This is a genomic window from uncultured Algibacter sp., assembly GCF_947495925.1.
In the GTDB taxonomy this organism is placed as follows: domain Bacteria; phylum Bacteroidota; class Bacteroidia; order Flavobacteriales; family Flavobacteriaceae; genus Algibacter_E.
In genome coordinates, this window is the sequence record NZ_CANMAU010000003.1 from 230685 (window position 1) to 288355 (window position 57671).

At 33.0% G+C, this 57671-nt stretch carries 54 protein-coding genes, 1 tRNA gene and 1 pseudogene (2 of these 56 cut by a window edge); 32 read left to right on the forward strand and 24 right to left on the reverse strand.

Features of this window, described 5'->3' with window-relative positions; translation table 11 throughout:
* The 3 genes from Q0857_RS07310 to hisS all read left to right on the forward strand — a co-directional run.
* Positions 1-194, forward strand: partial view of a carboxypeptidase regulatory-like domain-containing protein gene (locus Q0857_RS07310; protein ID WP_298533417.1) — the final stretch only. Its footprint begins 2932 nt before the window's first position; the window shows 194 of its 3126 coding nt (coding positions 2933-3126); its start codon lies beyond the left edge, outside the window; its stop codon occupies positions 192-194.
* A 63-nt stretch (positions 195-257) separates the two neighbouring features.
* Positions 258-728 (forward strand): DUF6495 family protein, encoded by a 471-nt coding sequence (locus Q0857_RS07315; RefSeq protein WP_298533419.1) that lies wholly within the window; start codon positions 258-260, stop codon positions 726-728.
* A 15-nt stretch (positions 729-743) separates the two neighbouring features.
* On the forward strand, positions 744-2126 hold the full coding sequence (gene hisS, locus Q0857_RS07320) for a histidine--tRNA ligase (RefSeq protein WP_298533420.1): 1383 nt from the start codon (positions 744-746) through the stop codon (positions 2124-2126).
* A gap of 109 nt (positions 2127-2235) precedes the next feature.
* Here hisS and Q0857_RS07325 read toward each other — a convergent pair whose 3' ends face one another.
* The 4 genes from Q0857_RS07325 to Q0857_RS07340 form a co-directional block, all read right to left on the reverse strand.
* Positions 2236-3195 (reverse strand): UDP-glucuronic acid decarboxylase family protein, encoded by a 960-nt coding sequence (locus Q0857_RS07325; protein ID WP_298533422.1) that lies wholly within the window; start codon positions 3193-3195, stop codon positions 2236-2238.
* Positions 3196-3529: 334 nt separating this feature from the next.
* The gene (locus tag Q0857_RS07330; protein WP_298533424.1) at positions 3530-4414 is read right to left on the reverse strand and encodes an inositol monophosphatase family protein; all 885 of its coding nucleotides are present in this window, start codon (positions 4412-4414) and stop codon (positions 3530-3532) included.
* Positions 4415-4418: 4 nt separating this feature from the next.
* The gene (locus Q0857_RS07335; RefSeq protein ID WP_298533425.1) at positions 4419-5399 is read right to left on the reverse strand and encodes an oxidoreductase family protein; all 981 of its coding nucleotides are present in this window, start codon (positions 5397-5399) and stop codon (positions 4419-4421) included.
* 68 nt (positions 5400-5467) lie between these two features.
* Positions 5468-6487 (reverse strand): LacI family DNA-binding transcriptional regulator, encoded by a 1020-nt coding sequence (locus Q0857_RS07340; RefSeq protein WP_298533427.1) that lies wholly within the window; start codon positions 6485-6487, stop codon positions 5468-5470.
* 162 nt (positions 6488-6649) lie between these two features.
* Between Q0857_RS07340 and Q0857_RS07345 the strand changes: the two genes are divergently transcribed.
* From Q0857_RS07345 to Q0857_RS07390, 10 genes are all read left to right on the forward strand, one after another.
* Positions 6650-8293, forward strand: coding sequence for a sodium:solute symporter family protein (locus Q0857_RS07345; protein WP_298533428.1), 1644 nt, complete (start codon positions 6650-6652; stop codon positions 8291-8293).
* Between the two features lie 5 nt (positions 8294-8298).
* On the forward strand, positions 8299-10578 hold the full coding sequence (locus tag Q0857_RS07350) for an FAD-dependent oxidoreductase (RefSeq protein ID WP_298533430.1): 2280 nt from the start codon (positions 8299-8301) through the stop codon (positions 10576-10578).
* 7 nt (positions 10579-10585) lie between these two features.
* On the forward strand, positions 10586-13756 hold the full coding sequence (locus tag Q0857_RS07355) for a glycoside hydrolase family 2 TIM barrel-domain containing protein (RefSeq protein WP_298533431.1): 3171 nt from the start codon (positions 10586-10588) through the stop codon (positions 13754-13756).
* A complete protein-coding gene (locus Q0857_RS07360) occupies positions 13757-15037 on the forward strand; it encodes a family 16 glycosylhydrolase (protein WP_298533432.1) in 1281 nt (426 codons plus the stop codon).
* Positions 15038-15055: 18 nt separating this feature from the next.
* Positions 15056-16189: a glycoside hydrolase family protein gene (locus Q0857_RS07365; protein WP_298533433.1), complete on the forward strand. Its 1134-nt coding sequence runs from the start codon at positions 15056-15058 to the stop codon at positions 16187-16189.
* Between the two features lie 10 nt (positions 16190-16199).
* Positions 16200-17954, forward strand: coding sequence for a glycoside hydrolase family 2 protein (locus Q0857_RS07370; RefSeq protein ID WP_298533434.1), 1755 nt, complete (start codon positions 16200-16202; stop codon positions 17952-17954).
* Between the two features lie 37 nt (positions 17955-17991).
* A complete protein-coding gene (locus tag Q0857_RS07375) occupies positions 17992-19323 on the forward strand; it encodes a family 16 glycosylhydrolase (RefSeq protein WP_298533435.1) in 1332 nt (443 codons plus the stop codon).
* 22 nt (positions 19324-19345) lie between these two features.
* On the forward strand, positions 19346-20656 hold the full coding sequence (locus Q0857_RS07380; RefSeq protein ID WP_298533437.1) for a glycoside hydrolase: 1311 nt from the start codon (positions 19346-19348) through the stop codon (positions 20654-20656).
* Positions 20649-22127, forward strand: a complete 1479-nt coding sequence (locus tag Q0857_RS07385; RefSeq protein ID WP_298533439.1) for a sulfatase — start codon at positions 20649-20651, stop codon at positions 22125-22127. Before Q0857_RS07380 ends, Q0857_RS07385 begins: the two co-directional genes overlap by 8 nt.
* Positions 22128-22254: 127 nt before the next feature.
* Positions 22255-23430, forward strand: a complete 1176-nt coding sequence (locus Q0857_RS07390; RefSeq protein ID WP_298533441.1) for a Gfo/Idh/MocA family oxidoreductase — start codon at positions 22255-22257, stop codon at positions 23428-23430.
* A gap of 110 nt (positions 23431-23540) precedes the next feature.
* On the opposite strand, the gene Q0857_RS07395 is transcribed toward Q0857_RS07390, so the two are convergent.
* Positions 23541-23614 (reverse strand) — tRNA-Met (locus Q0857_RS07395).
* Positions 23615-23746: 132 nt separating this feature from the next.
* On the opposite strand from Q0857_RS07395, the gene Q0857_RS07400 reads away from it, so the two are divergent.
* Positions 23747-24139 (forward strand): START-like domain-containing protein, encoded by a 393-nt coding sequence (locus Q0857_RS07400; RefSeq protein ID WP_298533443.1) that lies wholly within the window; start codon positions 23747-23749, stop codon positions 24137-24139.
* A gap of 63 nt (positions 24140-24202) precedes the next feature.
* Positions 24203-25045, forward strand: a complete 843-nt coding sequence (locus Q0857_RS07405) for an aminotransferase class IV (protein WP_298533445.1) — start codon at positions 24203-24205, stop codon at positions 25043-25045.
* On the opposite strand, the gene Q0857_RS07410 is transcribed toward Q0857_RS07405, so the two are convergent.
* The 5 genes from Q0857_RS07410 to Q0857_RS07430 all read right to left on the reverse strand — a co-directional run bounded on the left by Q0857_RS07410 (position 25042) and on the right by Q0857_RS07430 (position 29634).
* Entirely contained in the window at positions 25042-25602 is a 561-nt protein-coding gene (locus tag Q0857_RS07410; RefSeq protein WP_298533447.1) for a YqgE/AlgH family protein, read from the reverse strand. The genes Q0857_RS07405 and Q0857_RS07410 overlap by 4 nt on opposite strands.
* Positions 25603-25722: 120 nt before the next feature.
* Positions 25723-25995: an HU family DNA-binding protein gene (locus Q0857_RS07415; RefSeq protein WP_298533449.1), complete on the reverse strand. Its 273-nt coding sequence runs from the start codon at positions 25993-25995 to the stop codon at positions 25723-25725.
* A gap of 189 nt (positions 25996-26184) precedes the next feature.
* Positions 26185-27132 (reverse strand): methionyl-tRNA formyltransferase, encoded by a 948-nt coding sequence (gene fmt, locus Q0857_RS07420; RefSeq protein ID WP_298533451.1) that lies wholly within the window; start codon positions 27130-27132, stop codon positions 26185-26187.
* A gap of 44 nt (positions 27133-27176) precedes the next feature.
* Entirely contained in the window at positions 27177-29075 is a 1899-nt protein-coding gene (locus Q0857_RS07425) for an ATP-dependent DNA helicase RecQ (protein ID WP_298533453.1), read from the reverse strand.
* A 4-nt stretch (positions 29076-29079) separates the two neighbouring features.
* Positions 29080-29634 (reverse strand): ATP-binding protein, encoded by a 555-nt coding sequence (locus Q0857_RS07430; protein WP_298533455.1) that lies wholly within the window; start codon positions 29632-29634, stop codon positions 29080-29082.
* A gap of 180 nt (positions 29635-29814) precedes the next feature.
* Between Q0857_RS07430 and Q0857_RS07435 the strand changes: the two genes are divergently transcribed.
* The 3 genes from Q0857_RS07435 (at position 29815) to murA (ending at position 32144) form a co-directional block, all read left to right on the forward strand.
* Positions 29815-30108, forward strand: coding sequence for a DUF493 family protein (locus Q0857_RS07435; RefSeq protein WP_298533457.1), 294 nt, complete (start codon positions 29815-29817; stop codon positions 30106-30108).
* 65 nt (positions 30109-30173) lie between these two features.
* Positions 30174-30827 (forward strand): DUF4290 domain-containing protein, encoded by a 654-nt coding sequence (locus Q0857_RS07440; RefSeq protein ID WP_298533458.1) that lies wholly within the window; start codon positions 30174-30176, stop codon positions 30825-30827.
* Between the two features lie 6 nt (positions 30828-30833).
* Positions 30834-32144 carry a UDP-N-acetylglucosamine 1-carboxyvinyltransferase gene (murA, locus tag Q0857_RS07445; protein ID WP_298533459.1) on the forward strand — a complete coding sequence of 437 codons (1311 nt, stop codon included), beginning with the start codon at positions 30834-30836 and terminating at the stop codon, positions 32142-32144.
* Between the two features lie 190 nt (positions 32145-32334).
* On the opposite strand, the gene Q0857_RS07450 is transcribed toward murA, so the two are convergent.
* Positions 32335-32973: a class I SAM-dependent methyltransferase gene (locus Q0857_RS07450; protein ID WP_298533461.1), complete on the reverse strand. Its 639-nt coding sequence runs from the start codon at positions 32971-32973 to the stop codon at positions 32335-32337.
* Between the two features lie 222 nt (positions 32974-33195).
* Here Q0857_RS07450 and Q0857_RS07455 point away from each other — a divergent pair.
* Positions 33196-33357, forward strand: a pseudogene (locus tag Q0857_RS07455) (UDP-N-acetylglucosamine 1-carboxyvinyltransferase); the annotation flags it as partial.
* A 143-nt stretch (positions 33358-33500) separates the two neighbouring features.
* On the opposite strand, the gene Q0857_RS07460 reads toward Q0857_RS07455, so the two are convergent.
* The 3 genes from Q0857_RS07460 to Q0857_RS07470 form a co-directional block, all read right to left on the reverse strand.
* Positions 33501-34934 carry a T9SS type A sorting domain-containing protein gene (locus Q0857_RS07460; RefSeq protein WP_298533463.1) on the reverse strand — a complete coding sequence of 478 codons (1434 nt, stop codon included), beginning with the start codon at positions 34932-34934 and terminating at the stop codon, positions 33501-33503.
* 321 nt (positions 34935-35255) lie between these two features.
* Positions 35256-35606, reverse strand: coding sequence for a DoxX family protein (locus tag Q0857_RS07465; RefSeq protein WP_298533464.1), 351 nt, complete (start codon positions 35604-35606; stop codon positions 35256-35258).
* A 25-nt stretch (positions 35607-35631) separates the two neighbouring features.
* Positions 35632-37299 (reverse strand): formate--tetrahydrofolate ligase, encoded by a 1668-nt coding sequence (locus tag Q0857_RS07470; protein ID WP_298533465.1) that lies wholly within the window; start codon positions 37297-37299, stop codon positions 35632-35634.
* 154 nt (positions 37300-37453) lie between these two features.
* On the opposite strand from Q0857_RS07470, the gene Q0857_RS07475 reads away from it, so the two are divergent.
* Positions 37454-38341, forward strand: a complete 888-nt coding sequence (locus Q0857_RS07475; RefSeq protein ID WP_298533466.1) for a hypothetical protein — start codon at positions 37454-37456, stop codon at positions 38339-38341.
* Between the two features lie 100 nt (positions 38342-38441).
* Here Q0857_RS07475 and Q0857_RS07480 read toward each other — a convergent pair whose 3' ends face one another.
* The 3 genes from Q0857_RS07480 to Q0857_RS07490 form a co-directional block, all read right to left on the reverse strand.
* Complete coding sequence (locus tag Q0857_RS07480) at positions 38442-39050, reverse strand: tRNA (guanine-N1)-methyltransferase (RefSeq protein ID WP_298533467.1); 609 nt, start codon at positions 39048-39050, stop codon at positions 38442-38444.
* A 139-nt stretch (positions 39051-39189) separates the two neighbouring features.
* Positions 39190-40638, reverse strand: a complete 1449-nt coding sequence (locus Q0857_RS07485) for a glyceraldehyde-3-phosphate dehydrogenase (RefSeq protein WP_298533468.1) — start codon at positions 40636-40638, stop codon at positions 39190-39192.
* A 141-nt stretch (positions 40639-40779) separates the two neighbouring features.
* A complete protein-coding gene (locus Q0857_RS07490; RefSeq protein ID WP_298533469.1) occupies positions 40780-42183 on the reverse strand; it encodes a trypsin-like peptidase domain-containing protein in 1404 nt (467 codons plus the stop codon).
* Between the two features lie 123 nt (positions 42184-42306).
* Here Q0857_RS07490 and dapF point away from each other — a divergent pair, with 123 nt between their 5' ends.
* The 4 genes from dapF (at position 42307) to Q0857_RS07510 (ending at position 45824) form a co-directional block, all read left to right on the forward strand.
* Positions 42307-43080 (forward strand): diaminopimelate epimerase, encoded by a 774-nt coding sequence (gene dapF / locus Q0857_RS07495; RefSeq protein ID WP_298533470.1) that lies wholly within the window; start codon positions 42307-42309, stop codon positions 43078-43080.
* Positions 43077-43601 carry a GNAT family protein gene (locus Q0857_RS07500; RefSeq protein WP_298533471.1) on the forward strand — a complete coding sequence of 175 codons (525 nt, stop codon included), beginning with the start codon at positions 43077-43079 and terminating at the stop codon, positions 43599-43601. Before dapF ends, Q0857_RS07500 begins: the two co-directional genes overlap by 4 nt.
* Complete coding sequence (gene mltG, locus Q0857_RS07505; protein WP_298533472.1) at positions 43602-44645, forward strand: endolytic transglycosylase MltG; 1044 nt, start codon at positions 43602-43604, stop codon at positions 44643-44645.
* Between the two features lie 516 nt (positions 44646-45161).
* A complete protein-coding gene (locus Q0857_RS07510) occupies positions 45162-45824 on the forward strand; it encodes a peptidoglycan-binding protein LysM (RefSeq protein WP_298533473.1) in 663 nt (220 codons plus the stop codon).
* A 6-nt stretch (positions 45825-45830) separates the two neighbouring features.
* On the opposite strand, the gene Q0857_RS07515 is transcribed toward Q0857_RS07510, so the two are convergent.
* Genes Q0857_RS07515 through dnaA form a run of 3 tightly spaced genes read right to left on the reverse strand, consistent with a single transcriptional unit; the run spans position 45831 to position 48443 of the window.
* Positions 45831-46544 carry an SAM-dependent methyltransferase gene (locus Q0857_RS07515; protein ID WP_298533474.1) on the reverse strand — a complete coding sequence of 238 codons (714 nt, stop codon included), beginning with the start codon at positions 46542-46544 and terminating at the stop codon, positions 45831-45833.
* 7 nt (positions 46545-46551) lie between these two features.
* Positions 46552-47004: a low molecular weight protein-tyrosine-phosphatase gene (locus tag Q0857_RS07520; protein WP_298533476.1), complete on the reverse strand. Its 453-nt coding sequence runs from the start codon at positions 47002-47004 to the stop codon at positions 46552-46554.
* An 11-nt stretch (positions 47005-47015) separates the two neighbouring features.
* Positions 47016-48443: a chromosomal replication initiator protein DnaA gene (dnaA, locus tag Q0857_RS07525; protein ID WP_298533477.1), complete on the reverse strand. Its 1428-nt coding sequence runs from the start codon at positions 48441-48443 to the stop codon at positions 47016-47018.
* A gap of 194 nt (positions 48444-48637) precedes the next feature.
* Between dnaA and Q0857_RS07530 the strand changes: the two genes are divergently transcribed.
* Positions 48638-49039 carry a thioesterase family protein gene (locus tag Q0857_RS07530; protein WP_298533478.1) on the forward strand — a complete coding sequence of 134 codons (402 nt, stop codon included), beginning with the start codon at positions 48638-48640 and terminating at the stop codon, positions 49037-49039.
* Here Q0857_RS07530 and Q0857_RS07535 read toward each other — a convergent pair.
* Genes Q0857_RS07535 through ribD form a run of 3 tightly spaced genes read right to left on the reverse strand, consistent with a single transcriptional unit; the run spans position 49036 to position 51264 of the window.
* Positions 49036-49650, reverse strand: coding sequence for a YigZ family protein (locus Q0857_RS07535; protein ID WP_298533479.1), 615 nt, complete (start codon positions 49648-49650; stop codon positions 49036-49038). The genes Q0857_RS07530 and Q0857_RS07535 overlap by 4 nt on opposite strands.
* Positions 49651-49655: 5 nt before the next feature.
* Positions 49656-50267 carry an HAD family phosphatase gene (locus tag Q0857_RS07540; RefSeq protein ID WP_298533480.1) on the reverse strand — a complete coding sequence of 204 codons (612 nt, stop codon included), beginning with the start codon at positions 50265-50267 and terminating at the stop codon, positions 49656-49658.
* Positions 50260-51264 (reverse strand): bifunctional diaminohydroxyphosphoribosylaminopyrimidine deaminase/5-amino-6-(5-phosphoribosylamino)uracil reductase RibD, encoded by a 1005-nt coding sequence (gene ribD, locus Q0857_RS07545; protein WP_298533482.1) that lies wholly within the window; start codon positions 51262-51264, stop codon positions 50260-50262. The genes Q0857_RS07540 and ribD overlap by 8 nt, the downstream gene beginning before the upstream one ends.
* Before the next feature lie 157 nt (positions 51265-51421).
* Between ribD and Q0857_RS07550 the strand changes: the two genes are divergently transcribed.
* The 4 genes from Q0857_RS07550 to Q0857_RS07565 all read left to right on the forward strand — a co-directional run bounded on the left by Q0857_RS07550 (position 51422) and on the right by Q0857_RS07565 (position 55610).
* The gene (locus Q0857_RS07550) at positions 51422-51913 is read left to right on the forward strand and encodes a GNAT family N-acetyltransferase (RefSeq protein WP_298533483.1); all 492 of its coding nucleotides are present in this window, start codon (positions 51422-51424) and stop codon (positions 51911-51913) included.
* Complete coding sequence (prmC, locus tag Q0857_RS07555) at positions 51910-52755, forward strand: peptide chain release factor N(5)-glutamine methyltransferase (RefSeq protein ID WP_298533485.1); 846 nt, start codon at positions 51910-51912, stop codon at positions 52753-52755. Before Q0857_RS07550 ends, prmC begins: the two co-directional genes overlap by 4 nt.
* A complete protein-coding gene (ligA, locus tag Q0857_RS07560; protein WP_298533486.1) occupies positions 52755-54752 on the forward strand; it encodes an NAD-dependent DNA ligase LigA in 1998 nt (665 codons plus the stop codon). The genes prmC and ligA overlap by 1 nt, the downstream gene beginning before the upstream one ends.
* A gap of 291 nt (positions 54753-55043) precedes the next feature.
* Positions 55044-55610, forward strand: a complete 567-nt coding sequence (locus Q0857_RS07565; RefSeq protein WP_298533487.1) for a hypothetical protein — start codon at positions 55044-55046, stop codon at positions 55608-55610.
* On the opposite strand, the gene Q0857_RS07570 is transcribed toward Q0857_RS07565, so the two are convergent.
* Complete coding sequence (locus tag Q0857_RS07570; protein ID WP_298533489.1) at positions 55597-55977, reverse strand: DoxX family membrane protein; 381 nt, start codon at positions 55975-55977, stop codon at positions 55597-55599. The genes Q0857_RS07565 and Q0857_RS07570 overlap by 14 nt on opposite strands.
* 173 nt (positions 55978-56150) lie before the next feature.
* On the opposite strand from Q0857_RS07570, the gene Q0857_RS07575 reads away from it, so the two are divergent.
* The 3 genes from Q0857_RS07575 to dapA form a co-directional block, all read left to right on the forward strand.
* Positions 56151-56906, forward strand: a complete 756-nt coding sequence (locus tag Q0857_RS07575) for a hypothetical protein (RefSeq protein WP_298533491.1) — start codon at positions 56151-56153, stop codon at positions 56904-56906.
* Positions 56907-57134: 228 nt separating this feature from the next.
* Positions 57135-57656 (forward strand): hypothetical protein, encoded by a 522-nt coding sequence (locus Q0857_RS07580; protein WP_298533492.1) that lies wholly within the window; start codon positions 57135-57137, stop codon positions 57654-57656.
* A gap of 2 nt (positions 57657-57658) precedes the next feature.
* Positions 57659-57671: the 5' end (the start) of a 4-hydroxy-tetrahydrodipicolinate synthase gene (gene dapA, locus Q0857_RS07585; RefSeq protein WP_298533494.1), read on the forward strand. It continues 863 nt past the right edge of the window; only the first 13 of its 876 coding nucleotides appear in the window; its start codon is at positions 57659-57661; its stop codon lies off the right edge, out of view.

The following is a 57671-nucleotide window of genomic DNA, read 5'->3' on the forward strand; positions in this document are numbered from 1 at the left end:
ATTTTGGAAACCTGTTAAATTCAAATTGGGGTGTTATTCAACAACCAAATAATGTCCAACCAATTGGTGTTAGTGTTGATGATTCTGGTGTACCAACATATTCTTTTAATCAAAATCAAACGACTACTTTCGGTTTTGATTCAAGTTTGGCTTCCAGATGGCAGGCTCAAGCGGGTTTACGTTACATTTTCTAATAAAATACCATATATATTCTTAAATTTGCGCTCCTATTTAGGGGCGTAAATTTTTTATATTAAATGAAATACTCAAGACTTACAAAAGAACAATTTGAAGAACTTCATCAGGAGTTTATTAATTTTTTGGCTACACAATCTATTACACATGAGGAATGGACTAACCTAAAACTTAATAAACCAGAACTTGCTGAAACCGAATTGGATGTTTTTAGTGATTTAATTTGGGAAGGTGTATTAAACAAAGCTGAATATTTGGAGCATTTTTCTCCGCAGCATATGTATTTGTTCAAATTAGGTGAAGATAAAATGCATGCTATTGTTGTAAACGTTAAAAATGAAGCAATAGACATTACAACAACAGAAGGGTATAATTGGTTACGTGAAAATTTAATGGATGAGAATGTTGAGTTTTTACAGGCAGATAAAGACTATTCTGAAGATAAAAACCTTGATAAATTTAATATGATTGAACAAGGAGCGTCCATAACGAAAGGTGATTTGTATAGATATTTTGATAAGTTGATAAACTAGATTTAACAAGAAATAATGGCTCAAAAACCAAGCATTCCAAAAGGAACAAGAGATTTTAACCCAAAACAAGTAGCAAAACGAAACTATATTTTTAATACTATTCGCGGCGCATTTGAAACCTTTGGATTTCAGCCAATTGAAACTCCTAGTTTTGAAAATTCAAGCACTTTAATGGGTAAGTATGGTGATGAAGGAGATCGCTTGATTTTTAAAATATTAAATTCTGGGGATTATTTGGCCAAAGCAAACTTTGAGGCTTATTCTGAAAAGAATTCAACGAAATTGACGGCTTCAATCTCAGAAAAGGCATTGCGATATGATCTAACAGTTCCTTTTGCGCGTTATGTGGTGCAGCACCAAAATGACATTGAATTCCCGTTTAAGCGTTACCAGATACAACCTGTTTGGAGGGCAGATAGACCACAAAAGGGAAGATTTAGGGAGTTTTATCAATGTGATGCAGATGTTGTGGGGTCAAAATCCTTATGGCAAGAAATTGAATTTATTCAATTATATGATAAGGTGTTTTCATCTTTAGAATTGGAAGGGGTAACTATAAAGATTAATAATAGAAAAATACTTTCTGGAATAGCCGAGGTAATAGGAGCTAGTGATAAACTCATTGATTTTACCGTTGCTCTGGATAAACTCGATAAGATTGGAGAAGAGAAGGTTAAAGAAGAGATGCACTCTAAAGGTATTTCAGATGAAGGGATTTCAAAATTACAACCATTATTTACATTATCAGGTTCTTTTGAATCTCAAATCGAAAATTTAAGAAGTATTTTAAGAACATCTGAGGAAGGACAAAAAGGAATTGAAGAATTAGCCTTTATTAATAATGCGATCACAGAGTTGGGTATGTTAACCGCTCAATTACAATTAGATGTAACTTTAGCGAGAGGATTGAATTATTATACAGGAGCTATATTTGAGGTCGCTGCTCCAGCTAATGTTAAAATGGGATCAATTGGAGGCGGAGGTCGCTATGATGATTTGACTGGGATCTTTGGAATGAAAGATGTTAGTGGAGTAGGTATTAGTTTTGGATTGGATCGAATTTATTTGGTTTTAGAAGAGCTGGAATTATTTCCAGAAACAGTTACCAAAAATGTAGAGGTACTTTTTATAAATTTTGGAGATAAAGAGGCTTTATTCAGTTTAAAAGCGATTAAACAGTTAAGGCAGTACGGTTTTAACGCAGAGCTATATCCTGATGCTGCTAAAATGAAGAAGCAGATGAATCATGCTAATAAGCGTTCTATTCCATTTGTGGTTTTGGTTGGAGATGAAGAAATAAAATCGAATAGCTACACTCTAAAGAATATGGTTTCAGGGGAGCAAGCTCGGGTGTCTTTAGACGCATTGGTTTCTTCTATAAGTAAAGCAAGAAATTAAATTTCGTACCGCTTGCACAGTATGAATACTCGAAACTCCATAAATAACTAATGTCTCTTTGGAAATTTCTTTTTTATGAAAAACTCAACTATTTCATAAAAAAAGAGTGTTATGGTTTAACTCCTTCTTCTTCTTTTATTAATTCTTTAAAATAATGGATTGTCTTTAATAAGCCTTTTTCAAGTTGAATGTTAGGTTCCCATCCATTTAATTTTTCCTTAGCTAAGCTAATGTCTGGTTGCCGTTGTTTCGGATCATCTTGAGGCAGTGGCATAAATATTAATTTTGATGAGGAACCAGTCAATTTTATTATAGTTTCAGCTAGTTCTAGCATAGTAAATTCGTTAGGGTTTCCAAGATTTACTGGTCCCAGAAAATCAGGTTCTGAGTCCATCATTCGTATCATGCCTTCTACTAAATCATCAACATATTGAAAAGATCTGGTTTGCAAGCCATCACCAAAAATAGTAATATTTTCACCTCTCAAAGCCTGCATTATAAAGTTAGATACTACACGACCGTCGTTTGGGTTCATATTTGGCCCATAGGTATTAAAAATTCTGATAATTTTAATGACAACTTTATTTTGAAGGTGATAATCCATAAAAAGTGTTTCAGCACAACGCTTGCCTTCATCATAACATGACCTTATGCCAATAGGGTTTACATGTCCCCAATAATCTTCTGTTTGCGGGTGTACTTGTGGGTCTCCATAAACTTCACTAGTGCTGGCTTGTAATATTTTAGCCTTAACGCGTTTTGCTAAACCTAACATATTTACTGCTCCAACGACTGATGTTTTTATGGTTTTTATAGGGTTATACTGATAATGCACTGGAGATGCTGGACAAGCTAAATTATAAATCTCATCAACTTCTGCAAAGTAAGTATGCGTAACGTCATGTCGAACTAATTCAAAATATGGGTTGTCCATTAAATGCACAATATTTTTTTTGGTACCGGTAAAGTAATTATCTAAGCAAATCACCTCATTTCCTTCATTAAGCAGGCGCTCACATAAATGAGATCCAACAAATCCTGCTCCACCAGTAACTAAAATTCTTTTCATACTTTCTTTATACTTATTGTTTTTAAATTGCTAACATTAAGTTGTTAAACTATTTGATTCCTTTTTTGAGTTCTTATTCGAACCTATAATTTCCCCAAAAAAGGTACTCTCTATAAGTAAAAATGAAGTTATCCCTTATTTTATTTTATAAGAAATCTGTGTTTGCGTCTTCAAAAATCGAAGATAATACTTTAACCTAACTTTTTGGTTTTTCTGATAAAAATATATAAAAAGGAAGTGCATTTTATCAATGATTCTGGAGGCTTAAACAAATGAGTGAACTTTAACTTCTTCCATAACTAGTGTTCTTTAAAGTACTTTTTTAGTTAAAACACTAGTTAAGCTCTCTATGTATATTCTGAATCATCTTATTTAATTTTACATCACTAGTAAATAAAACCCCTTTTGTATTCATATATGTAGATTTTGGATTATTTAAGTCAAGTGGATTTCCATAGACGTCTGTAACGCAAGCTCCAATTTCCTTGTAAATACAAGCGGTTGCAGCATAATCCCATATACTTCCCCCTCCTTCAATTTCTTTAGGAAAAGTAAAGTAACAAGAAGGTGTGTTTTCTAAAGCCATGCATGCATTTATGACCGCCCCATATGTTTCGTTTAAATGAACACCATGAACATCTAAGTTTTCTGAAAGCTTTTCAAGTTTCTTCAATATTTTTGGGAAGACCTTTGTGTTTTTGAGACTTTTGTTATAATAAAACTGAAGTGGTTTTGTTTCTAAATTACTTTTTAAGCTCCATGGGATGTTATTTTTATAGGCTCCTTTGTTTTGAATAGCATGATACAAATTACCTTTTATGGGCTCGTATATTACGCCAAGTAGAGGAATTCCTTTGGAAGATATTAATGCTATGGAAATGGAATAACCAAATGACGATTCTGAGAAAAGCAAGGTCCCATCTAAGGGGTCAATACACCAAAAGAAGTCTTTCTCTAATCGTGTTTTCGTATCGTGACTTTCTTCTGTGAGAAGTGCTAAATCGAATCGATTCAAGGTTGGTTCTAATATCTTTAAAATAAGCTCTTGACTTTTAAAATCAACCTCAGTTACTATTTGCGAAGCTAAACTATTTCCTCCTTTTTTTCTCAATACACTTACGGTACTGTTGTTATAGGTATTAATTAGTTCACCGGCAGATTTCGCAGCTTTAATGGCAACTTTAGAAAGTGTGTCTATGTCGTTTGAACTTAATTTCAAACTATTATTTGTTTTTAAGTTTACTGATAACGTCTTGGGCTACCCTTTCACTATAACTATTAATTTTCCAGTGACCAGGACTCCAACCTTTAATGAATCTATGAAAATCTGTCTGCGCTATTGGGTATAGCTGTCGCCATTCTCTTTCTACATCTTGAGGTTGTATATTCGTGTTTTTATCTTTTAATGCCAAAGTTAACTCTTTGAAGTAGAAATTTAAAAGCTCTGGTTCTAGTTGTTCGCATTCCTCTTCAGATAGACAACTACCCAAAAAGTATGCAATATCTTTCATACCGCAACCCCCTCCAACATATTGAAAATCCACAGCTGCAACTTTTTTGCTATCAGAGGAAAAACAAAAATTAGCAAGTTTGGCATCTCCGTGAACAAAAGTTTGGAATTTACAATCATTTAAAGTTTTATTAATTGCCGAAGCAGCATCTCTTAAAGGTAAATCTAATAATGCCTTTAACTCATCAGGTCTAGTTTTTAAATGCCAATATGTACCAATTTCCCATAAGTCCTTAGGTGCTTTATCCATAAAACAAGCATGAAAGTTGGCAAGCCATGTTAAGCATAACTTCACTTCGAATAAGTTTACAAAAGTTTTCCTTTCAGAGAAACCAGAGTCATTTAAATCTTCCAAAACAATTAAACTCTCAGTGTCTATGTTTTCTAAATAAAAAGGGGTAGGAAGGTAGCATGATGTTTTGCAATATTTGCTCCAAGATTTATAGAACTCAATTTCTATTTGATATGATTTTAATTTACGTTGATGTGATACGTTTGTATTCCATCCTCTAGGGTGATTGTTTTTATCTGGAAGTTGTATATGTTTAACAATGATGCTATTGTGACGAGAGCCTTTTAATGAACATCTTATTATCTTTCCATAATCACTCCAGAGATTTTGAATAATTTCTGTTTCACTAATTTCTTTAGCTTTAGTAGCCTCTAATATGATGTTTTGAATATGTGGATTCATCTAAATTTTTGGCAAGTTATTTATAATTCCAGGTTGTTAAATTAAGCACTTAAAAAATAACAAGTAGTTTATATTAAATCTCCTTTTACCGAGGACTTTCTAATATTAAACACTCCGTTAAATATAATAGTTTCTTCGGAAGAAGTACCGCTTTTAATGACTTTCAAAAGAAGCTCTCCTGCTTTTTTAGCCATATCATGAGTGGGTTGTTTAATGCTACTCAGTTGAGGTGTTACTAATTCAGCCATTCGGGTTTCTGTAAAACCAACAACTGCAACGTCTTCTGGTACTCGGTATCCATTTTCTTTAAGTTTTTTTATGGCGCCTAATGCTACCATATCGTTAACACAGAAAAAAGCATTAGGAATATCATGGTTGAAAATTAGATCTTCAATAACTTCCATACCTTCCTGAGCTAATAAACCAGCTTCTATTATTTTATAATTATCTTTTGATATTTTGTGTTTATTCATAGCTTTTTTAAAACCTTCTATTCTTTCAGAGGTAACAGATAGGTTTTTATAACCAGATAAATGATAAATTGTTTCATAGTGCTGCCTAATTAAATGTTCAGTAGCAAAAAAACTCCATTTTACATTATTGAACACAATTTTCGGAGCAGGAATCGATTCATTTATTCTATTTAAAAACACAATAGGGTTGCCCTCATTAATGAGATTTAAATAATAGGTCATATTCGTTGTTCCGGCAGTTGGAGCAATTATTAAACCATCGACCATATTCTTAATTAAAGTTTGTACATTTTTCATTTCTTGTTCTTCATTTTCATCAGACTGCATGACTAATATTTGATACCCTTCTGATATTAGAAATTCTTGCAGAGCTATAACAATTTCGGAGTAGTATTCATTAATAAATTCAGGAACTACAACGCCTATATTCAATGAGCGTTTTTGACTCAACTTTTTGGCAATAGGGTTTGGGATATATCCCATGTCTTTTGCCGTTTTTAAAATAAGGTCTTTGGTCTCCTTTTTAATATCATATTTGTCATTAAAAGCCCTTGAAACTGTTGAAATAGATACGTTTAATTTGGTGGCGATATCTTTTATGGTATAGTGTTTCATAGGTTTAATGAAGTGATTCAGTACAAATATATGAATTCTCGGAAACGCTTTCGGAAATAAAACTAGTTTTCGGAAACGCTTTCGGGGGTGTAATTATAGATTTCTCATTTTGTTAGAATCACATGGGTTATCTTTAATACCGAATATTTAAACATTTTTGAAATGGGTAACATAGACATTATTGTCATATTAGTGTTTACTACTTTGGTATTTATCTGTGGCATGAGTTTTTCCAAGGCAGGTAAAAACATGAAATCTTATTTTGCTGCCGGAGGAGCCTTGCCTTGGTGGATGAGTGGCTTATCGCTCTTTATGAGTTTTTTTTCTGCTGGTACATTTGTGGTTTGGGGGTCTATAGCTTATTCAAGCGGTTGGGTTGCTGTAACTATACAATGGACGATGTGTATTGCGGGAGTCATTATTGGGTTTTTTATCGCACCTAAATGGCAGAAAACGAAAGCATTAACAGCAGCAGAGTTTATCGCAGACCGCTTAGGGAAATCTACACAAAAGACATACACTTATATTTTTCTTTTGATATCCATTTTTACTACGGGGGCGTTTTTATATCCAGTTGCTAAAATTGTGGAGGTTTCAACTGGCATACCCATTTCAACAAGTGTGATTGTTTTAGGACTGCTCATATTAATCTATACTGCTGTAGGTGGCTTATGGGCGGTAATCGTTACAGATGTATTACAGTTTATAGTGTTAACCGCTGCTGTTCTTATTGTGGTACCTTTATCTTTAGATAAAATTGGTGGTATAAATAATTTCATAGAAAAAGCTCCAGAGCACTTTTTTGAGTTTGCAAATTCAGAATATTCTTGGGTGTTTATGATTGCGTTTGGACTATACAACTTGTTTTTTATTTCAGGAAACTGGGCTTATGTGCAACGATATACAAGTGTTGCAACACCAAAAGACGCAAAAAAAGTAGGCTGGTTATTTGGAGGGCTTTACACCATAAGTCCATTAATTTGGATGATACCTCCAATGATCTATAGAGTATTAAACCCCGAGTTAACTGAGCTAGCAGATGAAGGGGCCTATTTATTAATGTGTAAAGAAGTATTACCCATAGGTATGTTGGGATTAATGTTAGGAGGCATGGTATTCGCTACATCTAGTTCTGTAAATACTACTTTAAATATTTCTGCAGGAGTATTGACTAATGATATTTACAAGAGTTTATTTCCAAATACAAGTGATAAAAAATTAGTAGAAATAGCTAGAATTACAACCATAATTCTTGGTATTTTAACAATAATAATCGCTTTATTAGTGCCGCTTTTAGGTGGTATTGTAGAAGTCGTAATGAGTTTAGCAGCTCTAACTGGAGGTGCTATGTTTTTACCACCACTTTGGGCGTTATTTTCAAAACGACAAACAGGGAAAACGGTATTAACAGTTACCATAATTTCGTTAGCAATAAATGCGTTTTTTAAGTTTTTTGCGCCCAACCTTATAGGAGTAACTCTAGGCAGAGCAATGGAAATGGTCGTTGGCATGGGGATCCCAATTATTTTACTCGCTGTATTAGAATTGATACTAAAAAAAGATAATAATACGGAAGCTTATGATACTTACGAAGCACAACGAAAATTAAAAGAAGCCGAACCCGAATCTCCTTCAGACGGAAGCAATAAAAAAGGAACAAGAGTTATAGGTATAGGCGTTGCATCAACAGGTGTATTAATTCTGTTGCTATCTTTTATTGGGGAATCTGCTCAATTCTTAGTGGGTGGCATGGGTACTGCCGTATTACTTTTAGGACTTTTCATAATAAACAAAACAAGATATTAGATTACATGATTATTGGAACATTCGATAAAGAAAAAAGAGAGAGCAAATCAATAGAGTTAAATTGTGATTTAGCCATTACTGGTGGGGGAACAGCAGGTGTTTGTGGAGCCATAACAGCGGCCAGAAAAGGGATAAAAGTTGTTCTAATTCAAGATAGACCAGTTTTGGGGGGGAATGCATCATCTGAGGTAAGACTTTGGATTTTGGGAGCAACATCTCACATGGGGAATAACAATCGTTGGGCTCGCGAAGGGGGGGTGATAGATGAAATCTTGGTAGAAAATCTATACAGAAATCCCGAAGGAAACGCAGTGATTTTTGATACTGTTCTGCTTGAAAAAGTATTAAACGAAGAGAATATCACATTACTTCTAAATACAAGTGTTTATGATGTTAACAAGTCTAATGATACTAAAATAGAATCTATAAAAGCATTTAATTCTCAAAATTCAACGGAGTATGTAGTAAAAGCACCGTTGTTTTGCGATGCATCAGGCGATGGTATTGTGGCGTTTAAAGCCGGGGCCTCTTTTAGAATGGGAGCAGAAGCTAAGGAAGAGTTTGGAGAATTGTTTGCTCCCGATAAATCTTATGGAGAATTACTTGGACATTCTATGTACTTCTACAGTAAAAACACGAATAAACCTGTAAAATTCAAGGCACCAGAGTTTGCTCTAAAAGATATTACTCAAATCCCGAGATATAAAGCCATTGGAAAAGATGATAAAGGATGTCGTTTTTGGTGGTTTGAGTATGGAGGACGCCATGACACCATTCACGATACCGAGCATATTAAATATGAACTTTGGAAGGTGATATATGGTGTTTGGGATTATATTAAAAATTCAGGTGAATTTGAAGATGTTGATAATATGACTTTAGAATGGGTAGGAACCATTCCTGGAAAACGCGAAAGTCGTCGATTTGAAGGTTTGTACATGATGAAACAACAGGATGTCATCGGTCAGCAAGAATTTGATGATGCCATCGCGCATGGTGGTTGGGCTATAGATTTGCATCCAGCTGACGGGGTTTATAGTGAACTTTCGGGGTGTACCCAATGGCACTCTAAAGGGGTGTACCAAATTCCGTATCGTTCGTTTGTAAGTAAAGATATTGACAACTTATTTTTAGCGGGGAGAATTATTAGTGCAACCCACGTAGCCTTTGGTTCTACAAGAGTAATGGCAACTACTGGTTTATGTGCGCAGGCAGTAGGTATGGCAGCAGCCATTTGTATGGAAAATAAGATCAATCCAGCTGAAGTTTTAGAAAAGGATAAACTAAAAGAGCTTCAAAACGAATTGAATAAAATGGGTCAAAGCATCCCTAATGTGCCTATTCGGAAATCATCAAATTTACTTAGTGAAGCTAAAATTGAAGCCTCGTCAACTTTAAAGATTTCTAAAATACCTTTTGATGGAGGATGGTTTAATTTAAGTATATCATCAGCACAATTATTACCATTAAAAGCTAGTGTAAATTATCAGGTAAAAGTATTGGTAAATGCAGATGAAGATACAAGCTTGGAAGTGCAATTAAGAACTTCAGAAAATCCAAAAAACTACACGCCTGAAGTTATTTTAGAGAAACAGACCTTCAACTTAAAAAAAGGAGAACAATACATTACAATTAATTTCACTAATGGAGTTCCAACAGACCAATATGGTTTTGTTACGTTCATGAAAAATGACAAAGTTACCCTAAAAACAAGTGATAAACGCTATGCAGGTATATTGTCTGTCTTTAATGGGGTTAATAAAGCGGTTTCTAATAATGGAAAACAAGTGCCACCAGCTGATATTGGCGTAGATGAATTTGAATTTTGGACGCCTCATCGCAGACCAGATGGAAAAAATATTGCCATGGAAATTTCGCCTGCTATAGAATCTTTTAGTGTTAAAAATATAGGAAATGGTTATGTAAGACCCACAACTGAAGTAAATGGATGGCTTGCTAGTTTAAGCGATGAAACCCCAACAATAAAAGTAGAATGGGATGAAGCTAAATCAATATCAGAAATTAAATTGTTCTTAGACTCAGATTACGATCACCCTATGGAATCAACGCTTATGGGACACCCAGAAGAAGTTGTTCCCTTTTGTGTGCGTAATTATGTTATAAAGGATTTAGAAGGGAAGGTACTTCATAAGGTAGAAGGAAACTATCAAACCATTAGTACATTAAAACTTGAGACTCCAAAAGATTTAAAAGGATTTACAATAGAAGTTGAGCATCCGTCAAAAGATGTGCCAGCAGCAATTTTTGAAGTATTGTGCCAGTAAAAACAGTATGCATATAGTTAAAACGCACATATATTTATTTGTATCGATTTTTATCCTTGGATGTCAATCAAAAGGTGAAATATCAGAGAATAACACCCTTTCATTAAATGGAAATTGGAAATTCCACACCATTTATGGAGAGGGTTCCAATTATATGAATGTTAAAGCTGCGGGAAATGACATTGTAATTGATAATAAAGATACCAATGTTGAAATCCATGGAAAATGGGACTCGTCTAACAAAGGCATTAGGTATTCTAAATTTCATGGTGAAGATTATATAAAACACAATTTTCCTGCGCACAATTTAGTTGAAGGAAAGAAAAAAGATGATGCTTACGTTAGGTTTTATCCCAATTTTAATAACTCGGGATATTTTGAGGCCTTTGCAAAGTTTCCTTTTGAATCACATTTAACAGCTCAATATAATATAAAACATGCTGATGGCATTACCACTAAATATGTAAGTCAACGGGTGTTTTGTAACGAATGGATAAGTTTAGGTATCTATAAATTTGATTTTGGTGATAAAAATTATGTTGAGCTTACAGCAATCGCAGGAGGTAGGGTGGCGGCAGACGCTGTAATGTTTAAAGAAATTTCAAAGGAACAATTTTTAACGGCAAAAGAAGAACCTAAACAGGTATTCAAAACAGATTTTGATGATGCCAATTGGTATAGTTTAAAAGTACCAGGACATTGGGGCATGATTAACGATTTTTCAAACTACACAGGTATAGGGTGGTATCGTAAAACCATTTCTATTCCAGAGGGTTGGACAAATGCTTCAAACAACAGATACTATTTAAAATTTGGAGGTGTGTATCATCTTTCAAAAGTATATCTTAACGGAAAGTTCATTGGAAAAAACCGTGGCGGTTTTACGCCTTTTGAATTTGATGTGACCGATGCCTTAAATTACAACAGTAAAAACGTCATAGCAGTCCAAGTTGATAATAGTGCTATAGTCGGTGCAACATGGAATTGGGGGGGTATTATAAGAGACGTTACCCTAACTAAAAACAAAGATGTTCGTATAGATTATCAATACATTCATGCGGATCCGGATTTAAAAACGGGCACAGCTGCATTAAAATTAAAAGTTAAGATTGAAAACAAATCATCTGTAAAAAGAACTTTAGTTGTTAATGCTAAAGTTTTAGATGATACTAAAATAGATGCATTAAGCGGTACAATTGAAGTAGAAGCAAATACTACTGCAGATATTGAACTAGAATCGACTTTAACTGCTAATAACGTAGAATTGTGGCATTTTGATCATCCAAAGCTATATAAAATTGCAACCACTATTTCTGAAGGAGAACATATTTTAGATGCTAGAGATAATAACTTCGGAATTAGAAAAGTTGAACTCACAGGCTCTAAAATGTTATTAAATGGTGAGCCAGTGCGATTAGCTGGATTTAATAGAGTAAGTGAACATCGTTTTTGGGGGTCTTCAGAGCCTTTAGAAGTTTTAGAAGAAGATGTTGACCTTCTGAAAGAAGCTGGCGCTAATTTCATGAGAATTATGCACGGCACTCAGAATGAGAAATTGATTGATTTGTGCGACAAAAAAGGGATTTTATTGTTTGAAGAAGTTAATGTAAGAGATTTAGATAACGATGAATTTAGAGCGAAATATCTACCGTTAGCTAAAGTTTCCGATGAAAATAGCCTTGATTTAAAGCGTGAAGATGAAGAAATTTTAATGTTGGATCAACCTTATGTTAAGGTATCTAAAAGCTTTGATTTAAAATCTTCTGCAGACAAAAATTATTTAATAGCAAAATATTGGCTTAAAGGGATGATTGAGCGCGACATTAATCACCCAAGTATTATTGGTTGGAGTGTTGGTAACGAGCTAAATAATCATAATGCATATGCAAAAGAAGCTATTGATTATGTAAAAAATGAATTGGACCCATACAGGTTAGTTACCTGTGTTAGTAATTCAGGTCAAAAAGATGAGTATACGCCAGAAACAGACCCAAACACACATGTAGATGTAATTATGCATAACATGTACCGTTGGCAAGGGCAACCTCAAGAAATATTAAATACGTTAAGAGAAAAATGGCCAGATAAACCTGTTTTTGTTTCAGAATATGGTTTTGATCCTTTTCAAACTACATCACCCAATGCAGATAAAGCCATTTTTTCTGAATGGATGAATCATTTTAGAAATAAAAATAAATTTGTGATAGGCACCTCCATGTGGACCTTTAATGATTATAGAAGTGGCTATGCGGGTACTACAGCAGAAGAAAATAGAGTTTGGGGGGTTATTACTTCCTGGCGACAAAAAAGAAGACTGTTTAATCGCCTTAAAAAAGAGCATGCACCAATTCATGATATTGAAATTACTGAGGTCGATTTTAAAAATAACACAGCAAATTTTAATATACCTATCAAGAGCAGAAGTGATTACCCAAGTCATAGCATGAAAGGCTATAAGTTGAACTATCAATTTAGAAATAGTAAAGGTGAAATCGTTTCAAAAAATACTATGGATTTGCCTATGTTAACGCCTGAAGATAAGGTTTGGAGCAATACGATCACTTGGAAAAGTTTACCAGATGATATTTTAGATTTAACAGTAAGTCTAATAACACCAACAGGTTATTCAAGGTACGATAAAATGGTGTCTTTTCTAAACCCGATAACTCCTGAAATTTCTGAAGTTATTTCAGGTAAAAATTCAGCAAGAATTCTTTTTGATAAAGTGCCAAATGCCGGAGAATACTTTGTATCTTATGTAAACGATAAAGGAGAGACTATTGCATCGGATAAAACCATCACTAATGGCATAGATGTTATGGGTTTAACTACAGGGAAAACTTATAGTTTCAAACTCTATGCAGTAAATGATAAAGGAATTAGTAACGCTTCAAAAGTAAAAAGTGTAATCACTAATAATAACGTATTACCACCAATTATTTGGGATGCATTTATTGCTGAAAACAAATTGATTATAGGCTATTCTAGTGATTTTGAAGATGGTGATTATACTGTTAAATATGGCGCTTCTAAAACTAATTTAGATAAAGAATTTATTTCAAACGTTAGGGGTATGATGTCAATTGATTTACATGGAGAAAACGACGTTTATTTTAAATTAAAAAGAAGTTATAATTCGGAAGAAAGTAATTGGTCTCAAATCGTAAAAGCTAAATAAATGTTTGAAATAAATAAATACGTTATTATTTCATGCTTTTCGGTGTTATCATCGCTATACGCTCAGAATTCAAAAAAGAATCAGAACATGGTTCTCAATAATTATGAGCGTTTAGATTTAGACAATTGGAAATTAGTATGGCAAGACGAATTTGATTATTCTGATAAAGATTTAGAGAAACAATGGGTTTCGCAAAATGGTCCAACTGGAGATTTTGTAATATGTAGTAGGTGGAGAGAAAATGCGGAAGTGATAAATGGAGTTTTAGAGTTAAAAGTTAAAAAAGAGCAAAAAGCTGGAGAAGATTGGACCTGCGGCAATGTATGGACTAAAGCAACTTTTGGTTACGGGTATTTTGAAGCCAGATACAAGTATGTGGCCTGTTATGGTGCCAATAATTCATTTTGGTTATGGCCTAAATTTAGATTACCAGAGGGTGAAAAGGCATGTGAAGTAGATATTAATGAAGGGCATTTTCCTAATGTAATAAATACCAATATCCATAATTGGACGGATAAAGATACTGCCCCAAATGGCAAAGTTACCCATGAAAGTGATCAAATTCATCATACACTTACCGGGGAGCCAGTTCAAGAAATAAAACTCGAGGAGGCAGTAACTACTAAAAAGCTTAGGCTGATATCAAATACACCTTCTTCTATTCAAATTTCAGAGTTCAGAATTTTTAAAAGGAATATGGCTTTTCCAAATTGGGAAAAAGCGCTAGGAAATAAGAACATAAACCTAGCCGCACAAAAAGATGTGAAAATTATAACCAATGGAAATAATTCGGGAAAATTAGAATCAAAACCAAATTTTGCAACTGACAATAAAATGGAAACAAGATGGGTTTCTAAGGGAAATAGTGGCGAAAAATGGATTGAATTTCAATGGACAGCTCCGCAATCAATTAATGCCATTCAATTTCTTAACGGATGCGTACAAGCCGATGGATTATGTAAAAACTTAATCACAGATTATAAAATACAGATTTGGAAAAATAATACTTGGGAAGATATCTATGAATACGATGTATCAAAAACATCAAATTTTGGAGAAGAATACCATACTTATGGACTAGAGTGGGACGAGGATTATTTTAAATTTTATTTCGATGGGAAATTATATCGTAAAGTGAGAAATAAAGTGTGTTTTAGTAAAACAAATATTTTATTAAGTCTGGCATTATTAAAACAAGCTTATGCTGGTCCTGTTACAGACGACTTAGATGGTAAAAGTATGAAAATAGATTACGTTAGGTATTATAAACCAAACAAATAACCAACAAACTAAATGTAGATGAAATTAAAGTATATATTTTCATTCTCATTTCTTTTAGCGGTGCTATTAATAGCGTGCTCTGGGAAAAAGGAAAATAAACAACAAGCCAATAAAATTGCGGTAATTGATTATCAAATCGATTTAGGTATAGCGTCTCCTAAATCAGTATTTGTTAATGACACCATGAGTATTTGGGGTGGTTCTTTAGTTAAGGGGCAAGACAGTTTGTACCATATGTTCTATTCTGTTTGGCCAAAAAATATGGGTTGGGAATGGGTAAACTATTCCATAATTTCTCATGCAGTTTCAGAGTCACCCTTTGGTCCTTTTAAACATAAAGATGATGTACTCCCAGATAGAGGCGCTGAGTTTTGGGATGGTTCAACGACACATAACCCAACAGTTCATAAATTTAACGGGAAATACTACTTATACTACATGGGTAACTTTGGTGATAAAGAAATTGTAAGTAGCCCAGGAAAACCAAAACTGAATTGGACGCACAGAAATAACCAACGTATTGGTGTTGCTGTAGCAGATCATCCAAATGGCCCTTGGAAACGTTTTAATAAACCAGTTTTAGATATCACAGAAAATGATTCTTTGGCGCATGACGCATTAATGACATCAAATCCTTCGGTATGCCAAATGGCCGATGGCAAAATATTAATGGTGTACAAAGCCGTAGGTAAGAAATTTAAGTTACCAGCAGGCGGCCCAGTAGTACATTTAGTAGCCATTGCAGATAAGCCAACTGGTCCTTTTAAAAAATATCCAGACCCCGTATTTACATTTGAAGGCGAACGCTTTCCGGCTGAGGACCCTTATATTTGGTATCAAGATGGAAAGTATCGCGCTATTGTAAAGCGTATTAAGCATGAAGGTAAAAATCGTCTTTTCTCTTTAGTACATTATGATTCTGAGGATGGTATTAATTGGAACCAAGCCAAACATTTTGAAATTTCAGACAGAACTATAACGTTCACAGATGGAAGAAAAATAAAGTTTGACCATTTAGAGCGTCCGCAGGTATATCTTGAAAACGGAGAACCACTTGCTTTACTTTGTGCCGCAGACTCTATAGATGTGAATAATATTCGCCATTCTTTTAATATTCAAATCCCATTGAAAATTACTAAACACGAAAACTAAACAATCCATTATGAAAAAAGTAATAATCATATTTTTATTCTTACTCACAGTTTTATCATGTGCTAAAACCGAATCTAATATTGAAGTTAAGAATATATCGCTTAATGGTACCTGGCAATTTTTAGCATCAAATGATGTAAGTGAAGAAGACGTTTTTAAAGCGTCTTTTACTAAATGGGATACGCTACAAGTTCCAGGTAACTGGGATACAAGAGAACGTTATTCAGAATACGTAGGGAAAGGCTATTATCAAAAAGAATTTAGCGTTCCAAAAAATTGGAAAAACAAGCAGATAAGAGTAAAGTTTGATGCCGTTTATGAAACCGCCAAAGTATGGTTAAACGGGCAATTATTAGGAGAACACGTTGGTGGATATACGCCATTTGAGTTTAATATTACCGATAAAGTTAATCTGGGTACTTCAAATTCTGTTGTTGTTATGGCAGATAATACCTATAAACGGGGCGCTTGGTGGGCTTGGGGAGGTATTAGTAGAGATGTGACTTTGATTGCCGATGAAGATGTAAGACTTGTTTACCAACATATTACTTCTATACCTGATTTTGAAAAACAAATCGTAGAGTTTACCATAAAATATAAGATTGAAAATAATGGTAATACCTCTGCTTCGGCAAATATAAATTCTGAGATAGTAGGTATTCATAAAGATTCAGTATCAGTTACTATTGAAAAAGCATCAGAATCAGTTTCATATTTAAATTTTGAAAAACCCCTTTCAGATGTAAAATTGTGGGATTTTAATTCACCAAATCTTTATGAATTAAATAGTTCAATTGCAATACATGATAAAGAAGTTGATTCAGCCTCTGATAAATTCGGTATCAGAAAATTTGAAGTTAAAGGAGAGCAGTTTTATTTAAATAATGAAGCTGTTAGGATGAATGGTGTTAACCGGGTACATGATCATCCTGTTTATGGAAATACGGAACCAGACCATTTGGTATTGAAAGATATGCTAGATATTAAGTATAACCTGGGCTGCAATTTTTCAAGATTGATGCATGCACCACTTTCAAAAAACTTATTAAAAATATGTGATAGTATTGGTTTCTTGTTAGTAGAGGAAATTCCAGTTTGGGGTGATGATGATGTACAAGCTTTTCCTAACAATCCGCTTACAAAACAGTGGCTAGGCGACATGATAGAGCGCGACTACAATCACCCATCTGTAGTAGCTTGGAGTGTTGGTAATGAGTTAAGAGAAAATGATTCTATTACCGCAACATGGCCTGAAAAAAAGATGACAAAGAACCAATATGAATACGCTAATTCTATGCTAGATTATGTTGGTAAGTTAGACCCTTCAAGATTGAAAACATATGTTACAATAACATCTTATAGAAAAGGAGAGATTGGAAGTGAACCTTACGAAAAAGTAGATTTTATCTCTATGAATAGTTATGGTCCCGCACCTAAATTGGCTAAGATGACTAATGAAAAATTCCCAGGAAAACCCATTTTTATTTCTGAGATAGGTCTAAAACAAATTGGAGGTGCCGATGATGCAAAATTACCAGATGATTTAGTACAATATATAAAGGATTTAAAAGATTTACCTTATGTAGCGGGCTTATCAATTTGGAGTTATAATGATTACAGAAGTAATTACCGAGGCACGCCTGAATCTGGTTATAGAGAATGGGGTATTGTTAATGAAAATCGTGGTATTAAAAAGGCTTATAATCAGCTTAAAGAACTTTATGCCTATTGGGATTTAAAACCCCTCACAAAAAATGATAAGTAGACAGAAATATAAATTAAATTAAAAAAAAGAAAAAAGAATGAATTTAACTCGATGGATATTATTTTGCGCAGTTTTATTTGCGATAAGTATATCCACAACAAACTGCAGTGGTTCTAAAGATCAGCCAAATGACGATGAGCAGATGGTTGGAGAAGGAGATGATGATGATACAACAACAAATTGTGAGGAGTCTTACAGTCATGAACTTTCTGCTCCTACCGAAGAAGTAGATTTATCTAGTTTTGAATTGACTTGGGTAGATGAATTTGACTATGATGATTCGAAGTTAGAAGAGATCTGGGCGTCACAAAATGGTTTAGCTGGTCATATTCTTTGTAGTCGTTGGAGAGAAAATGCTGTGATTGAAAATGGTGTGTTAGAACTTAAAGCAAAAAAGGAACAAAGAGGGGGACAAGATTGGACATGCGGAAATATCTGGACTAAAGAAACCTTTGGTTACGGCTATTATGAATGTAAATATAAGTATGCAGGAGCCAGTGGTACAAATAATTCTTTTTGGCTCTTCCCAAGAGATCAGACTATTAATAGTCCCGAAGTAATATGCGAGCTAGATGTTAACGAAGGACACTTTCCTAATGAGGTTAATACAAACCGTCATCATTGGCAAAATGGTAATACAGAGAACAATCAACTTCAATATTCCGAAGGTTTATCTCCAGCGTATGCACATTCTTTCAATGAAAGTGTAAAAACCAATCGTATTCGTTTTTCTTCTAATAACTCTACACATTTTCATATTAGAGAATTTCGTATATATGAACAAAACACTAATTGTTATCCAACAGGTTTACTATCTAATACTGCAGATAACAGTGTTACTGGGTTAACAAATCTATCTAGAGAATCAGATACTGAGATAACAGCCAGCGGCGTTTTAAGAGATGAATTTAAAGTATCTGCTGTTGCAGATGGTACAAGTACTACAAGTTGGGTGTCTCAAAAAGAAGGAGAAAAATGGTTAGAGTTTACTTGGCCTGAAGAAAAGAATATTGGTCATATTCAATTCATTAACGGTTGGCTTAGTGGTTCTAATTGGAATTCATTAATATCAGATTATAAAATAGAGGCTTTTGTTGATGGCGATTGGGTTGAAATAACTACTTATGATGTAGAAGAGAGTAATAATTTCGCTGAAGATTACCACGTGTATGGAATGGATTGGAGCGAGGATCAAGTTAAATTTTATTATGATAATAAGCTCATTAGATCAATTCCTAATACCCTATGTAAATCTGAACTTAATATCTTTTTAAGCTTAGCTATATTAGAGCATGGTGGAGAGGTTACAGATGCTATTGATGGTACAAGTATGAAAATTGATTGGGTAAAATATTACAAGCGGAAATAAAAAAGAATCAAAATTTTAAAGGATGAGTAAAATTAAATATTTAGTGGTAATGGTTGCCAGTGTAGGAATAATATCTTGTGGGCAACAAACGGATAAAAATGCGACAAAAGAAGACGTTAAACAAGAAGAGCAATCTTTAGATAGCTTAAAAGGTTATCCTTGGGATATTCCACAAACAAAACCAGATAGACCTTTAAGTGCAGCTAACGAAAGGCTTTACGATAGGTACATGGCACCAAGGCCTCAAGACAACGAACTGTTTTCTCAATTTAAATATACAGAGCTAAAAGGTTTCGATTATGGCAAAGATGATGGTACGATTTCTAGACGAGATCCTTCAAAAATTATTAAAGAAAATGGCAAGTTCTACGTTTGGTATACGCACAGACAAACAGTAAAACCACCTGTAGGTTTTAGTAATGCACATTTATCTACAGATGCTATTCCTTCTACAGATTGGGACTTGGCAGATATTTGGTATGCAACGTCCAAAGATGGAATTACTTGGGAAGAGCAAGGACCTGCTATAAAAAGACCCGAAAAACCAGCTTTAGGGTGGCGATCGGTGACTACCACAGATATTTTAAAGTGGGAAGGTAAATATTACTTATACTTTCAAGCTTTTAGCGAGGCAAGTGGGACAAAAGGAGATCATTGTCCAGTAGCTGTTGCTCATTCAGACTCACCTGATGGGCCTTGGGCTATTGTAGATCAAGAAATCATTCCGAATGGAGAATCTGGTACTTGGGATCAGTATTCCATTCACGATCCTTATCCTTTAGTTTATAAAGGTAAAATTTACGTTTATTATAAGGCAGCTTATGGTGTTCGACCAGAGTATTTAGTTGCAGCAGGTTTGGCTATAGCAGATAACCCATTAGGGCCGTTTAAAAAACACCCATTAAATCCTTTGTTTAACTCAGGTCATGAAACTGCACTTTTCCCTTTTAAAGAAGGTATTGCAGCTTTAATTACTAGGGATGGTAATGAAAATAGTACTATACAATATGCACCCGATGGTGTAAGTTTTGATATTGCTTCTGTATCTGCATTTTTACCATTTGCAGCAGGTTCTTATATTCCAGATGCATTCAATAGTAAAGGAAACGGAAGAGGTATTACTTGGGGAATTTCTCATTTTACAGGATCACAAGGTTATCCAGAAGGTAGAGGTAGGAAATACAGTTATTTGGCAAGATTTGATTGCGATTTGAGTTTAGATTTAGACGACCCTCAAATGAAAGATACGCGCTTGTATTTGCACCCTGAAGTTTATTTCTCTAGAAAACTATCTAAAAAACAAATGGAGCGCATAAGAAAGGAGAGTGAGTAGTTTTAAAGGCACATATGTACTTTTTTTGTTTTACGTTTTTATCCTTTTTGGTTGTGAAAAGAAACAGGGCGCTAAAGAATTTATTAGACCCAATATTCTTTGGATTAATGCAGACGATTTAGGTAGAGAATTAGCTTGTTACGGCAATCCAGATGTGAAAACGCCAAACATTGATAAATTAGCGCAACAAGGTACATTATACACTAATGCTTATGCTAATGCGCCCGTTTGTTCAGCAAGTCGTTCATCTCTAATCACAGGAATGTATCCCACAACCGTTAATTGTTTGGATCATAGAACAATTAATATGACTCTTCTTCCTAATGATATTAAACCAATTACAGAATATTTCAAAGAAGCTGGGTATTTTATAGCTAATGGAAGTGGTAAAGATTATCTCAAAAAAGGAGGAAAAAACGATTATAATTTTATACCAAATATTAAATACGATGGTAAAGATTGGAATGAACGAGCAGAAGGGCAACCGTTCTTTGCACAAGTTCAAATTAAATATCCTCATAGAGTTTTTGAACGCCATAAAAAGAACGCCATAAATGCTGAAACTGTAAAACTTCCAGAATGCTATCCAGACCATCCATTATTGAAAGCGGATTGGGCTTTATACCTTGAATCTGTGCAAAAGTGCGACGACATTGTAGGTTGGGTCATGCAGCGTCTAGAAGATGAAGATTTAGCAGATAACACCGTTGTATTCTTTTTTGGAGATCATGGTCGTCCGCATTTAAGAGATAAACAATTTTTGTATGAGGGAGGACTTCAAATCCCTTTGATTATTAGATGGCCAGAGAAAGTGGAAACCAATAAAATTGATGATAGACTGGTGAGTTTGGTTGATGTTTCAGCTACTACTCTAAATATTTCTGGACTGGAAATACCTTATAAATTACATGGAAAAGTATTTATTGGGCATAAACAAGAAAAGCGAGATTATGTCTACGGTTTTCGAGGGAGGGCCGGAGATGCTCCAGATGCCATAAGAAGTATAACTGATGGTCATTTTAAATTAATATGGAATCAAGAACCTGAAAAACCTTGGATGCAATTATCAAGTTATAAAAGAGCTGAATACCCTGCGTTTGCATTATATAGAGTACTGTATGAAAAAGGTGAATTACAAGCACCTTTTAATCAGTTTATGGCTGATAATCGTCCGGAATTCGAGTTTTTCGATTTAAAAAATGACCCAAACGAATTTAATAACCTTACAAATGATAGTGACTACCAAGGCCATTTTGACGAGTTGAAATCTATTCTTCAAGAAAACCTTAAGGTTTACGATAAAAACAGAATCCCAGAATCCGAGGAAACGATTCAAAAAGGGATGGAGGGCTCTCAAAATTATTTCAAAATCAAAATGAAAAAATTAGGGCTTGCGGAAGAAATCACTGATGAAGAGTTGTTAGCCTATTGGAATAAAACTTTATTGAAAACAAAAGCTGGGAATTATTAAAGGCCTAAAAGTGTTTTCACTAAAATAGTTAGTTTGAATTGTTTAATATTTTTAACTTGATTTTCTTTAATTACTTAATTAAAAAAGGATATGTGTCTTTAGTTTATTAATAAAAATAATTTGGATTTTGAAAAGACGATTATTTATAAAAAAAACAGGAATAGTTGCAGCTGGAGTAGCCAGCACGAGCTATGCATATGGAAGTTTGTTATCGGATTCAAATATTTATGATAAAATAAATATTGGAGTTATTGGAACAGGAAGTCGAGGAGGAGGATTAACTTCTATTATAAATTCAATCGATAAGATTAATGTAATTGCCTCTTGCGATATTCTACCTTTTAGATTAGAAAATGGTTTGTCAAAGGCTAATTCAAAAGCCGTAGGTTATTCAGATTACAGAAAATTACTTGACAATAAAGAAATTGATGCCGTAATAGTTGCAACACCGTTTAGCACACACTCTAAGATTGCCATGGATGCAATTGATGCTGGGAAGCATGTGTATTGTGAAAAAACCTTAGCTAAAAAATATGATGGTATACAATCTTTAGTTAATAAATCCAATCAGTCTAATAAAATATTTCAAACAGGCCATCAATATCATAGCTCGAGATTATATACAAATGTAGTTGATTTGATTAAACAAGGAAAGGTTGGAAAGATTAGTGCATTTGAATGCCAATGGAATCGTCATGGAAATTGGAGAAGACCAGTGCCTGATCCCAAATTTGAGAAGGCTGTAAATTGGAGAATGTATCGTGAGTTTTCAGGTGGGTTGACTGCTGAATTATGTTCACACCAAATTGATTTTGTTAATTGGGTTCTTGATGAAGTTCCAAACCAAGTGATGGGAGTTGGTGGGATTGATTATTGGAAAGATGGCAGAGAAACCTATGATAATGTGCACTTAACCTATAGTTATCCAAGTGGAGTTAATGCGAAGTTTACTTGTTTAACAAGTAATGCCAAAGACGGCTATGAAATTAAAGTTTTGGGAGATAAAGGTACAATCGTTATTGATACGAGCAAAGCTTGGTTTTATCCCGAGGGGCAAAAAAATAAAGTAGTTAAAGATGTAGACGGAGTTAGTGGTGCTACAGCACAGTGGGATAAGAGTAAAGGATATCCAATAAATGTCGAGCATTTAGATCCAAGTAAACAAGCACTTCTTGATTTTAGCGATGCCATTATCAATAATACTCAGCCAAAATCGGGTATATTAACAGGAGCAAATACAGCTATTTGTGTTCAAATGGGACTTGATGCTATGTATAATAACAAGATTGTTAATTGGCCATAAACTTTTAATTTAGATGATTTAACTCCAGTAGTTTGAAAAAAAGAACGAATTATTTTATTAAATAAAAAATCCCAAGAAATGAATTCTTGGGATTTTTCTTTTAAATTTTGTAGCGAGAGGGGGGCACGATCCCCCGACCTCCGGGTTATGAATCCGACGCTCTAACCAACTGAGCTACCTCGCCATAATTTAAGGCTGCAAATATAAAAACAATATTATTGTAACCAAACAGAACAGACTTAAAATATTATTTAAAATTGTTGTTATAGGTCTCAATTAATGTATATATTGGGCTTTATTAATCTCAAAGTGGCTTATGGACGATAAAATTAGATTTGATATTGAGTTTCCAATACATGCATCTCCTCAACTTCTGTTTCAATATATTTCAACGCCGTCTGGTTTATCTGAATGGTTTTCTGATAACGTGAATTCCCGAGGTGAATTATTTACTTTTATTTGGGATGGTAGTGAAGAACAAGCAAAACTTTTAAACAAGAAAAGTGGTGAGCGTGTAAAATTCAGGTGGCTTGAGGATGAGGAAGACAACCAGAGCTGTTATTTTGAGATTAGAATTCAGGTAGATGAGATTACCAAGGATGTGTCGTTAATGGTTACTGATTTTGCTGAAGACGATGAAGTTGATGAGGCTAAAATGCTTTGGACAAACCAAATCTCAAGTTTGAAACAAGTATTAGGTTCTGCTTAATCAAGAATCGTATATTTTAAATTATATTTGCTCCGCTTTCTAAACAATGAAAGCGGTTTTTTTATGACAAATCTTAATGGTACACTTATAGAGGAAAGCACGATTTTATCAACCCAAAATAGGGGGTATGCCTATGGCGATGCCCTTTTTGAAACGATAAAAGTTAGTGGGGGTAAAATATTGTTTTGGGAAGATCATTATTTTAGGTTAATGGCATCAATGCGTATCATGCGCATGGAAATTCCTATGAATTTTACAATGGAATTTTTAGAAATTGAGATTTATAAAACATTAAGTACAAATCAACTAAGCAAAGCCTCTTCACGTGTAAAAATATGGATTCACAGAAATGAAGGAGGGCTGTATACTCCCGAAAGCAATGCTGTTAGTTTTGTTATTGTCGCAACTAAAATTAATGAAGATTTTTATCTGATAAAAGATGAAGTTTATGAAGTAGATTTGTTTAAAGACTATTATGTTTCCCCAAGTTTATTATCAACTTTAAAGACTAATAATAAGGCTTTAAATGTTGTTGGTAGTATTTATGCTAAAGAAAATGATTTGAAAAACTGTTTATTACTCAATACGAATAAGCAGGTTGTCGAGTCATTAAACGGAAACGTATTTCTTGTAAATGGAAAAACAATAAAAACACCTCCTTTAACAGATGGATGTTTAAAAGGTGTAATGCGTACGCAAATAATTGATATTATTAAGGAATTACCAGAATTTGAATTGTTAGAAGCGTCAATATCTCCTTTTGAACTTCAAAAAGCAGATGAACTATTTGTGACTAACGTTATGGTAGGAATACAACCAATAAGTAAATACCGAAAAAAGCACTATGAAGCTGAAATTTCTAAGAATTTGCTTCAAAATTTGAATGTGAAAATAAGATTGAGTTAGTTGTAACTTGGGTTTTCCGGAGCGTTAGACCAAATACTATATTCGCCTCCAAACTCTAGCATTTTTTCTTTCCAAAAGGTTTCATAGTCTTTCTCGATAATATTTTTTTTGTAAACATTTTCAGAGACTACCCAAGAATTAGATTTTAACTCTTCAACGAGTTGACTTGATTCCCACCCTGAATATCCTAAGAAAAACTTGATATCAGTTTCTTTAATAGTATTATCCTTTATAAGCTCTGCAACTTTATTGAAATCACCTCCCCAATAAATACCAAGTGAAATTTCTATGCTATCAGGTATAAGTTGTGGTATTTTATGAATAAAATATAAATTGTCTTGTTCTACAGGTCCTCCGTTATAAACTTTGAAAGTAGCTTCTACTTCAGGAACTAAATCATTAATACTATAATCCAAAGGTTTGTTTAAAATAAAACCTATAGAACCTTCATCAGAATGGTCTGCAAGTAAAACTATAGACCGGTTAAATGAAACATCGCCAATAATTGCTGGTTCAGCAATTAATAAATCTCCTTTTTTGGGTTTAGTCTTAACCATATATTGAGGAATTAGTAATTAAATCTAATATTTATTTCGATAAAATGCAAGATTTATAGGAAATATAAAAAAAGCCCTCACATTGTGAGGGCTTTTTAATATTATAAAAGAAGTAAACGATTAGTTTACTGCACTTGATAAATCAGATCCAGCTTTAAACTTAACAATGTTCTTAGCTTTGATTTTGATAGTTGCACCTGTTTGAGGGTTTCTTCCGTCTCTAGCAGCTCTTCTTGAAACTGACCAAGACCCAAATCCTACTAAAGAAACTCTGTTACCTTTTTGTAAAGCTCCTTCAATTTCAATTAGCGCACACTCTAAAGCTTTTTTTGCAGCAGCTTTAGTAATTCCTGCGTGTTCTGCCATTGCGTCGATTAAATCTGTTTTGTTCATAATATAAAATTTAATTATTAATAAATCGGTTAAACATTTTTTGTTAAATCCTTTACAAATTTATACGGATTATGCAATCATGCAAGTAACAGTAAGGGAAATACATGGTTTTGTTGATAACTTGTAGCATTTGTTAATAACGAATATGTATTTTATCGAATATTTCACGATATCAATAATAATAAGGGTTTAGAGCATTTTTGCGTCAGATTCAAAAGTATATCCATTTAAAAGTGATTTTATATCCATAGCTCGCTTTCCTGGAAGCTTTATTTCTTTTAAAATAATGTATCCCATTGACACAGCAACTTTTAGTTCTTTTTTAGAAGAAATAATAGACCCTGCATTCAAATTATGGTTCCCTAATTCTTTTTCAGCCTTGTAAACTTTTATATCTAATTCTTGTTTACCATTTATTAATGTACACCAAGCAGCCGGGTAAGGACTTAATCCTCTAATGTGGTTGTGAATATTTTCAATAGGAGCATTCCAATCAATTTTACAGTTTTCTTTATTGAGCTTGTATGCTGTTTTAATATTTTCAGTTTCTTTCTGTGGTAGAGTTTTAACGGTTCCGTTATCAATTGAGGCTACTGTTGTTAAAACTAATTCACTTCCTAGATCCATTAGCTTATCATGAAGACGACCTGCGTTCTCATTTGGATCAATATTTATTTCTTTCTGAAGAATCATGTCTCCAGTATCAATTTTTTCATCAATAAAGAATGTGGAGACTCCGGTTTTTGTTTCTCCATTAATAATAGCCCAATTAATAGGAGCAGCACCTCTGTAGTTAGGAAGCAGTGAGGCATGCAAATTGAACGTGCCTAATTCAGGCATTTGCCAAACTAATTTTGGTAACATTCTAAAAGCGACTACAATTTGCAAATTGGCATTAAGGCCTTTCAGTTCGCCTAAGAATTCTTCATCCTTTAAATTATTAGGTTGTAAAATTTTAAGGTCTTGAGATTTCGCATATTTTTTTACAGCACTTTCATTAAGTTTTCTACCACGTCCGGCAGGTTTATCGGGTGCAGTTATAACACCTACAATATTATATTGGTTATCAACTAATGTCTTTAAGGTAGCAACGGCGAAATCAGGAGTACCCATAAATACAATTCTCAAGTTTTTCATGTATTTAAAAATTTATATATCAATATTAAGGCCCTTTCTAGGCTTTATAAATGACTTAATTTGTATGTGTTCGATTGTGTAATATTTATAATTTGGTGTTCTAGTAATAATTTAAGAACTGTTTTCAATATGTTTTCTGAGCAATTTATGGTTTTTAATAATTGACGAGATGATTGATCTCCTGTTTCAAGTTGTTCTATAACTTGCTTCTTTATTGAATTCATATCTTGGGGCTTTGTTTTAGTTTGAATACATACAGAGCATATGCCACAAGGTTGAACATCGCTTTCTCCAAAATAACTTAAGAGCTGTATACTTTTACATGCTGAATCATTTTCAACATAATCTAAGATAGCAGCTACTTGATTTTGTTTTAATTTATTTTGTTGTTCAATAATTGACGCGATTCTATTAATAGTCTTATCATCTTCTCTGGGTTCAATAAATGTAACTTGCGCGTCTGTATTAGCTAAGCCTAATGTAATGATTTCATCCCGTTCTAATTCTTGTAAAGCATGTATTAGAAGACCTTCATTAGTCGAAGCTTTTGTCGCAACTTTATTTAAATCTATTTTTGTAACATGATCAAAAATACCACCATACATTCTCAGCATAGACTTTACAATAACGTCAAAATCTTTATGAGTATTCAAATAATTAAATAAAGCATTATTAGAAATAATAAATTGAACGGTTACCTTATTTTTGAACTGTTTTGATAAGCTAATTACGCTATTTCTGTCTAATAAAAGTAAAGCATTGTAGCATAAAATAGAACTAAAACTATAGGTTTTGCAAAACGTGTTAAAATCAAAATCAAATGTTTGATATTCCCCTTCGCCGTAAGATATTTGAAAATAGTTACATAACTTTCTGTAAACTTGCTTAACAAAATTAACCGTTGGTAAAACTTTTAAAAATTGGTTTTTAACGAGAGATTCATCGCTATCGTTTTTTAAAATTATGGCAAAAGCTTTATCTCCATTTCTCCCTGCGCGCCCGGCTTCTTGAAAATAGCTTTCAATACTTTCGGGCAAATTTAAATGAATCACAGTTTTTACATCAGGCTTATCAATACCCATTCCAAAGGCATTGGTAGCCACAATAACTTGAGTTTGATTGTTAATCCAAGCTGTCATATTGGTGTCTTTTTCAAGGTTTGAAAGACCACCATGATAATGTGTTGCCGTTATATTTTTGGATTGTAAAAAAGAACTAATTTCTAAAGTTAGCTTTCTGTTGCGAACGTAAATGATAGATGGTTCGGCGTTCTTTTTTAAAATAGTTTCAAGGCGATAGTATTTATCATTCTCATGAAAGACCATATACGCAAGATTAGGCCTTTCAAACGATTGCTTAAATACTTTAGGCTGAATAAAGTCAAGTTCCTTAATGATGTCTTGCACAACCTCTGGTCTTGCTGAAGCCGTTAAGGCAATTACATTTGTACTTGGTTGTAATTGCCGTAAAAGTTTAATGTTTTTGTAAGCAGGTCTAAAATCACTTCCCCATTGAGAAATACAATGTGCCTCATCAACAGCTATTAAGTTTACATGCATTTGCCTTATCCGGTCTTGGACTAATTCTTGTTGCAAGCGCTCTGGGGAAATGTATAAAAATTTATAATTGCCATAAATACAATTATCTAAAAGTGTGTCTAGCTGAGCATAACTTATGCCACTAGTAAGAGCCATAGCTTTAATACCCTTATCATTTAAAGACTTTACTTGATCTTTCATTAAAGCAATAAGCGGAGACACTACAATACAAATACCTTCTTTTACTAAAGCAGGAATTTGAAAGCACAAAGACTTCCCACCACCAGTAGGAAGTAAAACAAAAGTATCTTCACCCGCAATTACGGCATTTATTATAGCTTCTTGTTTGGCTCTAAAACTTGTGAACTTCCAATAACGTTCCAATATGTTAATAGGGTGCTCCACTTATTTATATATGGTCTAGAATAAAATCGGTACGAGATTCAATACTTCCAAAGGGAACTTCTGTAATATGATATCCAAACTTTAGGTAGGTAGTTTTTAAATGTTCATGAATTTGTATTACTTCGGCAAAACTTTCAAACCGCCCACTATCCGTTTTGTAAATGGCTTTCCAAGGAGGTAATAGAAAAACATTTGTATACGTATAGTTGTTACAGGCTTTTATAAAAGCCTCATCATAGGTTTGATTGAAAAAATCCATATACGCGAGCACATCGGGAATGCCACGATCAAAGAAATAGATTTTTTTATCTATTGATTTTGCTTGATTAAACTGATCTATTCTACCATTTAATAAACGTGTATTAAAGTCTAAAGGATCTTTGGCAAAAACAATGGGATTAGAAATATGATCTGAGGCATCTACCTCATTCTTAGCCTCTGAAGTTAATGTTCTTATAACTTCTTCAAAACAATGAAAACCTTTTGTTTTTAGAAAATCTATAACCGATGTTTTGCCGGTTCCCGCACTACCGGTAATGACAATTTTTTTAGCTTTCAAATGAGCGATAATTAAGTTGTAAAATTCGTAATTTAACTTGTATAAAAAAAATACCAGAGCAAGCGTTTTTATTAAACAAATGAGATAGATGTAAATGGTTGATTAAATATGATATCAGTTTATTCAAAAAACTTAATTATTACAGATGAAACTGTATATTTGTTTTAGAAACAAAATAATATGAGTGTACCTCCAAATTCTGAAGAGTTTTATAAAAAATTAAAAGGGCAATTATATGATACGGCACTTTGGCCGTCTGAGTATTTATATAAATTTATCGTGATTTCCGATAAGGAGAAGATTAAGCAAATAGAAGATCTTTTTGATAATTTGGGAGCCGTAATTAAGACTAAGAAATCTAAAAATGGCAAGTATACCAGTGTATCTATTAATGTTTCTATGAAAAACCCTGATGCCGTTATAGATAAGTATAAAGAAGTTACAGAAAAAGTGGAAGGCGTCATAAGTCTTTAGTTTTTTTTTGTATTTTGCGCAGGCACAGCAACTACGTGCATTATTATTAACTCTACACATTTATTTTGATAGATAATTTAGAATACAACACAGAGCGTGAACATTTAATCATTCCGGAATATGGAAGGCATATGCAGAAGATGATTAATTACGCTAAATCATTAGAAACAAAAGAAGAACGTAATAAAGTAGCAAAAGGTATTATAGCTGTAATGGGCAATATGCAACCCCATTTAAGAGATGTGCCAGATTTTCAACATAAGCTTTGGGATCAGATGTTTATCATGTCTAATTTTGAATTGGATGCCGATTCACCATATGAAATTCCAACAAAGGAAATATATGAAGAACGTCCCGAGCCATTAAAATACCCGCAAAACTTTCCTAAATATCGTTTTTACGGAAACAATATTAAAACCATGATTGATGTGGCTAATACTTGGGAAGAAGGCGAACTTAAAGAGGCGTTGACTTATACTATTGCGAATCATATGAAAAAGTGTTTCTTAAATTGGAATAAAGATACTGTGGAGGATGCCGTTATTTTTGACCATCTATTTGAACTTTCAGGAGGGAAACTAAATTTGAAAGATTCTAAAGAAGACTTAACAGATTCTTCGAGTTTATTGCGCTCTAAAAACAAGTTTTCTAATAATAACAATAAGAAAGGGCATCACCACAAAAAGAATTCAAATAACCGCCAAAGAAAACGCTACTAGTACTTTATGGGAACATTTAAGATTGAAGGTGGGCACCAATTAAAAGGGAGCATTCAGCCTCAAGGCGCCAAAAACGAAGCCTTACAAATATTATGTGCAGTTTTACTAACTCCAGAGTTAGTTACAATTAATAACATTCCAGACATTGTTGATGTCAATAAGCTTATTGCTTTATTAAAGAAGCTTGGAGTAAAAGTTGAAAAACTAGGTAAGGGATCTTATAGCTTTCAAGCAGATGATGTTAATTTAAAGTATTTAGAATCAGACGAGTTTAAAGTTGATGGGCGCGGTTTACGCGGTTCTATTATGATTGTTGGGCCACTTTTAGCCAGATTTGGTAAAGGATATATTCCTAAACCTGGTGGTGATAAAATTGGACGCCGTCGTTTGGATACACATTTTGAAGGTCTTATAAAGTTAGGTGCCAAATTTGGTTACAGTAAAGAAGAACAGTTTTATGGTGTAGAAGCCAAAAAATTAAAAGGTACTTACATGTTGCTTGAAGAAGCATCGGTTACTGGTACCGCAAATATTTTAATGGCTGCTGTTTTAGCCGAAGGGCAAACGACTATCTATAATGCGGCTTGCGAACCTTATTTGCAGCAGCTTTGTAAGATGTTGAATAGAATGGGAGCTAAGATAAGTGGTGTGGGATCAAACATGCTTATTATTGATGGTGTTGATAGTTTAGGAGGCACTGAACATAGAATGCTTCCTGATATGATTGAAATAGGAAGTTGGATTGGACTTGCGGCCATGACAAAAAGTGAGCTTACAATTACCAACGTATCTTGGGAAGATTTAGGTTTAATTCCTGAAACTTTCAGAAAACTTGGTATTACAGTTGAAAGACAAGGTGATGATATTCATATTCCTGCTCATACTAATGGTTATGAAATTCAGAGCTTTATTGATGGTTCTATTTTGACTATTTCTGATGCCCCTTGGCCAGGATTTACGCCTGATTTGCTGAGTATTATTTTGGTAGTAGCTACTCAGGCAAGAGGTAGTGTTTTAGTACATCAAAAAATGTTTGAAAGCCGTCTGTTCTTTGTAGATAAATTAATTGATATGGGAGCAAAAATTATACTTTGTGATCCGCATCGCGCCACAGTTATTGGTCATGATTATAAGTCAACTCTAAAGGCTACCACCATGACCTCTCCTGATATTCGCGCTGGTGTTTCTTTATTAATAGCGGCACTTTCGGCTAAAGGAACTTCTACCATTCAAAATATCGAGCAGATAGATCGTGGTTACGAAAATATAGATGAACGTTTGCGTGCTATAGGAGCTCATATAGAGCGCGTGGAGTAAGTAAGTACGTAGTTATGTTTTTAATGCCAACTTTAAAGTTGCGCTTATCGTGTTTGTGTATGGTTAGTTGCGTGGTTAAGGAACTAATTTAGTAAACAAAAACGAACCCGAGAAAATTCCGAAGGTATTTTCCAAATAAGAACTTGCCTAGCAATTAATGATACACGGTGTTAGCACCTTTTGTTTTTCACTATTTTTTCTTTACTACAATAAAATAACTAGATGCGCCTTTATAAATCTTTTCGGAATCAACAGTCTGAAAATTTCCATTCGTGATTAAATTATCTAAATCAGAACTTTTAAGTCTTCTTATAGGAACTGGAATTACTCCAATTTTACATAATATTTGAACAAGCCGAATTTGTAAACCAACTAAAAATGATAATTTACCTCCTAAACACGGTGTTACAGAAATAAACAACCCATTTGGCTTTAATAATTCATCTATTCTTTGCACCACAACTTTGGGATCAGGAATAGTATGCAACATATTGAATGCTAGTATTCTATGGAAAGATTCTTTTTTGAGTTGTTCGTCAAAAATATCAGTTTGAGAAAAAGTTACATTTTCAATTTTTCTCTCCACTGCCTTTTCTGTAGCAATTTCAATCATCTTTGATGATATATCAATCGCGTGTATTTCTTTAACATAGTCGGCTATTTCACAAGATACAGTACCCGTTCCACATCCGTAATCTAAAACAACATTACTCTTCTCTAAATATTTTTTAGTGTTTTTTCGAGACTTATTATGAATGTACTCAAAGCGTTCTTCTGTTTTGTCGTAGTTCTTTGAAGCACCATCCCAAAATTTTTTTGATTTACTCATTTATTGTAATTTCTTCTTGTAGTTTCTAATTGGTCCTAACTTTAATGATATACGTCCGTTTTAATGATTTATATCAGACGATAGGGGAAGTTAGAATTTTCCTGCCAGAAAAGCAATACGTACTGGTGCTTAAACTTCAGTTAAAGCAACCCCTTAATTTCCCTATCATCATTAATATCAATATTTACAGAAGAAGGGTGTGCAGATAACCTTAGCATGCTTATAATATCGCTAGATATTTGTGCAGGAGTCTCTTTATTAATTGCGGAGCTTTCGGCAAAAGGAACATCAACTATTCAAAATATTGAGCAAATAGATCGCGGTTACGAAAATATAGATGAACGTTTGCGTGCTATTGGAGCGCATATTGAACGTATAGATTAGCAGTCTTTTGGTTAAAGGCACTTTATGTAAGAAAATTTATGTTATTTAAGCGCTTGAGTTAAGAAATATTATACGGGTAGAAAATCCGCGAGGACTTTGCAAAATTGATTTTTTCCAGCAATTTTTTACGGTGTTAGCAAAATTTATTCTTTAATAAATTTCAAACTTTCTATTCCTTTATCAGATTTAAGTATTATTATATAAATACCAGGATTTAAACTTTTAACATTCATTTTAATATTGTCCGACTCTATATGTAGATTTTTTATAATCTCTCCCAAAGTATTATATATTTCTACATTTGAAATTATGTAACTAGATTTTAGATTTATAAAACCTGAAACTGGGTTAGGAAATAATGTATAATTATTGTTTTTTAATTCATTTACTGATAATGTGGAAGGAATAAATTGCCAAAGTTCTTTTCCTGAAGTTCCATTGTCTCCTCTAAAAATAATTTTATCGTTAAAAAATGTAAACTCATATGCATTTGAACTATTTGAACCAACATTAATATCTTTTACCATTAGGGCATTTGTACCATCATAACTCCACATTTCAGCTCCATTTTCTTCAGTATATGCAGAAAAATAGAAGGTATTTCCCAAAGAGGTAAAAGATCTTGGATTTGATGGTAAAGGTCCTTCATTGATATCAATAACTGTAGGAGGAGAATTTAATCCATTATATTTCCATAACTCAGACCCATATTCATTAGTTGATGCCGAAAAGTAAAATTCATTATTAATTATTGCTCTTGGAAGAGCACTTGAACTTTCAACCCCAGCCTGTAAATCTAAAACCATAGTTGGTGGGTTAATATAATCATAACTCCATAATTCATTTCCATGTACTCCATTATTTGCCATAAAGTATAACTGATTATTAAAAATCATTGGATTGTTTGGATTTCCGTGAGAAACTCCTGTATTAATATCTGCGGCTAACCTTGGAGGGTTGTTCCCATCATAAACATATAATTCTTTACCATTAACACCATTGTCCGCTTGAAAAAATAAGTTGTCAGAGAAAACTATAAAATGAATGGGGTTGGAGCTTTCTGATCCAGAATTTATGTCAGCTACTAAAGTTGGGTTATTTCTACCGTCATAAGACCATAGTTCATTACCTGTGTTAGAATTACCCTTTCCCTGAAAATACAAAGTACTATTAAACTCAGTAAAATACTTTGCATCGGATGATAATGAACCAGGATTAATATCATGAACCATTTGAGGTGTGTTAACACCATCATAAGACCATAACTCGTAACCATGAGTTCCATCATTTGCATTGAAGTATAATTTATTTTTGAAAACAACTGCAAATCTAATGGCTGAGCTAAACAAAGTAGAGTTCATCTGAATTGATAAAAAAGGAGGATTGATATCATCATATTCCCAGATTTTCTCACACCCACAATTTAAGTCTATAGCTTCAAAAAAAAGTTTACCATTGAACTCAATAAAACGCTCAGGATTAGAATCATTTACTCCAGGATAAATATCTGCAATTACTGTTGTTTGAGATAAAAGAGAATTAGAAGTAAGAAGTAATAATACAAATATTCGTTTCATGGGGTTTAATTTTTGTTAACTTTAATGATATATGTCGTTTATCAATCGACTTATGTAAGTTAATAAGCGAAGTTAGAATTTTCCTGCAAGAAAAGCAATACGTACTGGTGCTTAAACTTCAGTTAAAGCAACCCCTTAATTTCCCCATCATCATTAATATCAATATTATAGAAATGTAGATTTTATTTATGCATGCGTTGCTTTTTAGTTTGCCCATAATTTTAATGATATATCTGTCGATAAGCTAAATTAGACTATTCTTATTGGAATATTCTATGCATCGAAATATCTTTCCTAATTGATAATGAAAATAAGTAATTGTCATTTTATTTTGTTCAAATAGAAGTTAGAAATTACCAGTAGCATAATTAAGAATATATTAATTAGAGTAAATAAAAATGAGTCTTTGTGAGCAATATGTGCTACAATTGCGGTAACAAGGAATAGTCCAATTCCAGAGTATGCCCATTGTTTAACTTGAAAAGGGATTGATGGCGTTAGAAGTATAATCACTGCAATTATTTTTAAAATGGCAAGTTGTACTCTAAAAAAATCTGGGAACCCTAACTCTCTCACACCTATAATAGTTTGTTTACTAAATAAATAAGTATAGGCACTCCAAATTAGGAATACACCCAATATTAGGGTGGTTGTCCAATAGATTGTTTTCATGGTTTTGTTCACTAATATAATCGATTTAAAATAACCCCTTAATTTCCCCATCATCATCAATATCGATGTTTTCTGATGAAGGGTGTGCAGGTAACCCTGGCATTCTCATAATATTTCCTGTAATAGGAATTAAAAAACCGGCTCCTGCAGCAATTTCAAATTCTCTAACCGTAATGATGAAATCTTTAGGGCGTCCTAAGAGTTTTGGATTATCTGATAATGATTTTTGGGTTTTCGCAATACAAACCGGCAGATGGTCTAGCCCTAGCTTTGAAATATTATTGAGTTGTGCCTTAGCTTTTGATGAATAATCAACATGTTCAGCGCCATAAATTTCGGTAGCTATAGTTTCAATTTTATCTTTAACCGTAGATTCCCATTTATATAAAGGCTGAAAATCTGAGATGTTAGAGTCAACAATATTAATAACTTCTTTTGCTAACTCTAATGCGCCGCCTCCACCTTTGGTCCAAACATCTGTTAATGCTACTTTAACCTGTTTTGATTTTGCAAAAGATCTGATAGCCTCAATTTCTTCATCGGTATCTGATATGAATCTATTAATCGCAATCACAGGGGTAACATGAAATTTAGCGATGTTTTCTAAATGTTTTTCTAAGTTAGGAAACCCTTTTTTTAAAGCTTCAATATTAGGTTCTGTAAGTGATTTTAAATCTGCCCCACCGTGATATTTTAAGGCTCTAATGGTTGTTGTTAAAACAACTGCTTTTGGTTTTAACCCAGCACTTTGGCATTTGATATCAAAGAATTTTTCTGCTCCTAAATCGAAACCAAAACCTGCTTCAGTAACAGTGTAGTCGGAATGAGACATACCCATTAAAGTCGCAATAACAGAGTTGGTGCCTTGTGCAATATTTGCAAATGGTCCTCCATGAATAATGGCAGGGTTGCCTTCAATGGTTTGCACTAAATTAGGTTTAATAGCATCTTTAAGAAGCACGGTCATAGCACCTTCAGCTTTTAAATCTTTAGCATAAATAGGTTCTTTATCATAAGTGTAGCCAATAAAAATATTTCCTAAACGTTTTTTCAGATCACTTAAATTTTCTGCTAAACAGAGGATTGCCATAATTTCTGAAGCCGCTGTTATATCAAACCCTGTTTCTCTAGGAACGCCAGAGTTCGTTCCCCCAAGACCGACTATAACCCGTCTTAAAGCTCTATCATTTAAATCTACAACGCGTTTCCAACCAATAGTTCTGGGGTCAATACGTAAAGATGTGGTTTTACTTTGAATATTATTATCAATAAGTGCAGCTAATAAATTATGCGACTTTTCTATGGCTGCAAAATCACCTGTAAAATGAAGATTAATATCCTCCATGGGTAATACTTGTGAATATCCACCTCCCGTAGCACCTCCTTTTATACCAAATACTGGACCCAAAGATGGTTCCCTCAAAACTACAGTGGTCTTTTTGTTTAGCCGATTTAAGGCTTCAGATAAACCTATCGACATCGTTGTTTTTCCTTCACCCGAAGGAGTAGGTGATATAGCCGAAACCAAAATTAAGTTGTTTTTATTTACAGATACTTTGTCTATAAATTTTAATGGCAACTTAGCTTTGTACTTTCCATACATTTCAATATCCTCAGGTGGAATACCAAATTTTTTTGCTATGGAAGAAATATGTTTTAAAGAAATGGTTTTAGCTACTTGTAAATCAGTCATATTACATTTTTTAACGTCATTTTAAAATTATGAAATTTTGTACAGTATTTATAATAAATATGGTTTTAGTGATATAGATCTTAGTTCATAAAAACATGAATTAGCTATTTACATTGGGATTCTGTATTTTTAATTAATCTTTAATATTTATTTTATGAATTATAAGTATGTGACTGTTTTTTGCTTAGGTATTTTCATTCTTGTGTCTTGCGGAAAAAAGAAAACTTTAGCAGACGTAAAACCTGAAGAGAAGACAGTTTTTAGACCTAGTTTGGAATTATTATGGAAAACAGATACGCTATTGACTACCTGCGAGTCTGTATTATATAACCCAGATGAAGATATTATTTATGTATCAAATGTAAACAATTCTCCATGGGAAAAGGATGGGAATGGTTTTATTTCTACGATTAATACTAAGGGAGAAATAACAAATTTGAAGTGGATGGAAGATTTAAGTGGGCCTAAAGGTATGGGGATCCTTAGTGGAAAATTATATGTAAATGATATTGATAGAGTTGTAGAAATAGATATTGAAAAACAAAAAGTAACTCAAGAGTTTTTAGTTGAGGGTAAGCCCCAATTAAACGATATTACAGTTGGTAACGGAGTTGTTTATACTTCTGGTTCTGGTTCTAATACAATTTATAAAATTGTTGGTAATGAAATTAATGAAGTTGCCAAAGATACTTTAGGGCGTTTGAATGGTTTATTGCATCAAAAAGAAGGTATTTATTATGCTACGTCTGCATCTCATAATTTTGGACTTTATAATGAAGATAATAAAGTGTTTAAAACTTTAGTAACAGGAATTGGTCATGGAGATGGTATTGTAAGATTAGATAATGGCGATTTTATTGTTTCTAGTTGGCAGGGTCATATATTTTATATTAACAGTGAAAATTGGACTAAGACACTTCTTTTAGATACAAGCAGCGACTCAATAAATGCTGCTGATATTGATTATATACCTGTTATAAAAACCTTACTTGTGCCTACATTTTTTGATAACAGGGTGGTAGCTTATAAAGTGAATTATTAAAACTAAATGATGTTATTTAGTTTTTCGTGGTATTAATTGAAATAAAAAAGGTTGAGTTCTAATGAAAGAATTCAACCTTAAAAATTATTATGTTTTTTAATTAAGCTTTTTTCTGCTTATTAATTTCATCTTGTAATTGACGTCTCACTTTCTGCTCGCGTTCTAAAGCTGTTCTTCTGTGCTCATCAAATTCCTCCTCGATTTCAGCCAAATTGTTTTTAGCTTCTCGAGTTACATCGTTACTATTTTTAAATTTATAAATGAAGAAAAGAAGTAATGCCAATAATGCTGCTATAATAACCCACATCAAAACTTTGTAATTGGTTTTGCTCATCTGCATACCAAATAATGAAATACTATCTTTTTCGGTGTTCGTTTGTTCTAAATCTGTTTGTGTATTTGAAAGATTATCTTTTAAAGCTGAAATTTCCTTATCCTGTTTTGATACAACAGATTGGGTTTCTTTTAAGTCTTTATGAACAGCTTTTAATGAATCTAATACATGGGCTTTTAAAATATATAACCACGTTTGTTTTACGACCTTATATTCTTGGTATTTACCAGATTTTCTTATTAAATAATCAAATTGACTATCAATAGTACCACTGTTTAGTGATGGTTTGACTTCCTCTGTACTGTCTTGAGAAAATGAATTGAGAGAAATTAAACAGGTGAGTATTAAGATGAAAAGTGTTTTGATTGGGTTCATTTTGAACAAAAATTTAAGAGTTGTTTAGGTTTGCGAATTTATAAAATATTGTTAACTATTTGGTTATAAATAATTAAAAAGCCTCATTTGAATAGTCTTGATTATATACGGTTCTAATAAGGCTTTAGATTATAGAATTCTAATAATATGTATAGCGTCTTACTTTAGCAATATATTTGGCTAATCTAATTACTTGATGACTATAACCATATTCGTTATCATACCATATGTAGAGAATAATATTTTTACCATCTTTACGAACAATTGTAGCTTTACTGTCATAAATAGAAGGTGCAGAAGAACCTACTATATCGCTTGAAACTAATTCATCACTAATTTCATATTTTATCTGTTCAACAAGATCTCCTTCTAATGCATATTTCTTTAAAATGGTATTCACACCATTTAAAGATGTTTTGTTTTTCAATTCTAAATTTAAAATGGCTAAAGATCCGTTTGGAACAGGAACTCTAATGGCATTTGATGTGAGTTTACCCTCCAAACTTGGTAATGCTTTAGACACGGCACTTCCAGCACCAGTTTCTGTAATAACCATATTTAACCCTGCTGCACGACCACGTCGGTATTTAGAGTGTAAATTATCAACAAGGTTCTGATCGTTAGTGTATGCATGGATAGTTTCTAAATGTCCACTTTTTACACCAAACGAGTCTTCTATGACTTTTAGAATTGGTGTAATAGCATTTGTGGTGCATGAAGCCGCTGAAAAAACGTCTAGTTTGTCAGGACTATATTCTTTTTGGTTAACACCATAAACAATATTAGGAACTTCTTTTCCCGGTGCCGTTAACAATACTTTATCAACTCCCTGTGATTTTAAATGTTTTCCAAGTCCAGTTTTATCTCTAAAAGCTCCTGTATTATCAATAACTAAAGCATTTGAAATACCGTATTTTGAATAGTCTATATCTTCTGGTGTATTTGCTGAAATAATTTTAACTGTAGTGCCGTTAACTATTAAGGCTTTATTAGTTGCATCAACAGATACAGTTCCAGGAAAATCGCCATGTACAGAATCATTTCTTAAAAGCGCAGCTCTTTTTTCAAGTATTTTTTCATCAATAATACCTCTGGTTACTATGGCTCTTAAGCGCAGTTGGCTGCCTTTTCCAGTACGTACCATAAGTTCGCGTGCTACAAGACGCCCAATTCTACCAAAGCCGTATAAAACCACATCTTTTGGTTTAATTTCACCGTTTTTCCCTGCATCTTTTAACTTACGAGCTATAAAAGCTGTAGCATTATCGTGTTTATTGTCTTCCCAATGCATTTCGTAGGTAAGCTTTCCAATATCTAATTTGGCAGGAGGGATATCAAGCGCTTTAATGGCCTGAGCAATTTCTACTGTGTCAAAAATAGACATAGGTTTCTGAACAAATTTCCCAGCGTAGTCGTGCAAGCTGAGTATTTGACTCACATTTCTGTCTATTAATTGATTCCGAAAAAGGACCAATTCAATAGACTTGTCGTACCATAAATCACTGATAATTTTAATAAACTCTACAGTGGCCTTTCGCCGATCTGCTTGAAAGGCTAATTCGTTTTCATAAGTCTTGTTAAAACTCATAATTTTATAGTTTAGTTTGCGTTGTTGATTTTGCCAAAAATACTATATTTCAAACGTTTTCGTAAGGTGTTTTAATAAAAAAATAACCCTTTAAAATTTTATAAATTTCAAAGGGTTATTTGAGTAGAAAAAAGACTTTATTTATCTGAAGTTATAGCGTTCTTTTTCACCTTCAGAATTTATAAGTTCAATTCTTAAAGATTCATAAGAAGATCTGTTTCTAAATATTCTTTGAACATCTTCAACACTATGTACATCTTCATTATTAATTGTAGTAATAATACAGCCTTTAGTCACGCCATTCTTTTCCCAATATTCGGCATATTCATCATTTAATTGTGTGATTTTAACACCATGCTTAGCTTTATATTTCTTTAAATCGGCTTGATTGGTGTTTTTGACTCTTCCTACCAGTGGCATTGCGTATGTTTCATTTCTCGCAAGGGTAACGGCTACCGTTCTTATTTCACCATCTCTAGATAATTTAAGGTTTACAACGTCATTGGGTCTTTTAGCACTTAAATGTCCCGTTAAGTCAGAAAATTTGGAAACTTTTTTGTTATCAATTTCTTTGATAATATCTCCCTTTTGAAGACCGGCTTTATCGGCACCGGAATCTTCAACCACACTGTCAATATAAACACCTTCAGTATCGTTAATCTCTAATTGTTCTGCAGCAGCACTATTTAAAGAACCTCCTTGAATTCCAAGAATACCGTTTTGAACATTCCCGTACTCCATAATATCTTCAATTACTTTTCTTGCGATATTACTAGGTACTGCAAAAGAATATCCTATATATGAACCCGTTTGCGAAGTAATAGCCGTATTAATACCAACTAATTCTCCGTTTGTGTTCACTAAGGCTCCACCTGAGTTCCCTGGATTAACAGCCGCGTCTGTTTGAATAAATGATTGTGTACTCGCACCCGATAAATCTCTTGATTTTGCACTAATAATTCCAGCGGTTACAGTAGACGTAAGATTGAATGGGTTGCCAACTGCAAGGACCCATTCTCCAATTTTAGCCGTATCAGAATCTGCAAATGTTACAAAAGGTAAATCTTCATCAGCATCAATTTTTAGTAATGCAATATCTGTTTTGGCATCAGTACCTATCAATTCTGCTTTATAGGTTTTGTTATTATTTAAAGTAACAGAGAGTTCTTGAGCGTTTTTGATAACATGATTATTTGTTATTATATAACCATCAGAATTAATAATAACTCCAGATCCTGTGCCAACTTGTGGTTGCTGAGAACGTCTTCCGTAGAAAAAATCTTGAAAAGTCATTTGACCAGAACTTAAGGTTACATTTTTAACATGTACCACAGCATTAACTGTATTTTCTGCTGCCCCAGTAAAGTCTGGTGCTTCAGCCGAATACAGCAAGTTTCTGGAACTACTCGTAGGTAAAAATGTAGGTTGAGCTTCTGTTGTGCTAACAACGAGGGTTTTGTTTTTTTCGATGAACAATTTGTAGGCTCCTAAAGTGAAAATACCACCTAATGCCGAAACCAATACTAATGTTATAATCTTCTTCATAATTTTCGTTTAAGTTTTATTTACTAACATTAAAATTAAATATTTATTGAATTTGAAATTCAACTTTAACGACGATTTAACAATCAAGAAAACGGTTTTATATTTATATATTTGTGGCTTATTATGCGAACAACTTTTTATAAATACCAAGGAACCGGAAATGATTTCGTGATGATTGATAATCGTCAACAAATTTTCGACAAAAACAATACCAAACACGTAGCTTTTTTATGTGACAGACGTTTTGGCATAGGTGCCGACGGATTAATCTTATTAGAAAATCACCGAGATTATGATTTTAAAATGGTTTACTATAATGCAGATGGTAATGAAAGCTCTATGTGTGGAAATGGAGGGCGTTGTTTAGTGGCATTTGCGAAGCAACTAGGAGTAATTAAAGACAAAGCTGTTTTTGAGGCTATTGATGGTTTACACCATGCATCTATTGAAGGAGATATTGTTAAACTGCAAATGGTAGATGTTGATAAGGTTGAAATGTATGATAATCATGTGTTTTTAGATACTGGATCGCCGCATCATATTCAGTTTGAGGAAGATATCCAAGGTTTTAATATAAAAGTTAAAGGTGCAGAAATACGTTATGGCTCTCCCTATAATGAAGCTGGCAGTAATGTTAATTTTGTAAAAAAAATAAATGAAACGGCTTTTAGAGTAAGAACTTACGAGCGAGGTGTAGAGGACGAAACATTGTCCTGCGGTACAGGAGTTACAGCTGTAGCTATCGCTATGCATGTATTAGGCGAAACAGATCGTAATCAGGTGAAACTAAATGTTGAAGGTGGTGAGTTAGAAGTCTGTTTTGAGGAGCAAAATGGGACTTATAATAATGTATGGCTAATTGGACCTGCAAAAATGGTGTTTGAAGGAACGATATGATAACTTTAAAGGGTAAACATATTTATTTACGTGCTTTAGAGCCAGAGGATTTAGATTTTATACACGCTGTTGAAAACGATGAGTCTATCTGGGAAATAAGTTTTACCCAGACGCCATATTCCAAGTTTTTAATAAAGCAATATCTAGAAAATGCCCACAAAGATATTTATGAAGTAAAACAATTGCGCCTTGTTATTTCAGGTACTGATCATACTACTTTAGGCTTGATTGATTTATTTGATTTTGATTTTAAAAATAGAAGAGCAGGGGTAGGTATTTTGGTAAAAGAACCTAATAATAGATTAAAAGGGTTTGGGAATGAAGCTTTGGAGTTACTTATTGACTATAGTTTCACGCATTTAGACTTACATCAACTATATTGTAACATTTCTGAAAATAATGAGGCAAGTATCAAATTATTTTCAAATCAAGGATTTAAAAAAATTGGATTAAAGAAGGACTGGGTTTATGTAAACGGTGCTTTTAAAAACGAATATTTATTTCAGCTTATTAATAACTAAATGTATATAAAAAAGATACTTCTCGCTATTGTGGTCATAGGACTAGTTGTTGCGGCATTTTTTGCGAACTTTGTTTATAAAGCTATGTTAAAGCCTAATACAGCGTTTAATAATGAGTCTGCTTTTGTGTTTATTCCTTCAAATTCTAATTATGAAACTGTTAGAAGTCAATTAGAACCTTTGTTGTTAGATATAGCCTCGTTTGATGATTTAGCTGAACAGAAAAAATATGTTAGCAATATTAAGGCTGGTAGGTATGAGATAAAAAAAGGAATGACGAATAATGATATTATAAATTCCATTCGCAGTAAAAACCGACCCATAAAACTCTCCTTTAATAATCAAGAAACTTTAGAAAAATTGGCAGGACGAGTTGCTTTACAAATTGAAGCTGATAGCTTAAGTTTATTAAATGCAATGCAGGATAAATCATTTTGGTCTGAAAGTAATTTTAACGAAGCTACAGCATTAGGCATGTATTTGCCTAACAGTTATGAATTTTTCTGGAATACTTCAGCAGAACAGTTTAGAGGCAGAATGTTAAAGGAGTATAAACGCTTTTGGAATAATTCCAGATTAGATAAAGCCAAGTCCATAGGGTTGACTCCAAATGAAGTCATTGCTTTAGCATCTATCGTTTACGAAGAGTCTAAGCAAGCTGCAGAGCAACCAAGAATTGCTGGAGTATATATGAATAGAATTAGAATAGGGATGCCACTTCAGGCAGATCCTACACTTAAATTTGCTGCTTATAAATTACCTAAATATCAAAATACGGTAATTAAACGTGTACTTAATGAGCATAAAGATATTGACTCACCTTATAATACATATAAGAATGCGGGCTTACCGCCAGGACTTATTGCAATGCCTGATATTTCTGCAATTAATGCTGTATTGAGTTATGAAAAACATAAATACCTGTATTTTGCTGCAGATCCAAAACGGTTAGGTTTTCATAAATTCGCAAAAACGCTTAGTCAGCATAATGCAAATGCTAGAGCCTATCATCGTTATTTATCTTCACAAGGGATTAACAAATAGTAGGTTTTTTAATGATTGGTTTATTTGGTTTTTTGAAATAATTTTAAAAAAAGAGATCATAGCAGCTTTAAATTTACCTTTTTACTAAGCATAACACCCTAAAACGACGCCAGAAAGACTGTGTTAAGAGGTGTAATATTTAGAGCTATGATTGATCCCTTTTGACTCCATTAATAAGCTGTAAATCTTAGCCTAGGTTAAATATTTATAAGACAAAACACAACTATGTTTGGGTTTTTTACATATGTTTTTTAAGTTAATTATTTGATTTAAAGTGCTTTATGTGTTTGTTTTTAATGTGTTTTATAAGGTTTAATAGTTGTTTTAAGTCAATGAAAAGACCAGTATGAAGTATGAAAATTTGATGGAAATAAAGATGTATTTCATCTATTCTACAATAAAAAAAGGCACATAATCGAGTAATTTTGAACTTATGGCAAAAAATCATAATTTTGCACGCTGAAATTTGAAGGTGTATTAAAAAATTAAAAATGCACTGAAGAAGTTAAAAATTTTATGGTTAAAAATATTGTAAGTATCGTAGCCCTCACGCTGACAATATCAACACTATTGTATTTTTCGTTTCAGTCAAATGAAACCATTGATTTAAGTAAATATTCAACAAGTGGATTAAACTTAAATTACAACGTGAGTATTGAAACTGATAAAAACGAGTTTTTGTCGGATTCAAACAATTCAACAGATTATGAGTTTTCACCATTTTTAGGGAAATCTTTCGTCGGTTTTAAAGAAGCGTTAGCTTTTAGAGAATCAGGAGGAAATTATTTCTCAGTGAATACTTATGGTTATTTGGGAAAGTATCAGTTTGGTGCTGGTACGTTGAGATTAATTGGAATATATAATCCTCAAAAATTTCTCCATAATCCAGGGTTGCAAGAAAAGGCCTTTGTTGCCAATGCAGCACGTAACAAATGGATTTTACGGCGAGATATTAAGAACTTCGTTGGAAAGCGAATTAATGGGATTATTGTTACAGAATCTGGAATTCTTGCAGCTGCGCATTTAGCGGGCCCAGGAAGTGTGAAGAAGTACTTAAGAAGTTATGGTCTTGATAATTTCGCTGATGGTTATGGCACAACTATTTGTCATTACATGAAGCGATTTTCAGGATACGACACGTCATTTGTGAAGCCAAATAAGAAAGCTAGAGCAATATAAAAAGTGTCAATCTTTATGAATAATGAATATGGTAGGTCTTTTATGAAGGTCTACCATATTTTTTTTCCATTGGTTTGCTGTTTGTGTTTTTATGAATTCGGTTGGTAGTGTAATATCGCAAGCCACACAAACATGAGTATTTCTATCTAAAACGCTCGATAAATCCTCTAACATTTTGTTATTTCTATATGGGGTCTCAATAAAAATTTGAGATTGATTATACTCAACAGAAATACGTTCTAGTCGTTTTATTTCGTTTTTACGTTCCGTTTTATCAATAGGTAGGTAGCCATTAAAAGTAAAACTTTGCCCATTCATGCCCGAACTCATAATGGCCATTAAAATGGATGAAGGTCCAACAAGCGGTACCACTTTTATGTTTTCGTTATGCGCAATCTTGACAATATCTGCTCCAGGGTCAGCAACACCTGGGCAGCCAGCCTCAGAAAGCAAGCCAATGTTTATTCCTGCTTTACAAGGTTCGAGAAAGCTCGGTAAATCGACTTCTTCTGTATGCTTATTTAGAAGAAATAATTTTAATGAGGGTTGGGGTTTTTGAGGACAAATCTTTTTAATAAAACGTCGTGCTGTTTTCTCATTTTCAACAATAAAAACATCCGTGTCTTCGATGGTTTTCTTGACAGTAATAGGAAGTACTTCTGCAGGATTGTTGTCGCCTAAAGTTGTTGGTATCAAGTAAAGTTTACCTTTAGAGGTCATAACTATTCTAATTTAAATCATTCGCAATTAGCGTGCAGGCTTCATCAAGCATTTTGTAAACATTTTCAAAACCATCATGTCCTCCATAGTAGGGATCAGGAACGTTATAATTCTGATTAGGGTAAACTTCATTTAAAATCAATTTCACTTTCGAAATGTCAACTTTATTCCTGGCTAAGCTTATAATGTTATCAAAATTAGAATTGTCCATGGCGTAAATCAGGTCGAACCTGTCAAAATCAGATACTTCAAATTGTCGTCCGCTAAGGTTAGAAATATTTAGCCCGTGTTTATTAGCTACAGCAATTGAACGTTTATCTGGAGAGCTTCCAATATGGTAACTTGCCGTACCAGCGGAATCAACTATAAATGAGTCACTAGGTAGTTTAGATTTAAGAATACCTTCAGCTAGGGGAGAACGGCAAATGTTTCCCAAGCACACCATCAAAATTTTAGTCATGATGAATTGTTTTAAACAGAAAGCTTTTTAGTGATGTCTTCAACATATTTTCTGAATTGTTTATCAGTTGAAGATAAATTATCTACTGTTTTACAAGCGTGAAGAACTGTAGCGTGGTCTCGTTTTCCAATTTGGGATCCAATACTTGCCAAGGAGGCTTTTGTGAACTTTTTAGCAAAAAACATAGCTAATTGTCTAGCTTGTACTATATGACGCTTTCTAGTTTTTGACTGTAACGTATCAACATCCATTTGGAAATAGTCTGATACAATTTTTTGTATATAGTCAATAGAAACCTCACGTTTTGTGTTCTTTACAAATTTTTCAACAATTATACGGGCTAAATCAATAGTGATCTCTTTTTTATTAAAAGAAGACTGTGCAATTAAAGATATAATGGCACCTTCAAGCTCTCTCACATTCGATTTTATATTTTTAGCAACATATTCAATGATATCTTCTGGCATATCAACACCATCACGATACAGTTTGTTTTTAAGAATAGAAACACGAGTTTCGAAATCAGGATTTTGTAATTCAGCCGATAGCCCCCATTTAAAACGAGAAAGTAAGCGTTGTTCAATATCTTGCATATCAACAGGAGCTTTGTCACTAGTTAGTATAACCTGCTTTCCGTTTTGGTGTAAATGGTTAAAAATATGAAAGAAAACATCCTGAGTTCCTGTTTTTCCTGAAAGAAATTGTACATCATCAATGATTAAGACATCAATAATTTGATAGAAATGTATAAAATCATTTCGATTATTCTTTTTGACTGCATCTATGTATTGTTGTGTGAATTTTTCCGCAGAAATATATAAAACTGTTTTTTCAGGATATTTATCTTTAATGTCAACACCTATAGCATGAGCCAAATGGGTTTTTCCTAAACCAACACCTCCAAAAACTAATAAAGGATTAAATGATGTACCTCCTGGTTTTGCAGCAACTGCTAATCCAGCACTACGAGCCAATCGGTTAGAATCGCCTTCTAAAAAGTTTTCGAAACTATAATTAGGATTTAATTGAGATTCAATTTTAACGTTTCTTATTCCAGGGATGACAAAAGGATTTCTTAATTCAGGACTTTTATTATTTAATGGAATATCAACGTCTTGTGATTTAACAGATGATCTGTTTGAACTAGGAATTTTTTCTGTAAAAGGTTGTTTGTTGCCATAAGTGTTTTCCATTTTAATAATGTAAACAAGTTTGGCTGTTTCTCCCAGTTCCTTAGTAAGTGAAACCTTTAGAATTTTCACATAATGTTCTTCAAGCCATTCATAAAAGAACTTACTAGGTACTTGAATACTTAATGAATTGTCGGTAAGTTTAACTGCTATTATTGGTTCAAACCAAGTTTTGTATGCCTGCGGTTGGATGTTATCCTTTATAAATTCAAGACAATTGTTCCATACCGATTGCGCAGTTACACTCATTTGTTAATTCTATTGGTTTTATTTGGTTAGTTTAGAATTCTTGCAAAAATAGCTTTTTGCGTTCCCCCTTTCTTTGTGAGGCAAATATGTGAACAAAAATCTTAAAAAAAAAATCAAATACTATTGAATTTTTAGAAATTTTTCCCCATGTTTAACCTCTAGCCGAAACTACAAAAAATTATTCAATAAAACTTATGAAATTCGATGAAATACAAATAAGAGTGAGATATGGTGAAACCGATCAAATGGGAGTTGTATATCATGGCAATTATGCATTATACTTAGAAATGGGGCGTATAGAATGGCTAAGAAAAATGGGAGTGTCTTATAAGAAAATGGAAGAAAATGGTGTCATGCTTCCGGTAGTTTCTATGAGTTTAAACTATAAAAAATCAGCAGGTTATGATGATGTAATTAATGTAAAAACTCAACTAAAAAAAACACCTGCCGTTAGGATTGAATTTGAATATGAAATAACGAACGATAAGGGTGAAATTTTAACCACTGCCGAAACTACTTTGGTATTTATAGATATGAAAACGAATAAACCAACTAGACCGCCTAAGTACATCTTAGATGCTCTTAATGCTAACTAGTTTATTTGTTGTTTTATGTGAATTTCATACAGGCGATCGAAAATATCAAATATTGATTGAGCATCCTTTTTTCTTACCGATAGTGTAATTTGACAATTCATTTCTAATTTTTGATTTATAATGGCAAGTTGCTTTTCTTTAATTATTCGCATGACTGTATTCATGTTTTTGTAATCAAAAGAAATTAAAAATTCAACATTTATAGTTTTTTCAATGATTTGGGAATTTTCTAAAATCATTTGTGCTGTAGTTTTGTAAGCATTAATTAAGCCTCCAACCCCAAGTTTTACACCTCCAAAATACCTAACCACAACTATTAAAATATTAGTGACTTCAAAAGATTGGATTTGACCATAAATGGGCATACCTGCAGAATTACTGGGTTCACCATCGTCATTAGCACGGTAACTTATGGTTTCAGTTCCTAGTTGGTACGCATAACACCAGTGCCTTGCAGAATGATGTTCCTTTTTTAGTTTTTCTAAATGAAATTTTATGTTGTCTTCTGTTTTAACGGGAAATATGTAGCCATAAAATTTACTATTCTTATCCTTGAAAAGTACATGTTCGGGAGATTTGTTAATAGTCTTATATGTGTCTTTGTGAATCAAAAGCGTTAAAACAGATTGTTTTTAGTTTTAAATAAATTCACGACATCTTCAGTGTATGGTATTATATGCCATGTATGAATATTTAAGGCGTTTGCACTAGAAATATTGGCGGCATTGTCATCAATAAAAAGACATTCTTCAGCTTTAAGCTCATTTTCATTTAAAACAAACTTAAAAATATTATGATTAGGTTTTACTAAATTAATTTCGTGTGATAGGTAAAAGGCGTCAAAGCAGTTTTTGAAATCTTCGTAAAAAGAAATATTTTTTTTAATACAATTTATATGTAAATCATTTGTATTACTTAAAAGAATAAGTTTGTAATCTGAGGTTGATTTTATTTTTTTTAAAAAATCAAGGCGATATTCGGGGAAATCCTTTAGCATAAAATTCCAAACATCAATTAATTGTTTTTGGGATAATTTGGGATAATTTTCTGCGTAGAACTCAAGAAATTCTTTTGTAGAAATAAGACCTTGTTCGTAAAAACTATTAAAACCAATCATTTCTTCTGAAAGTTCATCAATTTGAAAAGTGTTAAAGGCATGCTGCTGTGCGCCCTCAATATCTAGATTGATAAATACATTACCGAAATCAAAAATTAAGGTTTTAATCATTTATGTATATTTTAAGGTTGTCTTCCAAAATAAACTCTTCTGAAATTAAGTATCCAGAAAACTTTGGTGCCTTTGTCCCTGATTTAAACAAGGGTTTTCCAGTAAAAATGCGCGCTTCATCCCATAAGTTTTTATTAATAAAAGACTGAAGCGTTTGAGTACCACCTTCAACAATCAATGAGTTTATATTTTCGGTATATAACAGGTTGCAGGTTTGTTCTAAAATATCTTCTGAAAAATTAACTTGGTCTTTGGTAATCGAAATTGTTTTAGATTCTTTATTAAATACGTTGTAATGCTTTTGCAATCTGTTTTCTTTATCAATAACAATGCGCATAGGTTGGTTGCCTTCCCAATCTCTTGCTGTTAAACTTGGGTTGTCTTCTATAACCGTATTTGTTCCAATTAAAATAGCTTGTTCTTCTGTACGCCATTTATGAACCCATTGTCTTGAATATTTATTAGTGATCCAGACAGGTTTTTGTTCATCTTTTGAAAATGGAGCTATGTAGCCATCAGCTGTTTCTGCCCATTTTAAAATAATGTATGGACGTTTTTTATTATGAAATGTAAAAAACCGTTTATGATGACTTTTACAGGCTTCTTCTAAAACACCAACAATGACCTCGCAACCTGCATCTTTAAGCTTTTTTATGCCTTTACCAGCAACTTTTTCATTATCATCTATGCATCCAATAACTACTCTTGGTATATTATGTTTAATAATTAAATCACTGCAAGGTGGTGTTTTGCCAAAGTGAGAACATGGCTCTAGAGTAACATAAATAGTGGCTTCTTTAAGGATTTGTTTATTAGTAACTGAGTTAATCGCATTTACTTCGGCATGATTTCCTCCATATTTGCCAGTAAAACCCTCGCCTATAATTTGGTTTTTATATACAATAACGCATCCAACAGCTGGGTTAGGTCTGGTAGTTCCTAAACCATTTTTTGCTATATCAAGACAGCGTTTTATGTAAATTTGGTGTGTAGACAATAATTAAGTGTTTTGAATATTTAAGACTTAAAATGATTAGGTTGTGGCGCTTCAAAATTAAATCTTTCAAAAGGTTTTGTTAATAATATTATGATTTTTTTAATTACGTTTTTTTTCTAATTAATGTATCTTCACTTATTAAAAAGTACCATTTTAAATGAGTAAAGATACTATAGTTATACGAGAAATTGAACCTCAAGATAACGCGGAATTAGAACAAGTTATCAGAGCTTGTTTTCATGAGTTTAAAATTCCTTTAGAGGGTACAGCTTACGCTGATGAAGAAACTCCTAAAATGTATGAGTCTTATAAAAAAGATAACGAAACATATTTTGTGCTCGATTGTAACGGAGAGATTTTAGGAGGTGGAGGTGTTAAACCGCTTAAAGGTTTTGAGGATGATATATGTGAAATTCAGAAAATGTACTTTTCTCCAGCCGTAAGAGGTAAGGGCTATGGAAGAGCATTATTTGAAAAATGTTTACAGGTCTCCAAAGAATTTGGGTATAAGAAGTGTTATTTAGAGTCTGCGTCGCAACTAAAAGCGGCTATTCATATTTATGACAGTTACGGGTTTACTCATTTAAAAGAAGCTCTTGGAAATACTGGACATTACTCTTGTGGGGTATGGATGATTAAAACGTTATGAAGTTAAAAAGTATTCAAAACAAATTTCAAACGGAGTTAAAATCAATTTTTTCTATTGAAGAGATTGATAGTATATTTTATTTACTTATTGATAGCTTTTATAAGGTGTCTAGAATACAATTAGCTTTAGAACCGGAGATGTTTCTTGGTAATAACGAACCCATTTTAAATGCTCTTAATCTATTAAAAGAGCAAAAACCCGTGCAATATATAATAGGCGAGACAGAGTTTTACGGGTTGAACTTTAAAGTTAATAAGCATGTGTTAATACCAAGACCAGAAACGGAAGAATTGGTTACCTGGGTTTTAAAACACGCAAATTCTAAAAAAGAAATTAGAATTTTGGATATAGGTACTGGAAGTGGAAGTATTGCTGTTTCTTTGTCAAAACATTTACCCCGAGCCCATGTTTATGCTTTGGATGTTAGTGTTGAAGCTCTAAATATGGCTAAACAAAATGCAGCGTTGAATATTGTTGATGTTGAATTTATTGAAGTTGATATTTTGAAAACAAAAAGTATTGAGAACTTGAAATTTGATATTATTGTATCTAACCCACCCTATGTAAGAGAGCAAGAAAAAGAGCTTATGAAGCCGAATGTTTTAGAAAACGAACCACATTTAGCATTGTTTGTTAAAGATAATAATGCGTTACAGTTTTATAAAGCCATTATAGATTTTTCTAAGGAGAGCTTAAGTAAAGATGGTATTCTCTTTTTTGAAATCAATGAATATTTGGGAAAAGAAATGATAGGCTTGCTAAAAGAAAATAATTTTTCAAAGTTAGAACTTAAGCAAGATATCTTTAGAAAAGATAGAATGATAAAAGGTGTAAAAAACTAATGAATAGTATAGAGCAACAAATAAAAAACCTTCGGGATGAACTAAGGAATCATAATCACAATTACTATGTATTGGATGTGCCTTCCATTACAGACTACGATTTTGATACCAAACTAAAACAACTCCAAGAGTTAGAAATTAAGCATCCGGAGTTTTATGATGCTAATTCGCCAACACAACGTGTAGGCGGGGCGGTTACCAAAAATTTTGAAACCACGGTGCACGAGCATCGTATGTACTCTTTAGATAATTCATATTCTAGAGAAGATTTGCAAGACTGGGAAACTCGTATTAAAAAGTTGGTTGATGGAGACGTTCAGTATGCTTGCGAACTAAAATATGACGGTGCTTCAATTAGTTTAACCTATGAAAAAGGATTACTCGTTAAAGCGGTCACTAGAGGAGATGGTTTTCAAGGAGACAATGTTACTGCGAATATAAAGACTATAAAATCTGTGCCTCTTCAGTTAAAAGGTGATTATCCTGATAAATTTGATATTAGAGGAGAAATTGTACTACCTTTCGATGGATTCAATAAAATGAATGAGGAACGTATTGAATTAGGAGAGGAGCCCTATAGAAATCCTAGAAATACAGCTTCTGGAAGTTTGAAATTACAAGATAGTGCTGAGGTAGCAAAACGTCCATTGGAGTGTTTACTTTATAACTTAACTGGAGCCAATCTAGGAGTTAATACGCAATATGAAAGTCTAGACAAGGCTAGGCAATGGGGTTTTAAGGTTCCAGATGCCGCTAAATTGGCATTATCAATTGATGAAGTCTTAGAATTTGTGGATTATTGGGATATTCATAGGCATAATTTACCATATGAGACAGATGGCGTTGTTATAAAGGTAAATAATTTACAACAGCAAGAGGAATTAGGGTATACAGCTAAAGCACCACGTTGGGCCATGGCTTATAAGTTTAAAGCTGAGCGGGTTTCTACAAAACTAAAAAGTATAACCTATCAGGTAGGTAGAACTGGAGCTATAACCCCAGTGGCGAATCTTGAACCGGTTGAATTAGCGGGAACGACTGTAAAACGAGCTTCACTTCATAATGCAGATCAAATTGAGAAACTAGACGTTAGGGTTGATGATATTGTTTATGTTGAAAAGGGAGGAGAGATTATTCCAAAGATTTTGGGAGTTGATTTGAATTTGAGACCAGCAAGTTCTGAAATCACTAATTATATTACAGAGTGCCCAGAATGTCATACGAAGTTAGTAAGAAAAGAAGGTGAGGCGCAGCATTATTGTCCTAACTATATGGGGTGTAATCCTCAGGTAATAGGTAGGATTCAACATTTTATATCTAGAAAAGCTATGGATATTGATGGCCTTGGAGGTGAAACTGTAGCTCTTTTGGTAAATGAGGGGTTGATTTCAAATTATTCAGACTTGTATGAGTTGTCCAAAGAACAAGTTATGCCATTGGACCGTATGGCTGAGAAAAGTGCCGAAAACCTAATTAATGGTATTGAGCATTCTAAGAATATACTTTTTCAACGTGTTTTATTTGCCTTAGGTATTCGATATGTTGGAGAAACGGTTGCGAAAAAATTAGCTAAACATTACAAAAATATTGATGCCATAGCACAGGCAACGTTGGAAGATTTGGTAAATGTTGATGAAATAGGCGTTAAGATAGCAGAAAGTGTGGTTGATTTTTTTGATTCGGAAGAAAACGGTTTAATAATTAATAGGTTGAAAGGGTTTGGCGTACAATTGGAGTTATCTGCCGATGTGCTTTTAGTTCAAACCGAGTTATTAAAAGGGGATATAGTTGTTGTGACTGGGGTGTTTGAGTCGGTTTCTAGAAGTGAGCTTAAAAAACTTATTGAGGATAATGGGGGTAAAGTGGGGAGTTCAATCTCCTCAAAGACAAGTTATATTGTAGCGGGTTCTAATATGGGGCCAAGTAAAAAAGCTAAAGCAGAAAAGCTTGACATTTCAATAATTAGCGAGGATGAATTCTTACGAAAATTAAAATAATTAACGCATTTTATCGATTAAATGTTATTTTTTTCGATTAATAACGTTTTTATGATTATGTTTGCTTATTAACCAGAATGAGCAATTATGTCCAAATCGAAGATCTTGGTTGGTTTAGTTTTAGCGTTATATTTATTCTTCATAATTTTTGAAATTAGTGAAGAATTTAATATTGCTTTTCTTTTGGATTCAGTTTTAATACCTGTTATAACAGCGTTTTATATTATACTTTGTAAAAGAAAGAATATATACTTTTTGTTGTTTTTAATTTGTTATTCAGTGTCCGAAATAATGGGGGTCGTAACACATTATATTCTTTATTATAATGTACCCATAGCGAATAGATCTATTTATTATGAATATGATTACTATATAGGTAGTGCTCTGTATATAATAGGATATGCGCTTTTGTTTTTTAAAGTTATTAAAGAAATAAGTCTTAAGTATGTTTTAAGGAATTTTAAAATTCATCTCATCGTATTATCAGCATTAAACATTTATTTAATTTATGTGCTTCAGTTTATTGTGAAATCTGAATTGGAATACAAATTTCAGTATCACACAGAGTTAATCTATAATATAGTTACACTTATGTTGTTGTCTGGCGCATTGTTAACATATTTTTACAGAGATAACAAAAAGTCATTGTATCAATTTATTGGGGCCTTATTTATAGTTTTTTCAGAAGTGTTAGATATAGCCTATAATTATATAGATCAAAGAGCGTTGTTAAATATTATTGGCACGACGTTAGCATTGTGTGCTTTTTACTTCTTTTATCAACAAGCTTTGTTAAAACACTCAGCAAAGGTGGATAATGAACAATTTGCTTTAATGAATGATTCTAGTTTTTCTTAAAAAACGGAATCTGAGCTCTATTAAAGTATAAAATGATGCCAGCAAATATGAAGGTTATTATAGCCGTATAAAATAGAGTGCCATTATCATTATTTACTTCAATACCAATTTTAGTTAAATGCATTATTATTGCTCCGCCTATTATACCTATAGTCAAAGTTGCTCCTATCCATACCGTTTTAGGTATTAATAGAAGTATTCCAGCTATGAGTTCTATGATGCCAATCCCGATTCTTCCTAAAGGTTCTAAGCCAACTTTTTCAAAAATATAAATACTATCAGGGTGGGCAGTAAATTTGAAACGCAATGTTTGTATTAAGATGACGGAAACAATGATTCTAAGTACTAACGGAATATATTTTTTCATTTTAGTATGTTTTTATTTTGATTTAGACGGTTTTAAGGAGTTTACTTATCACATAAAAATTAAATCTTAGACGAAACGCACTTTTTTTATACGTTTCGTCGATAAAGCGTATGTTTTTTGTGATGAAATAACAATAATAGCTATGTTTGGTTTGACCTGTTTATGTTGATATTATGAAAAATTGGAATTTATTTAGCTTTAACAAAGTGTTTTTTGTTGCCTTTTTTACTTTGGTAGTACTTAACAGTTTTGCCGTTATTGTTAGAGACGATTTGGGTATGCAATTCATAAAGGTTTTAAGTATTCCTGTTTTCTTCATTTTCTTTTATGCTAGAAATAATAAGATAAACATTTCATTAATTGTCTTCTTGGTGTTGGCCTTTTTGAGCGATGGTGTTCGTCTTCTATTTCATGATTTTAATATATTTTGTTTGGAAAGCGTATTTTATAGTTTTGCCTTTATGCAATTAATTGTTTTTATGCTGCCTAAATTTAAATTTATTCAATTTGACGGCTTGATAAAGGCTTATTTGTTAATGATGTTTGGGGTTGTCGTTTTTTTTGCAAATGTTTTATATGATTTTGTCGGAATTGAATTTTTAAATAGTATGGAAACCATGTTGTTTTCTACAAAATGTACAGTGATAACGGCTTTGGTATTTGTTACTTATGGGGTGTATTTGCACGTTCAAAGTAAACAATCGATATTGTTTTTAATTGCCACGGTGTGTTTTGGGTTTTCTTGTATCTTAGATTATTTAAACTTTTCTTTTGTTAATGTTTGGAGTTTTATGATTTTAAATAGAATTACATATTTACTTGGAATATATTTTATATTCAGATTTATCATAGAAGAAAATAAACTTAAAACCAGGCAAATAGAAGTTGATGTTCAGGAAAACTTCTCAAGTGATAATATCTTTGTTTAGACTTAAGAATATGTTTTTAACTTAATGTGCTTGATATTATTAAAACTAAAACCAATTCTCTCCTAAGTTAATAGCAACGCAATTACATTTTTTATTAAGATACTTTTTATTAACCTCCTTCTGCCTTAGGGATAAAATATTTAACAAAAAGAATAAATGTGTAAAGCTGATGTATAAATCAAAAATTTTGGATGTACTTTTGCTACCTTTGTGCAAAGTATAAGGTAAATGATTTTAAAGGGTTTTAAGGATAAATCAAATCAAAAATACTTAAACAAGTTGGTGTCAGAAAGACATGTAAATGTTAGTGAAGATGCAGTTGTTAGTATGGGAGTTATCTTTAATATCGATGAGGTTGAAAATTTTGAACTGTTTGCAATATTGGCTGAATATATTCGAGTAAGGCCTAATAGATTAAAAGTGATAGCGTTTTCTGAAAGTAAAAGAGAGGTTCTTAATACTTGGGATGAATGTTATACTCCAAAAGATTTTGGTTGGAATGGAGCCGTGAAAAATGGCGGATTAGAATCTTTTTTGAATACAGAATTTGATCTTTTAATTAGTTATTACAGAGAAGAATTTTTAGAACTTAAAATGATAACTGCATTGTCAAAATCAAAATTTAAAATTGGGATATTACAATCAGACAAACGCATAAATGATTTGATTATTAAAACGAGCCTAAATGAGTTTCATTTATTTAAAGAAGAAGTCTTCAAATATTTAAAAATATTAAATAAAATAAAGTAGTAATGAGTAAATTTT

Bases quoted from the DNA above. Each gene is read 5' to 3' on its own strand.
- Q0857_RS07515 (WP_298533474.1), bottom strand. From the start codon at position 46,544: ATGACCTCTAAAGGTAAACTTTACTTGATACCAACAACTTTAGGCGAC.
- Q0857_RS07380 (WP_298533437.1), top strand. From the start codon at position 19,346: ATGAGTAAAATTAAATATTTAGTGGTAATGGTTGCCAGTGTAGGAATA.
- Q0857_RS07565 (WP_298533487.1), top strand. From the start codon at position 55,044: ATGGGGGTCGTAACACATTATATTCTTTATTATAATGTACCCATAGCG.
- Q0857_RS07375 (WP_298533435.1), top strand. From the start codon at position 17,992: ATGAATTTAACTCGATGGATATTATTTTGCGCAGTTTTATTTGCGATA.
- Q0857_RS07325 (WP_298533422.1), bottom strand. From the start codon at position 3,195: ATGAAAAGAATTTTAGTTACTGGTGGAGCAGGATTTGTTGGATCTCAT.
- Q0857_RS07360 (WP_298533432.1), top strand. From the start codon at position 13,757: ATGTTTGAAATAAATAAATACGTTATTATTTCATGCTTTTCGGTGTTA.
- Q0857_RS07580 (WP_298533492.1), top strand. From the start codon at position 57,135: ATGATTTTAAAGGGTTTTAAGGATAAATCAAATCAAAAATACTTAAAC.
- Q0857_RS07570 (WP_298533489.1), bottom strand. From the start codon at position 55,977: ATGAAAAAATATATTCCGTTAGTACTTAGAATCATTGTTTCCGTCATC.
- Q0857_RS07550 (WP_298533483.1), top strand. From the start codon at position 51,422: ATGAGTAAAGATACTATAGTTATACGAGAAATTGAACCTCAAGATAAC.
- Q0857_RS07465 (WP_298533464.1), bottom strand. From the start codon at position 35,606: ATGAAAACAATCTATTGGACAACCACCCTAATATTGGGTGTATTCCTA.
- Q0857_RS07415 (WP_298533449.1), bottom strand. From the start codon at position 25,995: ATGAACAAAACAGATTTAATCGACGCAATGGCAGAACACGCAGGAATT.
- Q0857_RS07575 (WP_298533491.1), top strand. From the start codon at position 56,151: ATGAAAAATTGGAATTTATTTAGCTTTAACAAAGTGTTTTTTGTTGCC.
- Q0857_RS07405 (WP_298533445.1), top strand. From the start codon at position 24,203: ATGACAAATCTTAATGGTACACTTATAGAGGAAAGCACGATTTTATCA.
- Q0857_RS07470 (WP_298533465.1), bottom strand. From the start codon at position 37,299: ATGACTGATTTACAAGTAGCTAAAACCATTTCTTTAAAACATATTTCT.
- Q0857_RS07335 (WP_298533425.1), bottom strand. From the start codon at position 5,399: ATGAATCCACATATTCAAAACATCATATTAGAGGCTACTAAAGCTAAA.
- mltG (WP_298533472.1), top strand. From the start codon at position 43,602: ATGTATATAAAAAAGATACTTCTCGCTATTGTGGTCATAGGACTAGTT.
- Q0857_RS07460 (WP_298533463.1), bottom strand. From the start codon at position 34,934: ATGAAACGAATATTTGTATTATTACTTCTTACTTCTAATTCTCTTTTA.
- prmC (WP_298533485.1), top strand. From the start codon at position 51,910: ATGAAGTTAAAAAGTATTCAAAACAAATTTCAAACGGAGTTAAAATCA.
- Q0857_RS07450 (WP_298533461.1), bottom strand. From the start codon at position 32,973: ATGAGTAAATCAAAAAAATTTTGGGATGGTGCTTCAAAGAACTACGAC.
- Q0857_RS07510 (WP_298533473.1), top strand. From the start codon at position 45,162: ATGGTTAAAAATATTGTAAGTATCGTAGCCCTCACGCTGACAATATCA.
- ligA (WP_298533486.1), top strand. From the start codon at position 52,755: ATGAATAGTATAGAGCAACAAATAAAAAACCTTCGGGATGAACTAAGG.
- Q0857_RS07490 (WP_298533469.1), bottom strand. From the start codon at position 42,183: ATGAAGAAGATTATAACATTAGTATTGGTTTCGGCATTAGGTGGTATT.
- Q0857_RS07500 (WP_298533471.1), top strand. From the start codon at position 43,077: ATGATAACTTTAAAGGGTAAACATATTTATTTACGTGCTTTAGAGCCA.
- Q0857_RS07485 (WP_298533468.1), bottom strand. From the start codon at position 40,638: ATGAGTTTTAACAAGACTTATGAAAACGAATTAGCCTTTCAAGCAGAT.
- Q0857_RS07400 (WP_298533443.1), top strand. From the start codon at position 23,747: ATGGACGATAAAATTAGATTTGATATTGAGTTTCCAATACATGCATCT.
- Q0857_RS07370 (WP_298533434.1), top strand. From the start codon at position 16,200: ATGAAAAAAGTAATAATCATATTTTTATTCTTACTCACAGTTTTATCA.
- Q0857_RS07475 (WP_298533466.1), top strand. From the start codon at position 37,454: ATGAATTATAAGTATGTGACTGTTTTTTGCTTAGGTATTTTCATTCTT.
- hisS (WP_298533420.1), top strand. From the start codon at position 744: ATGGCTCAAAAACCAAGCATTCCAAAAGGAACAAGAGATTTTAACCCA.
- Q0857_RS07520 (WP_298533476.1), bottom strand. From the start codon at position 47,004: ATGACTAAAATTTTGATGGTGTGCTTGGGAAACATTTGCCGTTCTCCC.
- dapF (WP_298533470.1), top strand. From the start codon at position 42,307: ATGCGAACAACTTTTTATAAATACCAAGGAACCGGAAATGATTTCGTG.
- Q0857_RS07530 (WP_298533478.1), top strand. From the start codon at position 48,638: ATGAAATTCGATGAAATACAAATAAGAGTGAGATATGGTGAAACCGAT.
- Q0857_RS07540 (WP_298533480.1), bottom strand. From the start codon at position 50,267: ATGATTAAAACCTTAATTTTTGATTTCGGTAATGTATTTATCAATCTA.
- Q0857_RS07350 (WP_298533430.1), top strand. From the start codon at position 8,299: ATGATTATTGGAACATTCGATAAAGAAAAAAGAGAGAGCAAATCAATA.
- Q0857_RS07315 (WP_298533419.1), top strand. From the start codon at position 258: ATGAAATACTCAAGACTTACAAAAGAACAATTTGAAGAACTTCATCAG.
- Q0857_RS07410 (WP_298533447.1), bottom strand. From the start codon at position 25,602: ATGGTTAAGACTAAACCCAAAAAAGGAGATTTATTAATTGCTGAACCA.
- murA (WP_298533459.1), top strand. From the start codon at position 30,834: ATGGGAACATTTAAGATTGAAGGTGGGCACCAATTAAAAGGGAGCATT.
- Q0857_RS07355 (WP_298533431.1), top strand. From the start codon at position 10,586: ATGCATATAGTTAAAACGCACATATATTTATTTGTATCGATTTTTATC.
- Q0857_RS07345 (WP_298533428.1), top strand. From the start codon at position 6,650: ATGGGTAACATAGACATTATTGTCATATTAGTGTTTACTACTTTGGTA.
- Q0857_RS07340 (WP_298533427.1), bottom strand. From the start codon at position 6,487: ATGAAACACTATACCATAAAAGATATCGCCACCAAATTAAACGTATCT.
- fmt (WP_298533451.1), bottom strand. From the start codon at position 27,132: ATGAAAAACTTGAGAATTGTATTTATGGGTACTCCTGATTTCGCCGTT.
- Q0857_RS07480 (WP_298533467.1), bottom strand. From the start codon at position 39,050: ATGAACCCAATCAAAACACTTTTCATCTTAATACTCACCTGTTTAATT.
- dnaA (WP_298533477.1), bottom strand. From the start codon at position 48,443: ATGAGTGTAACTGCGCAATCGGTATGGAACAATTGTCTTGAATTTATA.
- Q0857_RS07365 (WP_298533433.1), top strand. From the start codon at position 15,056: ATGAAATTAAAGTATATATTTTCATTCTCATTTCTTTTAGCGGTGCTA.
- Q0857_RS07435 (WP_298533457.1), top strand. From the start codon at position 29,815: ATGAGTGTACCTCCAAATTCTGAAGAGTTTTATAAAAAATTAAAAGGG.